Origin of the sequence: Acinetobacter sp. YH01024, from assembly GCF_013420195.1 — a bacterium.
Taxonomy (GTDB): Bacteria; Pseudomonadota; Gammaproteobacteria; order Pseudomonadales; family Moraxellaceae; genus Acinetobacter; species Acinetobacter amyesii.
This window is the reverse complement of record NZ_VOYQ01000005.1, coordinates 1-57,671: the sequence shown is the minus strand read 5'-3', so window position 1 is coordinate 57,671 and position 57,671 is coordinate 1. Positions and strand designations below refer to the sequence as shown.

The window sequence follows — 57,671 nt, the reverse complement described above, 5'->3', positions numbered from 1 at the left end:
CCCTAAGGTTTGGCATTCACTCAACGCCCCAAACGCTGCAACATAAATGACAAAGCTTAGAAGCCGACCTCACTAGATATTAAAAACATTAATTAAAAATACTAATTTGAGACACAAAGAAGGAGCGAATCAACGCCCCTTCCCCATTATCCAACCAAGGTTGGATAGACTTTAGTTTTCAGTAATACAGCACTAAGCATGCAATAGTCCGAAAATAAAAGTTTAAATCGAATTAACGACGTAAACCTAAAGCAGCAATCAATGCGCTGTAACGAGTAGCGTCTTTACCTTTAAGGTAGTCAAGAAGCTTACGACGTTGGTTAACCATACGGATAAGACCGCGACGGCTATGGTGGTCGTGTTTGTGCTCTTTGAAGTGACCTTGTAAATCATTGATTTGAGCAGTTAAAAGAGCTACTTGAACTTCTGGTGAACCAGTGTCGTTTTCAGCGCGAGCGAATTTTGCAACGATCTCTGCGCGATCTGCGTTTGTTAAAGCCATTCGATTTCTCCGAGATGCTTATAAAGTTAACTTTTGATACGAATCAACTGATAAATCAGCTGACTGCCGTGCATCACTACAGCAAGTGCATTATATTAAGGGAAAATCGTCCCAATTGCAAAAAGAGATGGCCGACTTCGTCAGGTTTTCATGACGATAATAGCGCCTTTTTTTTCACATCGATTCCATTATAAATTTTTTATATGTTTCGATACTTTATGCGACACAAAACCGCATATTTCTAACATGTTGAATGCGATGTCATTGAATGAATTTTAAACTGATTTTTTGATATATTTTGCCACTCGATGTTTAGCATGCAAAACTCAAAGTGGAATGATTAAAAAAAAGCCCGAGCTAGGCTCGGGCTTTTTTGCGCTGTAGTTTCTTCTTTTTTAGTTATTGTTTTATTATTTATTGTTTTATGTGGCGCTTTTCCGCGTCCTTATGTCAAACATTCCATGTTTTAACTTGCACTTCCTTATGTGGTAGATTTTGCCACAACGGCTATTAGATAAAAGTCGTATTTTTCGTATCTATATGTAAGCTTTTTCGTACATCAGTTAAGCTCTATTTCTTTTCTGTTACAGCGTATAGGCATTTCTTATTTTCCAGACATAAAAAAGCCCTGTAGTCTCTCCCAAAACTACAAGGCTTAGCGGCTGTAAGTTTCCTATTTCCTTACTTCACTGTAAGTTCGCTGTCTTTTGACGTTATTCTTATACTTTTGCGATTTTACTCAACCATCCGTGTTGAGTTCTTTTTCTGTGAAGTCATCTTCTCAAAAAGCTCTAAAAAGCTCTATGCGCAAATCTCCTGAATCGATGTAAGCCATTTCTTACAAAATACGGTACATTTTGCCTAGGCTTTACAAAGGTAGGTGATTGTTAATTTTTTCTAACAGACCACTAACTCGCGCTGTTCTTTTTATAAGCGCTTTTGCCAATGCATCTTTTGCAACAAGCAAACTCACCACTTTTTTGGCACGAGTGATGGCGGTATAAATCAGCTCTTTACTCATCATTTCGGTAGCATGATTTTCCAAAACTACCGCCGTATGGGTAAATTCAGAACCTTGAGACTTATGTATGGTCAAGGCATAGGCGGTTTCTATACTTTTAGGTAACCGTGTTGCCACCACCCATTTATCCAAACTTGGAAAATAAACCTCAAACTGCGACTTTTCCGTCATCGGTCGTTTTAAGCAAATCCCGATATCACCATTTGATAGTCCAAGTTGATAATCGTTATAGGTCATCATGACTGGACGACCGACATACCAATCCCCTTGTTTCAACACACCCAAGGTATTTAAGACCCGAAGTTCAATCTGCTGGTTGAGTTCGTGTAAGCCTAATTTTCCATGTCGAATGGCCGATAGAATCCGATAATCATCAAAATAGCGAATCAATTGGGCTGACCAATTTGCATATTCAGCGGGTTGCTCTGGCCATTGTTTTAACCATGCCACATAGGGCTGAAAACCATACATCAGTTGATCATAATATTTTGCCCAATGTGCCGCACTGTTCGTAGCGTCGGGGAGATATTGCAACTGAATCACATCGCTCATATTCGGTGTCAGTTGAATCGGCTGAAGTTCGGATGCAGATACCACCTGATGTTCGAATTTCGCCAGAACTTCTGTGGTTGTTTGCTGTTGTTCTTGTTGTTGAATAAAACGGGCAAACTCACCAATGGCTGCACCCTGTACAAAACGGCGGCTGGTCTGTAAATGGGTGCGGTGGGCTTGTAAGGCATCCACATCCTGAAGATTAGCCAAAACTGCACCTACATCGACCGAAGCCAACTGTTCTGCATCCCCTAAGAGAATCAGCTTACTGTTCTGAGGGATTGCCGCGAATAGCATCTGCGCCAAACTTAAGTCCAACATAGAGGCTTCATCGACCACAATGACGTCATAGGGTAAGCGTTGACGTTCATTAAACCGCGGGATAGCGCGCGTCCCTAATCCCAATAGACGATGCAAAGTCACGGGTTTCAAATGTTTGTGAATAATCGAATAATGCTGCAATGCAGGATCTTTAAACGCTGCTTGTAAGGCTTCTTCCATGCGCTGCGCCGCTTTTCCTGTCGGCGCTGCCATGGCAATTCTTAAATTTGGATTTTGCTCATTCAACACGGCAATAATCCGAGCCAAGGTATAGGTTTTACCTGTCCCAGGCCCACCGGTAATGATATTAAAATTGTGCTGACACACCATGTGCAGTGCTTGGATCTGATGGGGATCGGTCAGTAAATCCTTTTCAATATTAAGCATCTGTGTTTGATTGAGATTTTGCTCTGTTTGCTGTTTTAAACGTGCAACTTGCTTGGCTAAAGCATTTTCTAGTGCCCAATAGCGATAGAGATACAGTCGCTGTGAATCAAAAATAAAAGGCGCAACAGGTGTTTTTTCAGCTTGCTCATGCTGAACCATCTGAGCCAAACATTGAATCTGCGCATCTTCGGCCAAAATACAACTATCGCCTTTTTCCACGGCTTGCATCAATTGTTGAATTAACTGATTTGCAGCAGGATGACTGGCCTGATTGGGTAAATAATGTTGGATTAAATAGTCAATCCAATCCGGCAAAACCGCATCTAAATCAGCAGTTTCTTGGGGATTTTGGGTAACTAAAACCTGCATTTCTACAGTGTTTTCTTGTCCCGCGTGCAAAGGCTGTGCTGACAAGGCTTTTTGATCATTTTCCACACAGTTATCCTCAAACTTATCCACAAAGCAACTTATTGTTTCAGCGTGAATATTTTTATCTTTTTCGTGCTTTTTCACGTTTTAGCCACAACCTTTTCGCTCAATATTGCATCGAGGTTTTGAATGAATGTATCCGCCGGCTTCCAGTGATATACCCCACGATCGGACTGTCCATCCATACCACGAAGATACAGATAACTCGCCCCACCCAAATGCTGCGTCATATCATAGTCTTTCATTACGGCTTTCAAATAACGATGCAGGGCCACCAAATATAAAGCCGCCTGCAACCAGTAACTGGAATGACTCATACTTTCTCGAATATAGGCATGATCATAATGTGCGGTCTGATCGCCTAAGAAATTACTTTTATAATCGGCAATGTGATAGCGCTGACCATCAAAATACACCAAGTCAATCGACCCCGTCAGATAGCGTGCTGTAAACACATCATTCAAATCTTGTATTTGTAAATCTGGCTCTTTTAGGCTTTCAAATAGCATGCGTATTTTACGTATCGCCAATGCACGATCTGCCATACTTAAATGAAAGTCCATTTCTGAACGATATTCACCATCGTTTAACTGATGCAGGCTAAAACCATCATGCAATGGTGTATGAATAATTTGACTGTACCATTCCCGCATTTCTTCAATCAGTTCAGCTTCATCTTGCTCAGGGTTTGCCGTTTGCCCGAACTGTTTCATTAAGTTTTGCAACATTTGCGGCGAATCAAACTCAACATCACTATGAAAACGTGATGCGATGGCTTTGGCCAACTTCTCTTCTGGGGTGCTAAATCGAACTTTTTCCATCAATTTATGCAAGAAACTTCCGGGCTTGGTTCCCTTTGGAAAATGCCGTTTAATCCAGCTAATTTTCTCTGCCGTTTCTGCTTCAATAATTTCAACTTGTTCAACTTCATCGGCAGCACTGTCTTCTGGCTCGTTCATTGCCGCTGCCAGTTGGTCACGTTGTATATGTGTCTTATGTGCCGTACGCGTGAGCGCGGTAAAACTGGTGGTTTCCCGTGGATAAAAATGGCTGTTGGGAATTTCTTCCGCGTCTAATACAACAGTTTCAACCTGAGTCTGAGTCAACATCGGTGGTGCTGCACGCAAAACATCAGCATCCACACTTTCTGCATGTTGGAACAGATCAGGTTCGCTTCCACGCCAAAAAGTCAGTCCTGAACGCGCTTCTGCCATTTGTTTCTTTTCTACTTCATGATGACGTAGCACGGCATAGACACGATAACTGGCACGGGTCAACGCCACGTACCACAAGCGATGATGCTCTGCTTCATTGCGCGCATCATTTTGTTGAATATCATCTTCAGGTAAGTCCGAAGACTTCACAGCAATCACACGCTCTAACCCAAGGCTTTTTTGCTGATTGTCTTTAAGGGAAAAATTCAAATTACCTTTTTCACTTAAGCCCGCATTTGCTCCCAATAAAAACACGCAACCAAACTCTAAGCCTTTGGATGCATGAATCGTCATCAATTGCACCCCCAATTGCCCGGTCAATTTTCGCTCTTGGGTGCTTTCATTATTGATGCCTAAATTGATTTGGCGAATAAACCATTGATAGAGCTTATGCGCACCGGTGTAGTGTTCACTTTGCTGACTTAATAATTCTGCGATATGACGTAAATTCACCACTGTGCGTTCATTATCTCGACTTTGTCCAGCCACCAAACGCGTCCACACCTGAAAGACCGTCATGCAGCTATTCCACGCGCTGCGGAATCCTTGCTCATGCCAAATTTGTCGGATCTGTTCGAGTTTTTCGATGATTTCGCTCAGTCCATCCGCTTGCTGTTCGAGTGCGACCAGTTGTTTCAGATCAAAACCCAATAAACGGCTCAGCAGCGCACGTTTCACCTTGGCTTCTTGATAGGGATTCAAAATCGCGGTCAGCAAAGCGGCTACATCTTGTGCGACGGAACTTTTATAGACACTGTCCCGAGATGCTTTATAACAAGGGACACCGAGCTGCAATAAACATTGTTGCACTTGCTCTAAGTCGAAATGGTTTTGCCCCAAGACCGCAATATCGTTTGCTGTCAGTGCTCGCTGGGTATTGTTGTCTTGAAAATATAAATGTCCTTGCTGAGCTTGGTTGAGCAATGACTGAATCTGCCAAGCCACTTGCTCTGCTTCATTCAGCGTTTCATCCAAAGCCAACCAACGCAGCGGTTGTGGATTGACTTGATCATGATCAATCAGCGGCGGATGCTCACGCTCACCTGCTTGAATCGGGGTGTATTCAACTTGCTCACCAAAGTCCATTTGCCGATGAAACAAGGCATCCACCACTTCAACCAAGTTTTTGACTGAACGATGGTTTTTGTTCAAGGTATAACAACGCCCACCCTTGGCTTGAATATCATGACGCGCTTTACGATAGGTCAGCATGTCACCGCCACGGAACCCATAAATCGCCTGTTTGGGGTCGCCGACCATAATCATACAACCCTGATGTAAGCGCTCCTTGACCCGCCAAATGCTAGACAGCATGTCATCTTGATCTTGGTTGGTATCTTGAAATTCATCGACTAAAATCAGCGGATATCGTGCTAAAACATGAGCAGCAAAACTGTCTTTCCCTGCGGCTGAGCTTTGCTGTAAGGCTTCCGATAAGGTCCGAATTTGTTGTGAAAAGGTGGTTTCCCCAGCGTGGGACAACACTTGAGGCAAACGCTTTTTAACTTCCTGCGCCAAATAAAAATTTAGATATTGTTCTGCTTGATTGATATGTTCATAAGCGCTGAGCACCGCTCGGAGTTGTTGAACAAAAGCATGTTGATAAAATTCTTTTGAGATATCCGGCTGTTCTTCAACGACTTTGTCTTTAAAGACACGTGGCTTAAATTCAGTTTTATTCGGATCATAAAACAATGAACGAATGGCTTTCATTGTCTGTTGTAACACATCGGACTGAGTCAAAACCCCTTGGCTACCCGCTGCTTCAAAGTGCTGTAAAAACTCGGGAATGCGTGTATTAAAGGTAACAAAGAATGCACCTTTATTAAAACGTCGAGCGTCCACCAAGTTTTTATAATGACTTCCTGCATCAAAACACGCTGCAAGCTCTACACGAGCGGCAGGCAGCATTTGCGCAAGCTGATGACACATCGCTTCAAAATGCGCCAAAGCATTTTCGGGTAATTCAGGGACGCGCAAATCCACCGATGGGAAATTTAGACTTTCCTTTACCACGCCCAGATAATATTCAGGACCTTTCAACTGATGATTCAACATCAAATATTCAATCAAATGCGCAGGCTGCTGCTGGATCCAATCTCTTAATAAATCATGAATGATCCGTTCAATATGCAGGTCTTCATCATCACTGATTTGCACCTGTTCGATACGACCACTTTCAAAGGCAAATTCACGTAATAACTTTTGACTAAAGCTGTCTAAAGTTCCGACAAAGAGTTCTTCATATTGTTGTAAGACCACGTTCAGACGATTGTAGGCATAATCTAAGTGATGCCCATGATCTTTCAGCACTTGCTGATACAAAGGGTCACTCAAACTTTGCTGAAGTTCGGCCAACTCACCTTGAGATGCCGCGAGCAGGCCATAAATAAAGTCACGGGTTTCTTCAATCCGCAGCCGAACCCGCGCTTTGAGTTCCGCTGTAGCCTTACGTGTAAAGGTAGTGGCAATGACCTGATTCGGCATATAACGATCGAGAAAAATCCGCACCATCAGACTGGAAAGCGTATAGGTTTTACCAGTACCCGCAGAGGCTTCAATCCAGTGCAGTCCGGTAAAGCTCATGTCTGCAATCGGGTTGGTGGACATTTTCATCGTTTGCTGTGGCATATTCATTTTTTCACCTCAGGCTTGATGACATTAAGTTTTTTTAGGCCGTCATCTGCCTCGGTATCCATCACATGATATAAACGTTCTGCATAATAACGACAGGACAATGCCAGAAGCTCATCTGCCGCTTGTTGCTGTAAAATAAAAGTCCAATCACGATGGTGGCTATTGGCTTCATTCGATTCCAACTCCACTCCACCAAAACTATGATTTTTCAGCCATTCCTCTTGAAGCTTTGCAAAATTATCTGGCATGAGTTGGCCTGTTTCATTTTCCACCCAAGTGCATTTTTCTTGGCGAATTAAGGCAGCAGGCAGCACCACTGGACGTTTTTGTGCATGTTTCCACATCGCCACCCACTCACTGAGCTGCAGCTTGGCTTGTGCAGAGCTTAATCCACAACAGACTATGCTTTTATCATTACAAATCACTTCACGACGATACGCAGCGCCCTCATCCCCTAAGTCTAAATAGCTCAACCACAGTAGATATTCGAGCCAGGTTTGCGTCTGACGCTTAGGCTTTGCCCCTGACGCCATACAGCTCAACCAATGCATACTCTGAGGGTCTTCAGGCACGGTGATGCTCAGTATCAAATGCGGTTCAAGCTGTAGGTTTTGTAGGGTGGTCACGGTTACACAACGTCCATCTAAACGCTCTAATAACTGTGCCTGCTCTTGCAAACTGAGCTTCCAAGTCGCTATTTGGCTATGTCCCACAGGCAGTACATCTTGGAACAAGGCCATATCGGGTTCAGCTGAGGTCGTAGAGTTCTGATCCTCTGTTTGATCGACACGAGAGGCAGGCTGCACATAATGCTTTTGCAATAAATCACGGACATGATATTGCTGTAAACGGTCCAGCAACAAAGGCTCTTGCTGCGGCAATTGGTCACCAGTATAGACACTGGCCACGCCAAGCGTTTTCAAATATGCACGGGCAGGAAACACCACATCTTTAATCCATTCCTGACCATCTAATACCCGTACTTCTTGCTCATCATGCACAGGATAATCACGGTTAATCCACGATTGGCGTTGTCCCGACTGATCTAAAATATGTTCCGCCACAGCAAACCATTGATCTTTATATCGTAAGTTTTTCGACTGCTGAAAACCCATCGGGTCAAAAGGCTGCAAAGGATAAATATGGTATAGCGGCTCGAGCTGCTGTGGAATGCGTAAGCCATCCAAATCCAGCATGGCATCATGGGGTTGGTTCAATTGCTGCGGCTGAATCATCCGTGCGAGGAACTGGCTAAATTCATATATCACAGAGGATGGCTCCCGACTTTCACCATCATTGACATCAAAGCCATTATAGAAAATCCACAAGGACTGTCGGGCAAATAACAAGGCATCTAGAAATGCACCTTTATCATCTTCCAAACGAGAGCGATCACCCAAAACCGGTTTAAACACATCCATCAAATCAAAAGGCACTTGCTGATCACGACGCGGAAATTTGCCGCTATCCATGTTCATTAACACCACCAATGAAAATGGGACTTGGCGGATTTTCCCCATGTCCGCAAAGGTCACTGATCCTGTCGGTTCGATCTGATCGGCAGAGCTATCGATGCCTTGTTGTATTTCTTTGAGCAGCAAAGATAATGGCAAATTAAAGCTGTTTGGGAGCGACTCAACTTTATCACTTTGGGCATTATGCAGACGTTGCGTCATCGCACGCATCACACTGCGAATGGTTTCAAATGCTCGACCACTGGCTTCCACAAAAGGCTTTAAATCTGCATCTAATTGTTGCAACCACACTTTGACCGTCTGTGTGCTGAGATTCGGATTGAGCCAATCTCGACGCGCACTGATATCTCGGTAGATCTGAATTAAAGTTTGAACCAACTCAAAATCACTACTCGACACCCCTGCAAAACTTAAGGTGTCCTCAAATACGGCATGTTGTGGTATCGCAATTCCTAACGCCAAACGGTCTAATGCAAATTTAAAGGTATAACGATAATCTCGGTCTTGCTCGGACAAATAAGCCAACATGTGCTGTTCGTCTAAACCACGACGGAAACCAGCTTGAATCAGCAGTTCCATCATACGTTCCATTTGCACATGGTCGAGCTGATACAGTTCTTGCACCGCATTCAAATTCAGCCAATCATGAAAATCTTCTGCGGTAAAACGACCTTGACTAATTTCAATGCGTCCAACAAAGGCTTGCCATGCATTTTGAATATCTTGACTGACCACCCCTGCAATTTTGACTGGGATATAAGGTAAATCCACCGCACTGCGACCCATGCCTCGAGTCGTCGAAAAGACCGTCCGAATATGCGGTTCCAGTTCTTTTAAGTTTGGCACCAAGACCAAGATATCACTCGGATGGCGTGGCTCTTGTTCCGTGCCATCGGCCAACCAATGCACCAACTGCTCACGTAAAACCTCTAACTGACGCAGGCTAGAATGACAGACATGAAATTGAATCGATTCATCTGCCCCCGCGAGTGCATATTGATGCTGCTCGGGTTCTTCTAAGGTCATGATGTCATATTGAATTTGAGCGAGCAGTGTTGTCGGCTCGGTGTCTGGAAAAATATCTTCCCAGCCTTCGCCACCAGACATATTCACCAATAATGCAAAGTTATCCCGCGCACGCTTGCCTAAACGCGTCAGTAGTGAATGCTGTGATTCACGAAATTCGGCATTGGTCGTACTCAGATAGGCCTGAATTTGCGCTGTGCTGACATTGGGATTTCGCTCAATATAACGCTGTTGTAATTTCAAGTTATAACGATCTTTCCAAACTGGATCGACCATGTCTGCCCAATACTCACGCGATGGGTTGAAATACAACAAATGTACTTCGGTATACGCCGCCAAGCGATATAAAAATTTCAGTTGTGCAGGTGGTAATTCTAAGGTCGTAAAAACAAAAATTTGTTCAGGCAAACCGTTATAGGTTTGATGACGCTCATCATCATCGCGTTCATCATCCTCAGCATCCAAATCAAACTGCTGCTGCCGATTTTGCTCAGCACGCGCCAAGGCAAACCAAAATTTATTGTCTATTTCCTGACGGTCATTAAAGTCTTTTTGGAATACTTGATGCCATAACCAACGCTGCCAATGCTCCAGTTGTCGAGCCTGCGTCGGTAGATATTCATCGGCTTGTTCAGGTTTCAGACCTGTGAGTTGCATGATATTTAACGGCTGATTGTGACTCCACGCCTTCAACCAATCGGTATCGCAATGTGGACAAATCCAGTGCTCAACACCTTCATCTGGGGTATGAATACAACTGCCACGAAAGGCCATGTAGTTGGTAAAAAGCCGAGTGACTTGAGCAGCGATCCAGTACAACATTTCTTGCCGCTTTTGCTCACGTTTTTTTCGATCTGAGAGCTGTGCTGTGCTGTCAAAAATACGCTGAACTAAGGGCTGAACATCTGTCGGAATCTGTGCTGCATCAAACTGATCAGCTGCAATAAAAACCGCTAAAGCATTATAAATACGCCATTGCATAATCAACGGCGGCATGTTGATACCTTTAATCCGCTCTCGGTCTTGTTTATTCGGCAAGGCCCAATCGTAGGCTTTCCACTGCAACCCTAAAATTTTACGATGATGCTTAATATTGGCACTAATACTGATTTTTTCAGCAATTTGTTTTTCTAACCATGCAGCAATGGCTTGATCGGGCACCACGATATGTCGTTCTTGCAAGACGGACAAAGCATTGGTCGATTGATTCGATTTCAATTTTTCGATTAGACAATCCACCAAAACTTCGATTCGTTGACTTTGAATTACATGTATTGCCATGGATTACCTTTACAGCCTGAGTGACCAACTACTACAAAACAACAATGATTATTTACTATACATCTTGGGCTGTCTATGCGACTTTGACAAGAGAATAGATTGCAAAAAATGCTTTTAAACAAGTATCTTAATGATACTTTATGAGAAAAAAACCAATCCAGTATCAAGGGTATCTGCTTATGAAAATTGATAACATTCCTGATTCCATCGACCCTAACTTAAATCTGGACATTATTCGCGCTGAATGCTTAGAGCTCGTCAAAAAACGTGCTTATTTTTCAGCAGGTGCAGCTATTATTCCTGTGCCATTTTTGGATGTGGTGATTGACGTCGGAATTTTGTCACAGCTCATTCCAGAAATTAATGCGCGTTTTGGTTTAGCGCCAGATCAAATTAGTGTGTATGATCCAAAAACCAAACAAATTCATTGGACAGAACTGCGTAAACGTGGTGTCGAATTTTCTGGTTTAGTGGTTGCACGAACCGCGATGAAAAAATCGCTAAATAACATTGCAGCAAAATATATTACCAAACAAGTCACTAAATTTATTCCATTAGGTGGACAATTGGTGGCAGCCAGTTTGGGTTATATTGTGATGAAAAAAGTCGCTGAAACCCATGTAGAAGAAAGCTACCAATTGGCGAAGCGTATTCAACAGAAATTTCCGAACCAACCTGTCCCAACGCCGAACAATGTTTAACGGCGATATCTAGCGCATCAACATCGTTTATAAATCAAAGTGATCTAAACCATAGATCTAAAGATTAAGTAGATCTGAAAATGAGCTAGTTTTGAAAATGAAAAAAGCCACGAATATCGTGGCTTTTTTCATGCATTCAATCTGCTTTCAATTGCGCTAAGATCGTCTCTAATACCTGTAAGCGCGCACTATGTTTGTCATTGGTCGCGATCACATGCCACGGCGCATATTCTGTATCCGTACGTTGCAACATATCTGCGGCAGCTTTGAGATAGTCATCCCAACGGTCACGATTCCGCCAGTCATCTGGAGTAATTTTAAAACGCTTATGCGCGGTTTCTTCTCGAGCTTTAAACCGTGCAGCTTGCTCATCCTTTCCTATGGCTAACCAGAACTTGATAACGACCGTTTGACTGTCATATAAGTCCTTTTCAAAACGGTTGATTTCATCATAGGCCCTCTGCCATTCAACCGTATTGGCAAAGCCTTCAATCCGCTCAACCAAGACGCGACCATACCAACTGCGGTCAAAAATCGTGATTTTCTCTTCAGGGACAATTTTATTCCAAAAGCGCCATAAGTAAGGACGGCGTAGTTCATATTTTTCAGGTGCTGCTATGGTATGAATTTCATATTCGCGTGGGTCTAACTTTTTAACAATACGTTTAATTGCTCCGCCTTTCCCTGCGGCATCCATCCCTTCAAACACGATCACCACGTTGCGTGAATCAAAACGTAAAGCTTCAGCCACCTTACGGCTTAATTTTTTTAATTCTTTTTTATAATCGGCTTCATCAGCGACGGCTGTACTTGGCTCCAATAAAGCCTGTGGTGTTTTGGCTTGTTTCCAGCGCCCCACCGCTTTGGTTTCATGTGCTGGACAATGTTTTAAAGTGCGTAAAATATGCTGTGCAAATTGTTGATCACGGACTTGCTCATCTTCACAGTCGATGATGACCCAGTCATGACTAAAACGCTGACGTAAACGTTGTAGGTTGTCATATTGTTTTTTATTGCGCCAATCTAAACCATGCAATTTATGCCAACGCGCTTCACTCGGGTCCATTTCATCCAAGCGCTTTTGTAAGGATTTCCAAGATAAATCGAACCAGACCTTAATCACATCGACATGATTATTTTTTAGGTCTTGTTCATAGGCTCGCATGTTCTCGACATATTCATCAAATAAGGTTTCATCCAAAGGCTTCGACACATGCATGGCGGTACTGAGCAAATCACTGTACCAGTTTCCAAACATCACCATGATTTGCCCTTCGGCAGGAATAAACCGTGCATAAGACTGCCAAAACGTTTGTTTTTGATTAAACATGATCGGGGCATCCGCTTTCACCCTTAAATAGCGTGGATCGACCCATTCACGGAGCTGTTTGACAGCCTCGCCCTTACCCGCAAGCTCGATTCCACTCACTAAAATCAACACGCTTTTGGCATTGGGCTGACGGCTGGTATTTTTTAGTTGATACTGCGCTTCAATCAGCTCAACCGAGAGTTGTTCTTCATCCATCAATTGAAATTCTGTTTCTTTTAAGCTCATGGCGGACCCTTGGTTTTATTCTGTTTTGAGTATAACCATGCCCTTCACCCCACAACAATGCTTTCATGTATATGCTGAAATGCAAAATATGACCGTTTCTGCAACAAACTGACTCAGATTGACCTATAATTTCGTCACTTTGTCATAGCCCTAAGCTCCAACACCCACTAAGATTCAAACATCTAAAAAATAATTGAGACACTCAATGTCCAAACTTGCGGTATTAGATGATTTACTTGAACTGTATTACCAGTTGAATTACCACAAAAAGCCAGAAATTTTACAGCGTTTACAAGATGTCCAGCAGTGGCAAAAGCAGCGCATGCAACGTACGCATGCTGTGCAATTTGCTGAAAAACACAATGTACTGATGTCTGAATATTTTATTAACCGTTTATATGGCGGTCCTGATTTTGATGCATTAGCTGCACAAATTGCACGTCTCACCCGCTATGCGCACAAAGCAGAAAAATTGATTCCAGACAATGCCATTAAGACTGGCACTTCGGGTGTACAACTTGCGATATTGGCCGTACAGCTCGATGAACAAGTAGCCATGCAATTACTGCAAGATTATCCAAATAATCCAACCCTGACCGATGAAATGATGCGTCAGACCTATCTCAAGCTCGATCAAGGTAAAGACCGCATGTTGCAGCTGCAACTGTTAGACGATTTAGGTCGTAATTTAGATAAATATATGCGCTCGTTTATGGTCTATACCGCCTTTAAAATGTGTAAGGGCGCAGCAAACAAATACAACTTCGAAGTGATGTACGACTTTATGCAAGATGGCTTCTTGGCGATGAAACCGCTCAAGTCAGCAGAAAAATTTGTCCGCGAATTTACCGCTGTAGAACGCCAAATCATTGACCGTGTACATGCCGGTGACCCGAACCCGTTTCAGCCTGCGGCTTAACAAAACTCACATCCCACAAAGCCCATGTTTGATATAAAACAAACTGGGCTTGCAAGACTGAATTCAGATTTTTTATAGGGGATTTGCAAAGCAATTACAGCAGACCCTTATTTTTTCTGTATATTATTCACAACAAATGCAAATGACTGCTGTATAACAACAGAGAATCTGTCATCATGCTTGCAAAGCAACATTAACCCTATTTATAAGTTAGGAGTGACTCTAATGTCTAACGAGAATCAAACGCCTGCCCCTACACCTGAGTCGGCACAAAATACAGACAAAGTGAGTCCATTCTTAACTGAGCCTTTACCACAAGGGACAGCGCAAGGTCAGCAACAATCTTTAGAACAACGTCTGACCGACACACCTGTGACAGGTTCAGTACCCAAATATAATCTGCCACGTGGCGCGAATACTGGTAACGTTGGAGCAACCACGCACTTTGGTTATCAAACCGTGAGCAGCGAAGATAAAGCGCAAAAAGTAGCGGAAGTCTTCCACTCAGTGGCTGCAAAATACGACATCATGAATGATTTAATGTCATTTGGTATTCACCGTCTATGGAAACGTTTTGCCATTAACATGTCTGGTGTACGTCGCGGTCAGCACGTCCTAGATATTGCAGGCGGTACTGGTGACCTTGCCAAAGTATTTAGCCGTGAAGTTGGCCCGACAGGTCATGTGGTGCTTTCAGACATTAATGAATCGATGCTCAATGTCGGTCGTGACCGCCTCATTGATGCTGGTTGTACCAATGTCGATTTCGTTTTGGCCAATGCTGAAACTTTAGAACCTTTTGCAGACAACAGTTTTGACCTATTGACCATTTCATTTGGTCTACGCAACGTGACTGACAAAGATGCTGCACTAGCTGCAATGTACCGCGTTCTTAAGCCAGGTGGTCGTTTACTGATTTTAGAATTCTCTAAACCGGTATTTGAACCATTCTCAAAACTGTATGACTTGTACTCATTCACTGCATTACCGATCATGGGTAAAATCGTAGCGAATGACTCTGAAAGTTATAAATACCTTGCAGAATCAATTCGTATGCACCCAGACCAACGTACTCTTAAAGGTATGATGGAAAATGCGGGCTTCCAAAACTGTGATTACCACAACTTAACGGGTGGTATCGTGGCTGTACACCGTGGTTTCAAACTTTAATACTGCAGGCTGAACTATGTGGTCGATTCTCGCACTTGGTGCAGTTGAACGCTTAATTCATCATGTCATTGATTTGGATGCTATTACTCGCATCCAACTGAATGAATTGCAAGGCAAAATGCTGCGTGTGGTGATCGACTCACCACAGCTGTCAGTCGATGTGTTTTTTGACGATCAGAAAGTTCGCTTAGAACCGACGCCAACAGGACATACTGAAACTGCATCCATCTTTGAGCAACGCCCTTTCGAACAGCAGTCAAGCATAACTGAAGCAACCGCGACCTTACATGTCAAAACAGTAGTCGAGCTCCTTAAACTGCTGTTGGCTGAAGATGTCGGCAATATCCCATTGCAAGGTGATTATCACTTATTGCAGGATATCCAACGCATTATGCAGCAAGCTGAGCCCGATTTAGCTTCGCATCTAAGCCCTTGGATCGGTCCAAGCCTTGCGCATGAAATTGGTAAGTTACAACTTGCACCCAAACATCTCAAACGTACTTTACAAAGCCATTTGTTCTTTGCTGAAGACGCGTTAAAAGAAGATTCAGGCTTGCTTGCCCCACGTTGGCAAATGGATGACCTGAATCAAGACACCCGAATTTTGAATCAAAATCTGGACCGTGCAGAAGCAAAAATTCAGCAGCTGCACAGCCAAATTGACTCATTACAAGACAACACTTAAGACTAGGTAATTGCATATATGATTCCGCACGTTTCACGTTTACTCGACCTTTGGCGCATTGCTGCGCACTATAGACTCGACACGTTGTTTCCTGCGGAAGAATTACCGGAAAAAGCCCGTCATATTCTTTCTCTCATTCGCATGCACCCTGCGGCATGGTCAAGCCGCGAGCGAAAAAATCCGCTCAAGCTCAAAGAAGCCATGGAAGAGATGGGCCCGCTGGCCATTAAAATGGGGCAATTACTGTCTACCCGTCGTGATTTGATTCCACCTGAAGTTTTACAGCAATTGGTGCTTCTACAAGACCGTGTAAAACCTTTTTCGAATGACGTTGCCAAAATGCGCATTCAGGAATCACTTAAAGCCGATGTTAATACCTTATTTGCACGCTTTGACGAGCAACCATTAGCCGCAGCATCTATTGCACAAGTGCATACTGCTGCCCTGCATGATGGTCGCGAAGTCGTGGTGAAAGTGACTCGCCCGAATATTCGCAATCAAATTCTGCATGATTTTGAAATATTAGAGTGGCTTGGTCAGTTCCTTGAAAAACGCCTAGAAGCCGCTCGTGCCCTGCATCTGTCCGAAATTATTCAGGACTACCGTCAAATTATTCTCAATGAATTGGATTTGACTTTAGAAGCGGATAACACACGTCGTATGCGTCATTACTTCACCGGTTCAAGCATGATGTACGTGCCTGAAGTCTATATGGACAGCCGTGATGTCATGGTCGAAGAACGTATTACCGGTGTGCCGATTTCTGATATTGCGACCTTTGATCGCTTGCGCATGGATCGTAAAGATTTAGCCGAAAAAGGGCTCACCATTTTCTTTACCCAAGTGTTCCGCGACAACTTCTTTCATGCAGACATGCATCCGGGGAATGTCTTCGTCGAAACCATCAATCCAAGCAATCCACGCTTTATTGCCTTGGACTGCGCGATTATGGGTGAGCTTTCAAAGCACGACCAAATGACCGTAGCACGCATGCTGCTTGCGGTTATGAACAGCGACTTTATGCAGCTGATTCAAATCGTGCATCAAGCGGGTTGGATTCCACCGGGTACAGATCAAGATGCATTAGCACGTGAAATGCGTCGTACGGTTGGCCCGATGGTCTCTAAACCAATGCATGAATTGGACTTCGCCGGCATCCTGATTCAAGTGATGGATATTGCGCGTCGTTTCCATTTAGAGATTCCGCCACAATTGATGTTGCTGCTCAAGACCTTGGTCCATGTTGAAGGTTTAGGAACTGATCTCTATCCTGAATTGGATATTTGGAGTTTGGCAAAACCAATCCTCACCGATTGGATTAAAGCGCAAATGAATCCGCAGAAAAACTTAAAAGAACTCGGACAAAAAATTCCAGACTTACTTTTAGGTGCGCAAGATTTACCAACGCTGATGATCGACAGCCTGAATGGTTTAAAAAATCAGTCGGCTTGGCATGCCAAACAACTGAATGAACTGCAAAGCATGCGCCTGCAAATGGAACATCAGCAAAAACGTAGTTGGGTTTTTGGCAGTATTATGGCCATCTTCCTCTCCATCGCGATAATTGCGCCATGGTATGTTTCCATCGTATTAATTGCACTTTCAAGCTTACTTGCCATTTGGCGTGTGTTTAAATAATCTTGATGTATCCATAACTCCTTTAAGCCTTTTAACAATAAAGGGCTTAAAGCTATAAAAACAAAAATTTAAATAAGGCTGAACGCCATGTCATACAGTTATTTAGGGGTACTGTATGGTCGAAATCCACTCCGAGCATGTGCAACGGCCTTGCTGTATAGTTTTTCGACCCTGCTCGATGTGTTGGTTCAATTAAATATGCACATGCCTTTTCTAAACTGGCAACCGCCAGCCAACACCACCCTGTATCGGATGCAGCATAGCGCTACATTTTGGTGGATCATTCTCTTTAATGCACTTCCCTGTTTATTCCTACTTTGTTTGCCACAGCAAAAGCTGATGGCGGGGTTAAATTATTGGTTATTAGCTGGGGCCGTGATTTTTATCATTAACCTATTTGCTTGGGCGGTCTTTCCAATGGCGACATGGGCAATCGTCTGCCTCAGTTTGTTTCAATTGCATCGGCATAACGAACAACTATTACAGCATTCCTGAGAGACGCCCTGATATGACTGAGAAGTCATTTGTCGGAAGTTTCAGCCATTGGGTCTGTGCAAAAACGCATTAGAATAATTCTACGACTGTATTTTAAGCGACTACCATGACTCAAATTTTGCAAAAAAGACCGCCTGCGCTCAATATCCGTGCTGGCCATTTAGCCCGCCAACTGATTGAACAAGAGGGTTTAAACGCTGCTCAAGTGGATATCCTGCCCGGTGCTGCGGGTGGTCCGAAAGGCATTGGTATTCAAGGTTTAGATCAGGCGATTTTTGCTGACTTTTTGCCACGCGCGCAACAAAAGCGTACTTTAATTGGTTCATCGATTGGCAGTTGGCGCTTTGCCAGTATTGCTGCTTGGGGAGCCATTGAAGGGACGAAACGCCTCTCTGAGCTGTATACCAATCTGAGCTTTCATAAAAAGATGAGCCGTCAAGAAGTCAGCGATGTGTGTCGTGGCATGCTGATCGATTTGATTCAAGGTCAAGAAGCGGCACTGGTTAATCACCCGGATTATCACCTCACTGTGCTTTCAGTCAAAGCTCAGCATATTTTCCAAAGTGATAAAGCCCTGCCTCTGTTAGCCTCTGTCGCAGGGATCGTGGGCACGACAGCGCTCGCACGTAAACACAGTCGTTATTTCATGCAGCGTGTAATTAGTCAGCCTGTGTCAGGTCATCAATTTACCGTGGCGGATGATGGCTTTACCACGCATTACCATGCATTGACTCAAGACAGTGTCATGCCGTGGCTTATGGCTTCTGCATCTATTCCCGGTGTCATGGCCGCGATACGTGATATCCCTGATGCGCCACAAGGCAGTTACCGCGATGGCGGCCTGATTGACTATCATATTGACCTACCCTTCCAAAGTCAGGGCATCGTGCTGTATCCACATTTCACGGATAGCATCACCCCAGGTTGGTTTGATAAATTATTTAAACGCCAAGCCAATCCTGAAAATCAGGCGCGTACCCTGTTACTGTCACCTTCACAAGAATACCTTGCAAGCTTGCCGCTTGGCCGACTGCCTGACCGTAAAGACTTTACCCTCAAAGGCTTAGACAACCAACAACGCATTAAAATGTGGAATCAATGTGTGGCTGAAAGTCAGCGTATGGGCGATGAGTTTTTAGAGTTGGTTGAAAAGCAACATTTCCCAGCAGTCATGCAAGCACTCTGAGCGTTACAGTAATCTCTTGCGAGGGACGCTATAATCCTATTTCAAAATTTTGAGCTTATTTAGTATAGATTTATGCGGATATTTTTAACTGTTTTGCAGTATGCCTGCATCGCTTTTGCACTTTTCCTTGTTTATCAAGTGTCAACCGCCTTGATCAGCGGCCAATACGATTTAATGGAAGTGGTGGCAGATGTTGGTACGATTTTAATTTGTATCGATTTGGCGGTGTTTTTATTTACCAGTAATGCAAAACAAGGCATTAGCATCGAAGACTATGCGAAACAATTGGAACAAAAGCCGTCAAAATTGGTATATGTGACCCGTAAATTGGGACATTTCGGTATTTTGCTGATCATTACCAGTTGGATCGTACCGATGATTCGCTAGTGTATTTTAGTTCAATAAAAAGGATCATCATGTGTTCATGATGATCCTTTTTTATGTCATCAGATTTTATTTATCCGAAGAAATTAACCCGTCCAGTTCTTACATCATACACTGCACCAACAATCGCCACTTTACCTTCTTGCACCAATTGCTGTAGCACTTCACTATTTTGCAAAATATAGCGGATGTTGTAATGCACATTCATTTGCGTCACTTGCTCTAAAAATGCCGGACTCAGCGTTTGTGGTTGCATCAATTCGGCAACACGCGATACAGACTCATTGAGTGGCCCCAGCACATATTGAATATGCGGCATACGCGTCAGGCTCTGTATCGATTGACCAGCTAAATACAACTGACAAGCACTGCTAACCGCACCACAGTCCGTATGACCAAGCACTACGATCACTTTGGCGCCTTTGGCTTCGCAGGCAAATTCCAATGAACCCAAAACTTTTTGCCCCGCGACATTCCCCGCTATGCGCAAACTAAATAAATCACCAATTCCAACATCAAAAATCATTTCAGTCGGCGCACGAGAATCCATACAACCTAACACTGCCGCAATCGGATGCTGCCCTTCTTCTGCGGTCACCCGCAGTTGACGATAGATATCTCGTTGCAAACGCTCATTTTGTACAAAACGTTCATTGCCTGCTTTGAGCAAAGCGAGCACGGCCTCTGGCGTCAAACGTTGCTGTAAAGCTGCGGTACTGATATCTATATCTAATGCCGCCTCCTGCGCATCGGCATAGTGTGCCTTGAAACCAATCAACTGTACTTGCACTTTACGCTGCACAGCCTTTTCCTGTTGGTACTCTTGAATGAGTTGGAAAATATCAGCATCCATATCACTCACATGTGTGGCATCAATCACCACTTGTTCACCGCGATGGATATGTTCCAATGCCGAGATTAATGCCGACCGGTTGAGAAAACTGACTTGTGAAGGCAATTCAATCCGTGTAATCACCCCATGTAAATGATGCTCTTTATACACCTTCAGCCCCTTATTAAAATTGGCGTATAAAATGAAGGCCGCACTACTGGCTAAACCAATCAAGATTCCGAGCAATAAGTCTGTGAATAAAATCGCCAATAAGGTAATAATAAAAGGAATAAATTGTTTCCAACCTTTTAAATACAGCTGTTTAAACAATTTGGGATGTGTCAGTTTAAAACCTGTGAGGATTAAAATTGCAGCTAATGCTGAAAGCGGAATCATGTTCATCAAAGGCACTAAACACAGCACGGCAAACAAGAGCAACACGCCATGAAAGATAGCAGAACATTTACTTTTAGCTCCGGCACTGGCATTGACCGAACTACGGACAATTACTGAAGTTAGCGGCATCCCGCCTATAGCGCCCGAAACGACATTACCGATGCCTTGCGCCCATAACTCTCGATTGGGGGGGGGAAGAGCGCTTATGCGGATCTAATTTATCTGCTGCTTCTAAATTTAATAAAGTTTCTAATGACGCCACAACCGCCAAAGTGATAGCACCCGTGTAAATCAGTGGATTATTTAAAGCGGTCCAATCTGGAAAGATCATCACATTTTGTGGTTGATCCCAAAGATTTGGAAGTTGGATGAGGTTCGATGGATGAACTGCATAAGACGAACCACTGAGTACCAACACAGCATTGCACAGTGCAGCGAGGACAACAGCAACTAAAGCAGAAGGCAGAACCCACTTTTTGCATGGGCTCTGCTCCCATAGCAACATCAGCACAAGGCTACCGATACCGATCAGAACGGCACCGATATCCCATTGCAAATCGAGCGGCTGTGACTGCCACAGCACAGACCATGAAAATTGGTTCAAGCCAAATAGATAAGGTATTTGACTCCCAATCAAGATCAGTCCGATGGCTGCCAATAAACCCAATATGACATTGTTTGGAATAAAGTTGGCAAAGAAACCGAGCCGAAATATGCCAAATCCAATATGTAAGATACCGGCAAAAACAATACACAATAAAAAGGCGGCATAGTTGCCGCCGAGTAGTTCAAGCTGTACCAAAATGACTGCTGTTAAACCTGCTGCTGGCCCTGCAACACTGATATGTGAGCCACTCAATGCTCCGACTAAAATACCACCGACAATGCCGGCAATAATGCCAGAGAGAATCGGTGCGCCAGAAGCCAATGCAATGCCTAGGCATAGCGGTAAAGCTACGAGAAATACCACTGTTCCAGATAAAAAGTCGTGAATATGAAATCGATGTCGTTCAATTTTAGATGTCATCATTTTACCGTTTATAATAAATATCAAATAATTAGATGTAAGTATGTAAAGCCTAAAGTTTGTGACCACTTTATGGCGTGACTTATATTGTCTGACAATCGAACGATTCTATAGTGTGTTTTGATACGTGATTTGTGTGATTTTTACACTTTATTGCGAAGTTTAAGATTCAGCTCATTTATCTTTGATAGGCCTTAAAAGAAATAAAAAAACCTCCCAAATGGGAGGTTTTTTATAGCGTATTGAAACCACATTGCTTCAAAAAATTATACGTCGAATCATAATATTTCTTGGGACGAGTCCAGTCACTGTCATCTACAGATGGTATATACAACACCATACCTTGTCGCGCCCGAGTCAGTAGCACTCGATATGCATTTAACAGGTATTTCTGCTTTTCAGTTTGCCTTATATTTTGCCATCGACTACCTTTAAAGGCTTGAAATTGCCAATCTTGATCAAAATAAAAATTAATATCCCATGCCACGCAACTGTAATCTATTTCCAAGCCTTGCACATCAAACTCAGTTGCAATATCTTCCAAATAATACGCAGAACGTACATCTGTATTTGAATTCAAAAACCAATCTGCAGGTGTTATTTTATTCTTTACATCAATACCTTCGGCTTTTAAACGTCTGGCACCCGAACTAGCAATAACCCCAAAGCGCTCTGAACCCTTAGCCTTTCTTTTTAACCACTGTTTAGCAACATTAAAATCACGACAAAGCAGAATAGGATAATCTTGGGACATCATATGGTAAGTTTCTTTCGCGGACTTTGCATCACCATCTAATACATGTTGAATCAAATGTGAAACTTGTTCGCTGCGAAATGACCGGACAGAAACAGCAAGATGTAAATCTTCCTCATTTTTTCCATTTTTTTGAACCCAGAATTGTTGTTTAGGATCAGTTAAATAGACTTTATCCTGCAAAATTTTGTTAGAAAAGTAGATCTTCCATTTCGGGTATTTATGTTCTAATGCTGATAGCCATTCAGAAACACCTGCTTCTCCAGTGTTAATCTCCTGCCCACCACCAATCAGGCAAACAACGACACACCAATCAGCGTGGCGATCCATAACACTAATGAGAAACTCTGGTTCAGACATCGAAAAATTATCAATACCTTTTTTCTGTTTCATAAAGTTTGAAACCTGATCCTTTTGCCAGGCCCTTTGAGCTTCATCAAAAATAACGACTTTTTCGATTGGCACCTCATTTGATTTCAAATAATGATCTCTAAAATGATGAATATTTTGTATAAAGGCTTTGGCTTCACGTTCTGCCTCAGATCGCGTCTTTTTTTCTGTTTGTTGCTTAGCAAGTTCCACGGTATTTCGAACCAATGCTTCACGTAAAACATCAACTAAAGGACCATTCCCAGATAAAAATACAGAATGTTCTTGTTCATTTGTTTTTAAACGCTGGTTCGCAATATTAAGACCGGCCAATGTCTTTCCTGCACCAGGTACACCCGTTAAAAAACAAATCGTTTTTTTATTTGTTAATTTTGCATCTTCAATAATTTGTTCGATTTTTTTCGAAGTGATCGCTAAATTTTTTGCACCGGCATCACTTCTAGAAATTTCATCCACTGTATGACCTTGATATAACGCCTGAGCTGCTTCAATAATTGTGGGTGTTGGTTTATATCGAGACTCAACCCACTGTTTGATATTAAGTTGCGTAAGACCTGCAAATTGATCAAGCGCTTGTTCGATTACAATCCGTAAATTATGGGTGTTACAGCATAAAGTATCTTGATAAGTGGATACCGCTGACCATGACTGTTCACAACTTTGAGCTTGGGTTGAAATTAAAAGTGGTATGACCTTTTGCTGATGACTACCTTCATGAAAATTCAACAAATCCAAACAATAATCTATGACCTGAGTCTTAGCATATTGTGGGTAACTCTTTTCACCTACTTTAAATTCAATAACAAAAATTAAATTACGTATCAAAAGAATGTTATCTACGCGCTTACCCATCCGTGGAATAGAGAATTCAAAAAAGATTTCTCCCTCATCTAAAAAATCCAACTGTTGTTTTAAAATCTCAATTTGTTTTAACCAAGCGTTCTTTTGTAAATCTTCCAATGCAAATTCATGCTGTAGTGCCAAAGCCCCCATAATTTCTTGTTCATTTGTATGTATGAATTGTTGCACTGAACCCTGATAATAACTACGTAACATCATGATCTTCTAAGTTTATTTAAGCTTTGATTGTTTTAATCTTATATAAAAAAACCTCCCATATGGGAGGTTTTTTTAACAGTTAAAGATTACTTCGAACCTTTAATCCCTGCTTGTAATAACAACGCACCTAAACCACCAATTTTATTTTCTTGTGGTTTCGCTGCTTGAGGTTTTTTATGACCTTGTGGGCGGTCGCCTTGCGGACGGGCATGCTGTGGACGTTTCGCATGTGGCTTACGCTCACCACGTTGTTCTTGCTGGGCATTGTCACGACGTGGTTGACGTTGTGGTTTCGCTGCAGCAGCACCTTCTGCACGCATAGACAAGTTGACACGGTTACGTTCAACATCGACATTCAAGACACGAACTTGAACAATTTGACCTGGTTTCACGACTTTGTGCGGATCTGCAACAAATTCATTTGCAAGTTCAGAAATATGCACTAAACCGTCTTGGTGTACACCCACATCCACGAATGCACCGAAGTTGGTTACATTCGTAACCACACCTTCAAGCTGTAAACCTTCAGTCAACTGCGCCACTTCTGTGATGTCTTCACGGAATTTAGCCGTGCGGAACTCTGGACGTGGGTCACGGCCTGGTTTTTCAAGTTCAGATAAAACGTCTTGAATTGTCGGTAAACCAAATTGGTCATTTACAAATGCTGCTGCATCGATCTGACGGATAATTTCAGTATTACCAATAATATCTTTTACAGTCGTCGCTTTTGCTTCCACAATTTTTGCCACCAAGTCATATGACTCTGGGTGAACTGCAGATGCGTCCAATGGTTCAGAACCATCTTGAATACGTAAGAAACCTGCTGCTTGTTCAAAGGTACGTTCGCCTAAACGAGGTACTTTCTTCAAACTTTGACGGTTGTCAAAACGACCATTTTCTTTACGGTAATCCACAATTTGCTGTGCAATTGATTTATTCAAACCCGCGATATAACCCAAGATTGCAGATGATGCAGTGTTGACATCGACACCTACTGAGTTCACACAGTCTTCCACAACCGCTTCTAGCGTTTTTGCCAAACCGGTTTGGTTCACATCATGTTGATATTGACCCACACCAATCGATTTCGGATCAATTTTCACAAGCTCCGCCAATGGATCTTGTAAACGACGTGCAATCGACACAGCACCGCGAATTGAAACATCCAACTCTGGAAGCTCTTGTGACGCCAATTCAGATGCTGAGTAAACCGACGCGCCTGCTTCAGATACCGACACACGAATCAAGTTTAAGTCTGTATTTGCTGCCATCATTTCAGCCACAACCGCTTCAGTTTCACGGCTTGCAGTACCATTACCAATCGCAATTAATTCAACATTGAATTCGCGGCAAAGGCGCGCAAGTTCAGCAACTGAACCAGCTTTGTCTTCTTTCGGAGCAAATGGGTAAATCGTGCTGTGTGCAAGAACATCACCTGATGCATTGACAACAGCCAATTTCACACCCGTACGGATGCCAGGGTCTACACCCAATGTGCAACGTGCGCCTGCAGGAGCAGAAAGTAATAAATGACGTAGGTTTTCAGCAAAGACATCCATCGCTTCAGCTTCAGCAGCCAAACGTTTTTCAGTCAATAATGAATGTTCAATCGCAGGACGAACTTTACCGAGCCAGAATAATTTTGCAGTTTGTTTTAAGAAATCTGCACGTGCTTGTGGTTGTGCTGTTTCTAAATTGTATTCAGTATCAATACGAGCCAATGGTGCATCATCTTCACCATCGACTTTTAAGCCCAAGACATTTTCTTGACGGCCACGGAGCATCGCCAATAAACGGTGTGAAGGGACTTTATTTAAGCTTTCAGAGAAATCAAAGTAATCACGGAATTTTTTACCGACTTCTTTTTTCTCATCGCTTGCAACTAAACTTTTCAACACTGCAGTTTTCGCAAATGTCGCTTTTAGCTCAGTGGTTAATGCAATATTTTGTGCCCAGTCATCAATTAAAATGTGTTGAATCGCATCTAATTGGCTTTCAACATCAGCATAATCTTCATGACTAAAACCAGCTAAAGCTTCGGTTGGATCAACTGCTTCATTAAAGATTTTTTCAGCGATTGGGCCTAAACCGGCTTCTTTGGCTTTAAATGATTTACTGGTACGTTTTGGACGGTACGGCGCGTAAATCTCTTCTAAAGCATTTTTCGTTTCTGCTGCATTCACTCGAGCAAGTAGGTCATCAGATAACTTGTTTTGTTCTTTTAGAGATTCGATTACCTTTTCACGGCGCTCAAATAAATCACGCAGGTAAGTCAGACGTGTATCGAGCTGACGTAATTGAGTATCGTCCAGACCTTGCGTCACTTCTTTACGGTAACGTGCGATAAATGGAACACTGGCACCTTCATCAATGAGCTTGATGGCAGCTTCAATTTGATTTGGACGTACGGCAATTTCTTTTGCCAACTGCTGAACTAAGTCAGTCATCGTATTAGATCCCTGCAAGGATAAGTTCTAAAAGCCATGATTATAAAGACCAAGACCATAAAATCCACAATTGTTTTTATAAATTTATTCGTGGTTTTTAATGCTAATTCATCTCAAATACACATTTTTTTACGAAACTGACTATGAAACAGCAAATTAGCGAGACTTAGACAAGCAAACTGATTCGAACAACATGTATACATTTGGTATCTATGTCTTGATTTTAACTGCAATATTTGTTGCTTTAGAGCATAGTAAATTTATATAAATGAATCGTATACTCAAGTGAAATCGACTTTTTGTTTACGATGACAATAAAGAATAAGGAGCACGTCATGAGTTTAGTTGTACCTGCTGAAAAAACAGATGCCGTACAAGCCGAAACCGACCGAGTCGAACGCATTCTGGTTGTCGATGATGATGTGCGTCTACGCACCCTCTTACAACGCTTCCTAGAAGATAAAGGTTTTGTGGTCAAAACCGCACATGATGCGACTCAGATGGATCGTCTGTTGCAGCGGGAACTCTTTTCCCTGATTGTGCTCGACTTTATGTTACCTGTTGAAGATGGCTTGAGTATTTGTCGCCGTCTGCGCCAATCTAGCATCGATACCCCAATCATTATGCTGACCGCTCGTGGTAGTGATTCAGACCGTATTGCTGGACTTGAAGCCGGTGCAGATGACTATTTACCAAAACCATTCAACCCGAATGAGCTTTTGGCACGTATTCGTGCCGTATTACGTCGTCAAGTGCGTGAAGTTCCGGGCGCACCAAGCCAACAAATGGAAGTGGTGTCTTTTGGTCCTTGGTCACTCGACCTGTCTACTCGTACATTAACCCGTGAAGGTCAAGTCGTCACATTAACAACGGGTGAATTTGCCGTACTCAAAGCATTAGTTCAACACCCACGTGAACCACTGACACGCGACAAGTTAATGAATCTTGCTCGTGGTCGTGAATGGGGTGCTATGGAACGTTCAATTGACGTTCAAGTTTCTCGCCTGCGTCGTTTGGTTGAAGAAAACCCAGCACGTGCGCGCTATATTCAAACCGTTTGGGGCGTAGGTTATGTCTTTGTTCCAGATGGTGCTGAATAAGCCATAAAATAAGACCTGAGAATCGAGCCACCGTACCTCATGTCCGGAAATGCCATTCGCTGCTGTCTGAGTCACTTAAAATTGAATGAATAAAAGTAATGTGCGCGAGTTCAGCGAATGGCAAAAATTTTGGTTACTTTTTTAAAAAGTAACATAACGAACTCCTCCCAAAGAACGTTCCAGCAGTAAGATTCCATCGCAAAGAATAAAAACTGCCTTTCAAAAAATTTGCTTAAAGGATTCTGCGTGAAACTCGAACCCATCGACCCACAGGAATTTACCGACTACGTTACCTACTCCGAAAAAAAACGGACACCTTGGGAACGCTTCCTCGATAAAATCAAACCCCGCTCTGCAGCCATGCGGACCACCGTATTGGTCTTATTTGTGGTGTTTTTTAGCCTGTTTATGTCCTTATGGTTCTTTTGGCGCACACTCTATTTACCCGAAATTCAACAACATGCTCGTTACCTCGCGGTCGAGCTTGAAATCATTAACAATCCTGATTTACGGATTTTTCATAACAATGCCGAAGTGGATGTCGACGACTGGATGCGCAACCGTGTCGGGATCGAATATGTGACCGATCCGAAAGAATTCCCCAATGTCAAAGACAAAGTCATTGCAGAGTTCTTTACCAATCAAATTGAAAAGAAACTGGCCAAAGAAATGCGCATTGATAATGCGACCGTGTATTTCCAATTTAAACCTGACCCACGCATCTGGATTCAAACTCCAGAAATGAATGGCAACTGGGTTCGCGAGCCTTTAAAAACCTATGCCAACTATAGCGCAGAGCTGATTTTAGGCTGGTTATTGGGTATTCCGCTGATTGCTGGCATCATTATCTTAACCTTGGTTCGTCAGCTCAACCGTCCGCTAAAACGTTTACAAGATGCGGCAAACAACTATAGTAAACACGGCACTGCACCTTATTTAGAAACCAACCATGGGCCACAAGAAATCCGTGAAGTAAACCAAGCCTTTAACCACATGGTCTACACGCTGGAACAAACTGAACGTGATCGCCGCATCATGTTGGCCGGTATTTCCCACGATTTGCGTACTCCGCTGACCCGTATTCGACTCAGCGCAGAAATGATGCCTGATGATGACTTCCTAAAAGAAGGTCTGATTTACGATGTTGAAGATATGGATGCAATTCTGAATCAGTTCATTTCGTATATGCGAGATGGTTCAGATGAAGTTCCGCAAGATACTGATTTAAATGCGCTATTGCAGGAATTAGTGATTCAATTTAAACCTTTAGATATTCGCTTTGAACCTCAAGACTTACCGATTATTCAAGCACGTAGCCTGTCCTTAAAACGATTAATAGGCAACTTAATCAATAACTCAAAACGCTATGGTGCCGAGCCGATTGAACTGTCTACCGAATATGAAGGTGACCATATTCAAATTCGCGTTGCCGATAATGGCGAAGGGATTCCTGAAGACCAAATTGAAGACCTGATGCAACCTTTTGTACGTGGTAATGATGCACGTACCATTCAAGGCAGTGGACTCGGTTTAGCCATTGTAAAACGTATTGTGGATATTCACGAAGGTCAACTTTCAATTCACAATCGAGCAGAAGGTGGACTCGAAGCGATCATTTCTTTACCACTGCAAAAACTCGAAAATGATGAAATATTAAACAACAGCCCATTGGAAAAAATTAAGCAAAGTTTAACTGAACGCTTTTAACAAGCGTTCAAAAAAGCAACGAACAGTTTTGTTTAAGCTTTAACCATTGATATTTTTAACCTTATTATTCAGTGGTTTAAAAATCATAATAAAATCTTATACCCACATTTTTTCAAAAAATTAGACCTTAGCCTAACAGGTATGCAAAATGGCTTTTTTGATCGGTACAATCCGTATCAGTTTTGAGAATTTCACGAGAGTATATGATGTCTTTAGATCGCATCCGTTTAGCTGCCCTTCACGACAAAGTTATCAGCGCAGAAAAAGCTGCTGAATTCATTCAGGATGGTATGACGGTAGGTATGAGTGGTTTCACACGCGCAGGTGAAGCGAAAGCTGTACCTTTAGCGTTGGTTCAACAGGCTCATGCTAATCCTCTTAAAATTACCCTAATTACTGGCGCGAGCTTGGGTAACGATTTGGACAAAAAATTGACTGAAGCAGGTGTTCTTGCTCGTCGTTTACCGTTCCAAGTAGACAACACATTACGTAAAGCCATCAATAAAGGCGAAGTGATGTTCATCGATCAGCATTTGTCTGAAACAGTTGAACAAATGCGTAACCTTCAGCTTAAAAAGCCTGATGTGGCAATTATTGAAGCTGTTGCGATCACTGAAGATGGTGGCATCATCCCTACAACTTCTGTAGGTAACTCTGCAAGCTTCGCAATTTTTGCTGAAAAAGTGATTGTTGAAATCAACACCAACTTAAGCCCAGCATTCGAAGGCTTACACGATATTTATATCCCAACGTATCGTCCAACACGTCAAGCGATTCCATTGACTCAAGTTGACGAACGTATTGGTACACATGCAATCAACATCGATCCTTCAAAAATCGTAGGTATCGTATTTAACAACGAATTGCATGACTCTCCATCTACAGTGACTGCACCTGATGATGAAACTCAAGGTATTGCAAACCACCTGATCGCTTTCTTTGAAAAAGAAGTAGAAGAAGGTCGTTTACCGAAAAACCTTGGTCCATTACAAGCAGGTATCGGTTCAATTGCAAACGCAGTATTGACTGGTCTTAAAGATTCAAACTTTGAAGACTTGATCATGTACTCTGAAGTACTTCAAGACTGTACATTTGAATTGATCGACGCAGGCAAAATGAAATTTGCTTCAGGTTCTTCTATTACGCTTTCTGCTAAATATGGCGAAAAAGTATTTAATAACCTTGAACAATACAAAGACAAACTTGTATTACGTCCACAAGAAATTTCGAACCATCCAGAACTTGTACGTCGTTTAGGTATCATCGGTATCAACACTGCGCTTGAGTTTGATATCTACGGTAACGTGAACTCAACTCACGTTTGCGGTACAAAAATGATGAACGGTATCGGTGGTTCAGGTGACTTCGCACGTAATGCACACTTGGCGATCTTCGTGACTAAATCAATTGCAAAAGGCGGCGACATTTCTTCTGTTGTTCCATTTGCTTCTCACATTGACCATGCTGAACACGACGTTGACATCTTAGTTACTGAACAAGGTCTTGCTGACTTACGTGGTCTTGCTCCACGTGAACGTGCTCGTGCAGTAATCGACAACTGTGCTCACCCTATGTACCGTGATGCGCTAAATGATTACTTCGACCGTGCATGTGCGAAAGGTGGTCAAACACCTCACCTTCTACGTGAAGCATTGTCTTGGCACATCAACTTCGAAGAGAACGGCCACATGTTAGCTGCTCAACCAGAAGTTAAAACTGCTTAATTGACAGTGAAATAAGAAAACGCTCTTCGGAGCGTTTTTTTTATGGCTTTTATTTTTCAATATGACTTATCAAGTCTGCAAAACTCGACTAATCTAAATTGGTCAAAATACATGCTAAAACAAAAATTATGTTTATTATCCGCCCCTATCTCGAATCTGATTTAGATGATGTAATTGCACTTTGGGAACTGTGTGATCTGACCCGTCCATGGAATAACCCTGAAATTGATATTTTTCGAAAACTAGCGCAACGTGATCAATTATTTTTATTGGCTATCAAAGATGATCAATTGATCGCAACTGTGATGGGGGGCTATGATGGACATCGAGGCTGGGTCAATTATCTTGCTGTACATCCACATTTTCAGCGTAATGGCGTTGCCACCGCCCTCATTCAACAATTAGAAAAACGCTTAATTGCTTTAGGTTGCCCAAAACTTCAATTACTGATTCGCCAAGACAACATTGACGTACAAAATTTTTATGAACAATTGGGCTATGAAGAGGTTGAAGTGATTTGTTTGGGTAAACGTTTAATCACGGATTAATAGTCCGACAAATCTTCGGTCAATCCTTGAAGCAACATAAAAAAAATTCGACATTGCACCATCGAAACAAAAATGGATTGCATTGCTTGGCTTTAAATTTTAGGATTTGCCCCCATCATTTTCCCAGAACATAGAAAAGAGATTTCCCATGCGTGTAGATATCTGGTCAGACGTGGTTTGCCCATTTTGTTATATTGCGAAAAAACGCCTTGAAGCTGCTGCCGAAGAATCGGGTGTAGAACTTGAAGTGTTTTGGCATAGCTATCAACTTGATGCAGATGCGCCCGCTCGCCTAGAAATTTCTAATACTGAACGTCTAGCTCAAAAATATGGCCGCAGTATTGAAGAAGTAGAGGAAATGCAGCGCAATATTGCCGAAATGGCAAAAGCTGAAGGTATTGAATTTAACTGGCAAAAAGCCAATTCAGGCAATACTTTCAACGCGCACCGCTTGATTCATCTTGCACAAAGCAAAGGTCTCGGCAGTGAAGCCAAAGAAGCTTTCTTCTATAGCTATATGACGCAAGGCTTGGCCATTGGTGAACGTGAAACCTTAGAAGATGTTGCATCTCGTATTGGTCTAAACCCTGTTGAAGTCGATGACTTATTAGACTCAGATGAATTTGCTGATTTCGTCAAATACGACGAAGAAGTAGCACGCGATCAACTTAAAGTTACGGGTGTACCGTTCTTTGTATTTGAGCAACGCATTGCTTTAGCAGGCGCTCAACCGAAAGATGTATTTAAAAAAGTGATGGACAAAGCTGCGGAACTCCCTGAGCTTGCTCCTACACCTGTCTGTAATGATGAAAGCTGTGAAACACCTGAAAAATAATTCAGCGCGTTCAATCAAAAATCCCCGAACTTCGGGGATTTTTTATGATCAGTTTTTAACATCAATAAAATGAAACTTATTCCACCAAGAAGCTGATTTTTAAGTTCACTCGATATTCCGCAATTTTATTGTCTTTCACCACAACTTTTTGTTCATTAATCCATGCACCCTGAACGTTCTTTACGGTTTCAGTGACTTTATTAATTCCCGTTTGGATCGCATCTTCAAAACTTTTTGTGCTACTTGCATTTACTTCAACGACTTTAGCAACAGACATTGTATTTATCCTCATTGTTATGATTTTGAATCTTCATCATATGATTAAGTCACTTATTTTGGTTATTTTTTAAACATCAAAACAGCAAAATATTACATGTCTTACACAGGAGTGAATTCCACTTCGAGGGATTACAAACTGACCATCATTTATTACATGCTTTCTGTTTAAGCCAAGGCCACTACCGATTAGGCTAAAAGCTTCATTCTTCTAACGATCATGCTCGGGAGTAATGTCATGACTATTGAACCTCAAGCAACTTCTGCTGAAACCGAACTATCTACCAATACACCCCCTCAAACAACCACCAACGAGTCCCAAACAGGGAAGAATAGCTTTCTCTCACGTTTTTCTCCGACCGTCAAAGGTGCTGCGATCGGCGCTGTTGCAGGCAGTATTTTGCCTGTTTTTGGTACGATTAGTGGTGCCATTATTGGTGGTATCGCAGGCAAAGTCTATGAAAAGAAATGTGCCAAACATTCATAGATTTTTCATCTATATCTGAGTGATACGCCGCTGTCACTCAGCCACTAAAAACTCTAGAGCAATAACTCTAATAGACTGTTTTATATAAATATTAAATCCTACCATTTATCTTGTGTTGCCGAATCGATCATTTTTAATTGATTATTTTTTGATATTATTTTCACATAAATTCAAGTGATTAATTTTCTCCCTGACTCAATTTTTGAGTTACTAATGATTGATAGGAATACACAAATGAACGCAATCAAATATGCTATGGCTGTTGCTGTGATGGCGCTTTCTGCAACTGTTTCTGCACAAATCGTTTACGTACCAGATTTTCCAGTAAAAAAAGCTGTAACTGCTGAAACTGCCAATGCAGAGAGCCAAGCTCCAGCTGCTGATACAACTGAAGTTATAACAAACACAGAAAAAAAAGCTTAATTTTTAGCTGATTTTTCCAAAAAAAAACCGATGGCTCCCACCATCGGTTTTTTATTTTATATGCCTTTACTTTGGGCTTTATTCTTTACTCAACATTAAAAATGAACTTCTAAAAGCGCTCGATCGCTGATGATGGCTTCAAAAAAATTGATCAAACCATACCGCTATATCTTTTGCAAAACCTATCTTTAAGCTAATGATTTGGTATTATTTTTAAACAAAATGCGCATTAATTGTCATATTTAACGCTTAATTTGTAGAAGCTGACATTTATTTCCATGTTTTTTTTAATGAAATCTCTATAATCAAATGAACTAATCGACTTCTTTATTTTTAAATTTACATTGTCCTATGCAAGAACTTCAGGCACTGATACAAGGAAAAATTTCACCGCAGGTTATCGATATTGAACGCCTGATTGAATTGGCCAATACATATCGAAACCCGAATTCGGCTGAATATAAATTAGTAGAACTTGCAACCAATATTGTATTGGCTAAATATTTAGAAAAAGCACAAAAAGTCCTTTAGGAAGTGGACAAATGAATTTACAAGAGAAAGTACAATTAATAAAAGAAATCCATGTACTCACCCATCAACTTGAACACCGTGCTTTGAGTTTTTATGAAACTGCGCTTTCTAAACGTCGGATTCATGAAATTTTTGCCTTATGTGACGAACCGATTTTTCAAAAGCAAATATTAAGTTATCGCGCATTAACTGAACCACAGATGGCTGCCACTGAATTTGCCAAACAAACGCCATATTCATGGTTATTTCGTGGCTATTTTAACCATGACGCTGCACTCGAAAGTGCTTTATATCAATATCCAGAGATGGGTTGGGCCTTGCTGCATGACCATGAGTTAGGTTGGCAAGTTTGGATGATTCCAGCCAAACAGCGCACGGCGTTACTCAGTGAATGGGGCAATTTCAGTGAATGCTATGATTGGTTAATTGAGCAACAACAGCTATATAAATGTTTAATCAGTGATATCGATCTACGTCTACATGCCGTACGCCTAAAGGACGAAGTCAGCACAGCACCAAGCACTGTTGCAACAAGTGTGGATGTACTACTGCCAATTGAAGCGATAAATAAAGACGGATCTGTCGATCTAGATCATTGCGATAAGCAAATCAATGAAGCAGATACGTTGCTTGATAACTCAAATACAAATAAACCAGAGCTTTCTGCACCTGATACCGTTCCTCTTGTTCTAATTGAGCAGCCAACACATGCCCCATCGGAGGAAAATCTCAACTCGACAATGGCAGGCGTTGAACTTCCTGAACAGGTTCCAATCGCTCAATATACCGCTCGCGTTCAAACGCTGCAAAACATCGATGCGCAATTGGCCTTGTATGAATTGCAGTTTATAGATCAGCCTGAACTCACAACGCAACTTGATGTTCTATTGCATACGACAGATGGTACAGATTGGAAAAACCAGCCACTGTATTTAGCAGAGCAAATCAATATCGAAGGTCGCTTCATCAAATATCTCTTGTTGTTTGGTGCGCAAACGCAAATGGAAGCCATTCGACTCTCTCAGCTGTTTTGCCAACAACATCAACATGAACTTGCTGCGATTAAAGTCTTATCATGGGACAATCTAGAGCAACTCTGTGCTGCACCTGATCAGCTCTATCAACAGTCTCAGCATGCTGAAATGATTTGGTCGCAAAACGACTATTATCCATTTATTCCGGCACAGTTAATTCATACGCAAAAATTCATTCATTTTGATGAACCTGAACCGACACTACATACCCCGTTGTTATTATTACAAGAACGTCAAAAAATACGTTTAATCCACGGTCAAAAACGCATGGCACTCTTGCGTACCGAACAAGCCCTTCCTTATTTGATCCTCCATCGACAGCAAGGTTTAAATTGGCAAAGCATCCAAAATGTGATCCAACAATTGCCTCAACCCATTGATGTGATTTCGCTTTATCAAGCACTTAAGCAAATGACCGAAGATTAATTGCATTTATTTTGTAGTTTGGCTTGCATTTATCCGATAAAAATAACAAAACTACAGATGCAGGATACTCAGATGATAATTAAATAGAGCCAAAACATATGCATAAAAAACAACAGTACTTTATTCGGACTTTGCTTTTTTCCGCATCAATGAGCTTGATGTATCAAGTTGCTTGGGCCAATGAAACTGAGGGTGAACATTCGCAGGATGTGCCTGAAACTGACCAAAATTCATCGTATATCACGCCAAAGACCTATGATTTTTTAGATCAAATTCCACGTTGGATTGATGCAACACCGACCTTCTTACCTGAACAATCAGATCACCCCATTGTTCCGACAACAGAACAAACGGAAAATAATAGCTGGACCGATCGACAACAGAAGAAAGTCCGAAATTGGGCAGATCGAACGGCCGTTCGTATGGATAATTGGTTTGGGCAAAGTGAGCCAGAAAAGCCTGCCAATGCAACCCTACGGGTGATTTTAGACAACAGTTGGAATAAGCACGATGAATACGAAATTAAGCCACGTATTCGCGGTAAAATTAAGCTTCCCACTTTAGAAAAAAAATTGAGTGTGGTCTTTGGTGATGACTCACTTGATAATGAATTAGAAAATAATGCTGCAATTACCAATGAAAACCCTGCGGGGCGTAGTGATAAAAATTATGACAATAAGCAAACCCGTGAAGATAACAGTTCACTGGCTTTACGTTGGTCAGAAATTTCAGATCGACTGCCCTTCGAAACTGACGTTGATCTAGGTTTACGTTCTGGTGATGACCTATATGTCCGCTTAAAAGCAGCTAAAAAATGGCAACTCGACAATGATTACAGTTTTTTAGCCGAACAAATTTATCGTTATGGTATCGATAGTGAAAATTATCTAAGAACCAATTTAGAATTAACCCATGCTCGTCCAGGCCAACCCTTTATCTCAAACCAATTCAACCTGACCTATGCAGATGCACAGGATGATGATCTGAAATGGGATAACTTCAGTTACCGCCAACACCAATTTTTTAAAGGTAACCGATTCAACTACGGCCTATATACAGGTGGTTTTTACAATAACGATCAACTGCGTTTAAACAGTTGGGGACCCTATGTATCATGGCGACAGCCCTTTCTACGTGAATGGTTTTATATCCAAGGTGATCTCAACTACCTCAACAACCATCGTGACGATAAAAGCCACTTTGTGGCCGCTTTAGTGCGCCTTGAAACCCTGTTTTAAAACCTCTTTAAACACAGCATATAAAAAAGCCCATCTCAACAGGATGGGCTTTTTTAAATAACTCAGGTTCAGTTTTTCTTAATCACACTCACACGATCATTACGTGCAATACGCGACTGCTTTTCAGCGACTTTTTTCACTTTAGGAAAACTATACTGAACACGATCATTTCGCATCACACGGCGACTATCTACAAAAGGATTGATATCGTATTGTGCGATCTGCTTTGAAACCTGCACACGGTCATTACGCACCATTTTTTGCGTAGCGCTATCTGCCTGAGCAGATTGCATAAGGCCCATAGAGAGCAGCGAACCTATTACAGCGATCACTAAAGTTTTCATCTTAAGATTCCCAACACTTAATGATCGTTATTATAGATTAATTATTTATTTTTAATTTATTTTAAAGATTAAAACATGGACGTTTTTATTCATGTGCTCTATCGAAAAACCAAATAAAAAAACCTCCCGAAGGAGGTTCATTTCATATCTACCGTTACTTCAGCAATAAGCTGTTAATCCGTTTGATGTATTGGGCAGGATCTTCGGGTAAACCGCCTTCAGCAATCAACGCCTGATCAAAAATAACATTTGCTAAGTCATCAAACTGCACCGAACTTTCTAATTTTTGTACCAACGGATGGGATGGATTGATTTCCAAGACTGGTTTTGACTCTGGAACCGCTTGTCCTGCTTGTTTCAGCATACGAACCAGTTGCGGTGACAACTCACCCTCAGCAACCACCAAACACGCAGGAGAGTCCACTAAACGTGTTGTTACACGCACTTCAGAGGTCTTATCTTTTAACGCATCCGACAGTTTTTCAACAACAGGTTTAAACTGCTCAGCAGCTTCCTCAAGTGCTTTCTTCTCTTCAGCATCTTGTAGATCACCCAAATCAACTGCACCTTTCGATACATTCTGTAATGGTGTTCCATCAAACTCAAAAACAAATTCCATCGCCCACTCATCCACTCGTTCAGTCATGAGCAGCACTTCGATACCTTTTTTCTTGAACAATTCAAGTTGTGGTGAGTTTTTCGCAGCATTTAAACTATCAGCAGTCACATAGTAAATTGCCTTTTGGCCTTCTTTCATATTGGCTTTATAGTCTGCAAATGATGTTTTCACTTCATCATTATTTGACGAAGCAAAGCGTAATAATTTTAGAATACGCTCACGATTCGCTATGTCTTCGCCTAAGCCTTCTTTTAAGACTGAACCAAACTCAGCGTAGAATTTTGCAAACTTCTCTTGATCAGCAACATCTTCAGATTTCGCCAAACCATCTAGCACCGTTAAAATACGGCGGGCGTTACCTTCACGAATCGTTTTAACGTCGCGACTTTCTTGTAATAATTCACGGCTTACATTAAGTGGTAAGTCTGCGCTATCCACCACACCTTGAACAAAACGTAAATAATTAGGAATCAAATTATCCGCATCATCCATGATAAATACACGTTTCACATAGAGCTTAATTCCTGCTTTAGCTTCACGTGTGAAAATATTGCTTGGTGCGCGAGATGGAATATAAAGTAACTGTGTATATTCCGTACTTCCCTCTACACGGTTGTGTGTCCACGCAAGCGGGGCTTCAAAATCATGGCTCAGGTTTTTATAAAACTCAGTATATTGTTCTTCACTGATCTCATTTTTATTACGCGTCCATAATGCACTTGCTGAGTTAATCGCTTCCCATTCATCCGTCAGTACATATTGACCAGGTTTTGCTTCTTCGTCTTCGGCAGCTTCCTCTTGTTGCCAAACTTCTTTCTGCATCTCAATTGGCAAACTAATATGATCAGAGTATTTATTAATAATCTGCTTAACTTTGTAACGATCTAAATAATCTAAAGCATCCTCGCGTAAATGCAAAATGATGTCGGTTCCACGTGAAGCCTTATCAATTGGCTCTACATCAAACTCACCTGTACCATTACTAACCCAACGTACCCCTTCAGCGGCATTTACCCCAGCACGACGTGATTCCACTGTAATTTTTTCAGCAACAATAAAACCTGAATAGAAGCCCACACCAAATTGACCAATCAATTGTGCATCTGACTTTTGATCACCCGTAAGCTTCGACATAAAATCTTTAGTGCCAGACTTAGCAATCGTACCCAAATGATCAATCGCTTCTTGTTCTGTCATACCAATACCATTATCCGAAATGGTAATTGTCTTCTGCTCTTTATTTAAATGAATACGCACATGTAAATCTGGATCATTTTCATAATATTCAGGATGGTTAATGCCTTCAAAACGTAATTTATCGCAGGCATCAGATGCGTTTGATACCAACTCACGAAGGAAAATTTCAGGATTTGAATATAAAGAATGTGTTACTAAATGCAGTAACTGAGCCACTTCCGCTTGGAAGCTGTGTTTTTGAGATTGTTGTTCGCTCATCAGTCTCTCCGTTCATACTGAGTAAAATTATCAATTGCCTATATGAATGGAGGGACTTCACTATTTTTCAATAGTATGAATGGAAAATTTTTATTCTGTCGCACTAAATTTTAAGGTTTAAAAAGGTCCTTGTTTATAAACACGGTCCATGTAGAGATCCAGTTTTTGCTGCCGCATTTTATATACATCACTTAAACAACTGACATTGTCACGGCACTGATCGCGTAGTTGTAGCCATTTTATTTGTTGATCTTGAATTGCACCACGTGTCCCCATGGGAACCAAATGACGAATAATCGTATAGGTTGTTGCCATTTTGACATCGGCATCATTAATACTACGGTTATCACAAACCGCATGTTCGGTAATGGTTTTCGCCTTTTTACAATCAAAACTTGCGGCATAACTTGTCGAAATAAAATAAGCACTGCCCAAGACCAGCATACCCTGAATAATTTTTTTCATCGTCTTTTCTCTTCATCCAACTTGCTGATTTATCTCGACTCTAACACTTCTACCTAAATTTTCTATTGCCTATTTGTTCAATTCGATCAACTGATGGATGGAATATACTGCATAAAAAAACCCTGCCATTCGACAGGGTTTTAAAATTAGCTACAGCTTAGAATTTGTAGCTATAACCAATTGTATACACCATTGGATCGATATCTAAATCAAAAGTTTCGACAACTGTTTGAACTTCAGGCTGGATTTGAGCATAACGTGCATCAAAGAATACGCCCCAGTTTTTAGCATCAGCTGGTTGGTAGTTAAAACCAACTTGGCCAGCAAAACCATAAGACTCTTTCACTTTAACCTTTGTGCCTTCTAGCACACCTGAACCATCTTCATCCCAAGCAACAAATGCTGTACCACCCACACCAATGTAAGGTGTAAAGCCAGTTGAATTTTTAAAGTTATATTTCGCAGTAATTGTTGGTGGAAGATGTTTCAATTTAACACCAGCAACTTTTGAACCCGCAGCTGTTACATCCACATCATGACTAATTGGTGTAGCTAATAGTAATTCAGCTGAAATGTTGTCATTAAAGAAATATTCTACAGACGGTGTAAATGCAAACTCATGATCTGCTTTTACATTTAAAGCACCATTAGCAATATCAGTATCTGCAGTTGGAGCAATTACAGAAGCACCAACTTTAACCTGCCATTGACCAGCCATCGCTGAAGCAGACATACCCAATAATGCAATAAGAGCAGCTTGTTTTAACATTTTAAAGCAACCTTCTAGAATGAATAATTAATATTAAACATTAGTATTAAAATTATGCAACATTATTATTTTATAAATTTTTACATTATTATATAAGTCATTATTAATTATATATATTTATTTTAATCATAGTGCAATGCTTGGTTTTATATTTTCACCGTTATAATTAATTTATTATTCATAATATACCAACCTTTTTAATCAGAATTAATAAAATGAATTATTTTAATCCAACCAAAATCCTCAGGATTAAATAACAAAAAAGGCGATTATATAATCGCCTTTTTTATTTATCTTTGAAAATTTTTTAGAGTACCATTGCGGCAATCCAACCAAAGATCATTAATGGAATATTGTAGTGAATGAAGGTCGGGACCACACTGTCTTTCATGTGGTCATGCTGACCATCCATATTAAGACCTGATGTTGGCCCTAAAGTTGAGTCTGATGCCGGAGAACCTGCATCTCCTAAAGCTGCTGCTGTACCAATAATTGCAATCGTTGCCGCTGGGCTAAAACCAAATTGAATACAAAGTGGTACATAAATAATGGCCAAAATTGGGATTGTTGAGAATGAAGAACCAATACCTAAGGTAATCAACAATCCAATCAAAAGCATCCAAAATGCAGCTAGACCTTGACTATCACCAATCCATTGCACAGATGCCTCTACCAATGCAGGGACTTGGTTCGTCGCATTGATTACCGATGCAAACCCTTGAGCCGCAATCATAATAAAGCCAACCAATGCCATCATACGCATACCTGTAATGATCACATCATCTGCTTCTTTCCATTTAAAGATGCCTGCAAAACTTAAAATACCAACACCTACTAAACCAGCAAGGATCATTGAATCGGAGTATAACTGTGCAACTAAAGTTGCAACGATCGCTACGCCTGCCATAATAATAGTGAAACGAGCAACTTGCGGTTTACCCATTTCATCACTTTCTACAGTGCCGGCAATTGTATGATGTGTTTGCTCAACTTGGAGATTTTCATACTCCCTTGGTTTACGGTAAGTATAAAAAATCGCAATCAATAAACCTATAAACATACCAAATACAGGAATGGCCATCGCACGAGGTATTTGGTCATAGCTAATATTGAAACCATAAGGCTTACCAAAGGTATTAATGTTTTGTCCCAAAATATCATTCAAGAAAATGGCACCAAAACCAAAAGGAACCAACATATAGGTTCCCACCAAACCAAAGGTCAACACGCAAGCAATTAAGCGACGGTCAAGCTTAAGATGGTTAAATACACTGAGTAATGGTGGGATCAAAACAGGAATAAATGCAATATGTACAGGAACTACATTTTGAGAGCAAATAGCGGCAATAGCTACAGTTGCAAAAATCACATATTTCACACGATTTTGCGATTTAATATTACTTGAGCCTTTCAGCTTCGTAATCATTTGATAAGCCAATAAATCTGGCAAACCTGAACGTGCTAAAGCCAATGCAAATGCACCTAATACACCATAAGCTAGTGCAATCTGAGCACCATTACCTAAGCCGCTGTTGAAAGCTTCAATGGTTCCATGAAGACCAAGACCGGCCAATAAACCACCAGTCACTGCACCAATAATCAATGCAAATACAACAGGCACGCGTGCCAGCGACAGTCCAAACATGACTGTAATTGCGGCAAGAATAGCAAACATAAGAAAAAAGGGAGTCTGACAAAAAACCATATTTTATCAGAATTTGCTCGCTATTTAGCCCCCTATCGATGAAACTGACACTATTGAAAGATTTACTTAAAGCTGCTGTGATTGCGCAAATTGAGCGATGTAACCTGCAATTTTTTCGGGTTGGCTCAGCACAGCCCAATGATTGGAATTGACTTCAACCACCGATAAATCCTCAACCCATTTAGGTAATTCTTTAATGTAGTCTGGACTGACAAAATTATCATGTTTCAACACAATCGCTTGTACAGGACAGACCGCATGACGTTGTCTAGGCTGAGTTAAGCGGGGAATAAAATTAGCACGGTAAAGCGCAATACCGTGTTTACCATCATGCTGAATATTATGATTCAAAGGCAATTCTTGAGTACGTTCTAAATCATTCACAATTTTTCCCCAACGTTCAGCATTCAAAAAATGCCACGCGGTCGGTGCCAAAAATGGTAATTGGAATACCCCGATGTACCATGACTTACTTAATAATTTGAGTAATTTTTTCTGCTGATGCTTAAAGCTATTTCTGAGCAAAAATGCCGCATGATCCAAACATGGCCCAGAAATAGTTGAATAAGACAAAATACGTGAGCGAAATTTTGGCTCAGTCACCGATTCCCAAGATTGGATAGAGCCCCAATCATGCGCGGCCAAATGAAAACTACGCTCGCCTAATACCGCTTGCGTCACACTATCTAAATCAAGTGAAAGTTGTTCTAAACGGTAATCTCGTACTTTACGGGGCACAGATGACTGCCCTGCACCTCGCACGTCATAGCTCACAATATAAAATTCAGAACCAAGATGTTCAATAACCGGTTCCCATACTTCCTGATTATCAGGATAACCATGAACCAAAACCAATGCCGGCTTAGTTTCATCACCCCATGTCTTCACATAGAGCCGTTGTTGATCTGTGGTATTCACCCATTGCGTATTTAGTGGTTGCATTCTTCTTGTCCTTTTATCGATTCCATCGAATTGACGTTTTATTTGTGAACATGGGCAATGTGATCAATGCCACAGTTTGGAAACTCATTTAGTATGCAAAGTTCAGCATAAAAAAAAATTGACCCAGTATGAGCATAATCCAGAAAATAATGACAATGCCTATTGTCTCTAAATTCTTACTCAATCATTATGCCCCTTATAAAGGTGCTGGCATTTCGATTGATAAAATTGATCTCGCCAATTATCACATTCGCGTCAAAATGCCATTAACTCGAAAAAATCAAAATATTGTCGGTGTACATTTTGGCGGTAGTCTTTATTCAATGGTTGACCCATTTTATATGTTGATTTTGATGCATCACCTTGGCTCACGTTATATCGTGTGGGACAAAGCGGCAAATATCCAATTTTTATCTCCCGGGCGTGGAACGGTATACGCCGACATCCAGCTCGACCCAAATGAAATCAACCATATTAAAAACTTAGCAGATAACCACGCGCCTGTTCTACGGAACTATAGCTTAAATATTTTTGATGAAGCAGGCTTACGTATCGCTGAAGTTCAAAAAACCCTATACATTCGTCGCAAGCAACCCCGTCCACGCAAATAAAAAAGGCGCTTATCTTTAAGCGCCTTTTCATTCAATTTTATCGGATTGGATTAGCGATTTTGCTCAATTGCAGCACCTGCACCACCACCGATTGCACCACCAATCGCAGCACCAGTGTTACCACCAAAGATACTTTTACCGACTGCAGAACCAATCGCACCACCTACACCACTATATGTAGCATTTCGGTTTGAACCATTTTGAGTTTTACTACCGACAGCTGCACCAGCGCCACCACCAACGGCTGCACCTACACCACCACCGACATTATTACCCACACCACCACCAATGGCACCACCTAAAGCTGCAGCACCAATACGCTGTTCATTGGGCGACATGCTTTCACAACCAGCAAGCATTAGGGTCGACATCATCGCGACTGCGCATACGCTCATTACTTTTTTCATTGTGATGTTCCTTGTCTTCTTCAATACCTATGATTCTAAAACCATTGTATGAAACAATTAAACATAGCTTGTTACGGCTTGGAGCATAAATGCTGCATTTTGTAAAAACCACGCCTAATCGCTTACGAATCACTCAGGGTTTTCATCCAAAATCATCAAATCTTTTGTTGTTTCACCATTTTCAGTCAGCACAGCATGAGAGAGTTTGGCTTTGCTTTCTGGATCTGTTACCTGATCTAGTTTTAGCGTGCGTTTAATCGGTTCCTGCCCTTTCTTAAACTCTACACCTTCTGCATCAATATTGGTGTTTTGACGAATAATCTGACCGTCCTGCTTCACCGTAGTCTTGGTTTCAATTTTAGAAGTCGGGATGATGACACCACCACGTTGTACTACTGGAATCGATAATTTCTTTTCAGAAAAATCACTTTGGTGATCTGAAAGTTCAATTTCACGTGCCACGATATCCTGACCTTTATTGGTCATTTCTAACACTGTTGCAGTTACTTGGCGTACAGGTTCTTGACCTGCAACACGGCGAATCACTTCTGTTTTTAGTACTGGAACTACAGCTTTATCTTCTACCACAATCGAATTGGGCATAGGTGCAGCAATCGCTGTCAATGAGCTGAATAATGCAGAAACTGCGAATAATTGCTGTGTGAATTTCATCAAAAGACCCCGTTATGTTTAAGTTTAAAAATCAAGAGATTTGTTATGTTCTATTTTTACTATAGGAAATATTTCAATATTAGGAAAGCTTTAATTTTCAATTCATCCACATAAAAAAAGCCACCCGAAGGTGGCTTTTTTGGAATGATTTAAGGGCTAATTAAAGACCGTTAAATTCATCGCTAAATGCTTGGCTTAACGCTTGATCTACATCAGAGAAGTCATTGTGAAGCTCAAGCTCTGCAGCTTCAGACTCTTGACGACGACGTTCTAAGTGGTATGCCAAACCTGTACCCGCTGGGATCAGACGGCCTACAACCACGTTTTCTTTCAGACCACGTAATTCATCTTCTTTACCTGTTACAGCAGCTTCAGTTAACACACGAGTTGTTTCCTGGAACGATGCAGCAGAAATGAACGAGTCAGTAGAAAGCGACGCTTTGGTAATACCCATCAATTGACGTTCAAACTTCGCTGGGAACTTGTTCTGAGCTGCCACAGCTTGGTTTTCTTGAACAACGCGGATGTATTCCACTTGCTCGCCTTTGATGAAGCTTGTATCACCACCGTCAGTGATTTCAACTTTACGAAGCATTTGACGTACGATCACTTCAATGTGCTTGTCGTTGATTTTTACACCTTGCAGACGGTATACGTCCTGAACTTCGTTCACGATGTAATTTGTCAGTGCAACTTCGCCTTTCAAACGTAAGATGTCGTGTGGATTTTGCGGACCATCAGAAATGGTTTCACCACGGTTTACATGTTCGCCTTCGAACACGTTAATCGTACGCCATTTCGGAATTAGCTCTTCGTAAATTTCAGAGCCATCATCCGGAGTAATCACAAGACGGTTCTTACCTTTGGTCTCTTTACCGAAGCTTACGATACCTGAAATTTCAGCAAGGATCGCGTGTTCTTTCGGTTTACGTGCTTCGAACAAGTCAGCTACGCGTGGAAGACCACCGGTAATATCACGAGTACGTGAAGATTCTTGTGGCACACGACCAATAACATCACCGACACCAATTGTTTCGCCATCGCGCACAGTCAGAATCGTGTTTTGTGGTAGGAAGTAGAACTGTTCGCCGCCATCTGTTGTATCCAATACAACAGCTGGACGCATATCTTTACCAGATGCTGGACGTGAAGTTACTGGAAGTACCTCAATAGTCGTCATACCTGTTGCATCATCAGTTTTCGATGTCACAGTTACGCCATCAGCGATTTGGCTGAAACGCACTTTACCTGCAACTTCGGTAACAAGTGGATGTGTATGCGGATCCCAAGTCGCTACGATACCGCCAGCTTCCACAGCTTCGCCATCTTTAATGATGATTGAAGCACCGTATGGAATTTTGTAACGTTCGCGTTCACGACCGATGTCATCTGCGATACCGATTTCACCTGAACGTGAAGTTGATACCAAGTGACCTTTAGCGTGTTGTACTGTTTTCACATTGTGGAAACGTACTGTACCTTTGTTACGAACTTGTACGCTGTTAGCAGCAGAAGTTCGGCTCGCAGCACCACCTACGTGGAACGTACGCATTGTTAACTGTGTACCTGGCTCGCCAATTGATTGAGCAGCCATTACACCCACAGATTCACCTGGATTCACCAAGTGACCGCGAGCAAGGTCACGACCGTAACATTTCGCACATACACCGAAAGTAGATTCACAGTTTACAACTGAACGTACTTTCACTTCATCGACACCTTGCTCTTCTAAGTAGTTTGCAAGTTTTTCGTCGATTAATGTATTACGTGGAAGAATCACATCATCCGAACCTGGTTTCTTCGCATCTTCAGCAAGTACACGACCCAATACTCGAGTACCTAAGTTCTCGATGACATCGCCACCTTGAATAAACGGAGTCATTACAAGACCGTCGAAAGTACCACAATCTGGCTCAGTAATTACCAAGTCTTGTGCAACGTCAACCAAACGACGAGTCAAGTAACCTGAGTTCGCAGTTTTCAATGCAGTATCGGCCAAACCTTTACGTGCACCGTGTGTTGAAATGAAGTACTGAAGTACGGTCAAACCTTCACGGAAGTTCGCTTTAATTGGTGTTTCAATGATCGAACCATCTGGTTTCGCCATCAAACCACGCATACCCGCTAACTGACGAATCTGAGCTGCCGAACCACGGGCACCTGAGTCAGACATCATGTAGATCGAGTTGAATGATTTTTGTTTCTCGTCTTCACCCTGTTTGTTTTTAACAGTTGTGAAAGACAAGTTGTCCATCATCGCTTTCGCTACTTGGTCGTTTGTACGTGCCCAAATATCGACAACTTTGTTATAACGTTCGCCGGCAGTTACGAAACCTTGCTCGAATTGTTGTTCAATTTCGCGAACTTCAACTTCAGCTTTTTCGATAATTGCTTGTTTTTGTGGCGGAATCAACATGTCTTCCATACCAACAGACACACCTGAGTGAGTCGCTTGACGGAAGCCCAAGTACATCAATTGGTCAGCGAAGATAACAGTATCTTTAAGACCTAATTTACGGTAGCAAGAGTTGATCAATTTAGAGATGTTCTTTTTCGTCATCTCAACGTTGATTTGTTGGAAATCCATACCTTCAGGTACAACTTCCCAAAGTAAACAACGACCTGGAGTTGTGTCTACAACAATGGTTTGTTGTTCACGGTTACCATTTTCGTCAATGACAGTTTGGTGTACACGTGCTTTTACGCGAGCATGTAAATCAACTTGACCTGTTGCAAGTGCACGGTTTACTTCGTCAGTATCCGCAAACACCATGCCTTCACCTTTGGCATTGATCGCATCACGAGTGATGTAGTACAAGCCTAAGACAACGTCCTGAGAAGGTACGATGATTGGCTCACCGTTCGCAGGAGAAAGAATGTTGTTTGTTGACATCATTAACGCACGAGCTTCTAACTGAGCTTCAAGTGTTAATGGTACGTGTACCGCCATTTGGTCACCGTCGAAGTCGGCGTTAAATGCCGCACAAACTAACGGGTGAAGACGGATCGCTTTACCTTCAATCAGGGTTGGTTCAAATGCTTGAAGACCCAAACGGTGAAGTGTAGGCGCACGGTTTAACATCACCGGGTGTTGACGAATTACGTGAGCAAGTACGTCCCAAACTTCTGGAGTTTCACGCTCAACCATTTTCTTCGCAGCTTTAATGGTTGTCGCTTGGCCAGATGCTTGTAGTTTCGCGAAAATGAATGGTTTGAATAATTCAAGCGCCATTTTTTTCGGAAGACCACATTGGTGAAGACGTAAAGTTGGACCTACAGTAATTACCGAACGACCAGAGTAATCGACACGTTTACCCAATAAGTTTTGACGGAAACGACCTTGTTTACCTTTGATCATGTCTGCCAAAGATTTAAGAGGACGTTTGTTCGAACCGGTAATTGCGCGACCACGACGACCGTTATCAAGCAATGCATCTACAGACTCTTGTAACATACGTTTTTCGTTACGTACGATAATGTCTGGTGCAGCAAGGTCTAGAAGACGTTTTAAACGGTTGTTACGGTTGATTACACGACGGTAAAGATCGTTCAAGTCAGAAGTCGCAAAACGACCACCTTCTAGAGGAACCAACGGACGAAGATCAGGCGGAAGTACTGGAAGTACATTCATCACCATCCATTCTGGCTTGTTGTTCGACTCTTTGAACGCTTCCATCAATTTCAGACGTTTAGAGGCTTTTTTCAGCTTCGTTTCTGAAGTTGTATTTGGAATTTCTTCACGAAGACGTGAAATTTCAGCTTCAAGATCGATGTCTTTCAACAAATCTTGAACTGCTTCTGCACCCATTTTCGCAGTGAATTCATCACCGTGTTCTTCTAAAGCAGTGAAGTATTCTTCATCGTTTAGAAGTTGGTATTTCTCAAGTGGAGTCATACCTGGGTCAGTTACAACGTATGATTCGAAATACAATACACGTTCGATATCACGTAAAGTCATGTCTAAAAGCAGACCGATACGGCTAGGAAGTGATTTTAAGAACCAAATATGCGCAACTGGAGAAGCAAGGTCAATATGACCCATACGCTCACGACGTACTTTTGCAGTTGTTACTTCAACGCCACATTTTTCACAAATGACGCCTTTGTATTTCATACGCTTGTATTTACCACACAAGCATTCGTAATCTTTTACTGGACCAAAGATTTTGGCACAGAATAAACCATCACGTTCAGGTTTGAACGTACGGTAGTTAATGGTTTCAGGCTTTTTAACTTCACCATGAGACCACGACTTAATCATTTCTGGTGACGCAAGACCAATACGGATGCGATCAAACTCTACAGGAGCATGACCGTCTGAATCCGTCTTTTTGCGCATGATATCGAGCAAGTCTTTCAATTTTTTTCTCCGTGTGTTGTGGAGATTTTCACTTCACAACTGGGTCACAAATATTGTTTTTTAACTGAGAAATCCCCCTTGCCCCTCTTGATTAAAGAGGTGAGAAGCACTGCTTCGCAAGGGAGATTCAATGGAGCTAATTAGTCACCATTTTTCAGTTCAATGTTGATACCTAAAGAACGGATCTCTTTGGTCAATACGTTGAACGATTCAGGCATACCTGGGTCCATGTAATGGTTACCATCTACAATGTTCTTATAGATACGGGTACGACCTTCAACGTCATCCGACTTCACAGTAAGCATTTCTTGAAGTGTATATGCTGCACCGTAAGCTTCGAGTGCCCATACTTCCATCTCACCGAAACGCTGACCACCGAATTGTGCTTTACCACCAAGCGGCTGTTGAGTTACTAGAGAGTAAGAACCAGTAGAACGCGCATGCATCTTGTCGTCAACCAAGTGGTTCAGTTTCAACATGTACATGTAACCTACAGTTACTGGACGGTCAAAACGCTCACCTGTACGACCATCATACAATACTGTTTGACCAGTACGTGAAATGCCACCAAGTTCTAACAATTCTTTGATTTGTGATTCTTCAGCACCATCAAATACTGGTGTTGCTAAAGGAACACCTTTACGCAAGTTACCTGAAAGCACCAAGATTTCTTCATCAGTCAAGCTATCAAGATCTTCTTGTTCGCCACCAACTTTGTTGTAAATCTTGTCTAAGAAATCACGAAGCTCAAGTACAGTACGCTGCTCTTTCATCATCTTGTCGATTTGATCGCCAAGACCTTTAGCCGCCATACCCAAGTGAGTTTCAAGAATCTGACCCACGTTCATACGTGATGGTACACCCAGTGGGTTAAGTACAACATCAACTGGAACACCGTTTGCATCGTGTGGCATGTCTTCTACAGGCAAGATGTTTGATACAACACCTTTGTTACCGTGACGACCCGCCATTTTATCACCCGGTTGGATGCGACGTTTTACAGCCAAGTAAACTTTAACAACTTTCAATACGCCAGTTGTTAGTTCATCACCTGTAGACAATTTGCGTTTTTTCTCTGCAAATTTCTCGTCAATTTCAAGGCTCTTCTCTTTCAAGAACACTTGAATTTGAGTTAAACGTTCAGCAATCGCTTCGTCGACTGGTTGGATTTCAATAAGATCAACCAACTCAAGACCAGACAATAACTCTTCAGTTAATTTGTCACCGCGTTTAGTTGTACCGCCACCGTTAGATTCTTGACCTTTCAATAGACGAACAATACGTTCACGAGCCGCTTCTTCGAAGATTTTGTATTCTTCTTTCAAGTCTTTACGGTAAGCATCAAGTTGTGCTTTCTCAATTGCTTGAGCACGTTCGTCTTTTTCAAGACCGTCACGTGTAAATACTTGAACGTCAATTACAGTACCTTTCACAGATGAAGATACACGTAATGAAGAGTCTTTTACGTCAGCCGCTTTTTCACCGAAGATTGCGCGAAGCAATTTTTCTTCCGGAGTTAACTGAGTTTCACCTTTAGGCGTTACTTTACCTACAAGAATGTCACCAGCAGTTACTTCAGCACCGATATAAACGATACCTGATTCATCCAATTTAGAAAGTGCAGCTTCACCCACGTTCGGGATATCCGCTGTAATTTCTTCAGCACCCAATTTGGTATCACGTGCAACACATGAAAGCTCTTGGATGTGGATAGACGTTAAACGATCTTCTTGAAGTACACGCTCTGATAGTAAGATCGAGTCTTCGTAGTTGTAACCGTTCCAAGTCATGAACGCTACACGCATGTTTTGACCCAATGCCAATTCACCGCCATCTGTTGATGGACCATCAGCAAGAACGTCACCACGTGCAACTTTATCACCTAAACGTACAACAACGTTTTGGTTGATACATGTATTTTGGTTCGAACGTGTGTATTTGATCAGGTTGTAGATATCTACACCTGCTTCGCCTGCCACCATCTCTTCTTCGTTTACACGAATAACGACACGAGAAGCATCAACGAATTCAATACGACCACCACGTTTCGCAAGTACACACACACCCGAGTCATGCGCTACGTTTGCTTCCATACCTGTACCAACAAGCGGTTTGTCAGCACGTAATGTAGGAACAGCCTGACGCTGCATGTTTGAACCCATCAATGCACGGTTGGCATCATCGTGTTCAAGGAACGGAATAAGTGATGCCGCTACAGATACCACCTGCTGAGCAGATACATCCATATGCGTTACTTTTTCTGGTGGAATACGTACGAATTCACCTTGGTGACGTACAGATACGAATTCTTCAGTTAAGTTACCGTCTTTATCGATACCAGAATCGGCCTGTGCAATCACAGTACCTACTTCTTCAATCGCAGAAAGGTATTCAACATCATCCGTTACACGACCATCAACAACTTTACGGTATGGAGTTTCCAAGAAACCGAAGCTGTTACATTTAGCGTATACAGACAATGAGTTAATCAAACCAATGTTTGGACCTTCAGGAGTCTCAATTGGACATACACGACCGTAGTGAGTTTGATGTACGTCACGTACTTCGAAGCCCGCACGCTCACGAGTCAAACCACCTGGGCCCAATGCTGATACACGACGTTTGTGTGTAATTTCAGACAACGGGTTGTTTTGGTCCATGAACTGAGACAACTGGCTTGAACCAAAGAATTCTTTGATTGCAGCAGCAACTGGTTTCGCATTGATTAAATCTTGCGGAGACAAGTTATCAGTTTCAGCTTGAGATAAACGTTCTTTAACAGCACGTTCAACACGAACTAGACCAACACGGAATTGGTTTTCTGTCATTTCACCAACAGAACGAACACGACGGTTACCCAAGTGATCGATATCGTCGACTTCACCTTTACCGTTACGGATTTCAACTAATGTTTTCAATACATCAGTGATGTCTTCGTTCGAAAGAATACCTTCAACTTCACGAGACTTCTGATCCGTACCCACTTCGTAAGGACGACCCAAACGACGGTTGAACTTCATACGACCTACTGGTGATAAGTCATAACGTTCAGAAGAGAAGAACAAGTTGTTGAATAAGTTTTCAGCAGCTTCTTTTGTTGGTGGCTCACCCGGACGCATCACTTTGTAGATTTCTACAAGTGCTTCTTCACGACCAGTTGTAGTATCTGCACGTAAAGAGTCCGCAATGAATGGACCACGGTCGATGTCATTAGTATAAAGTACGTTGAATTGTTTAACGCCGCCTTCAGCCAATTTCACCATAATTTCATGGCTAAGTACGGTATTTGCCGCAACAACTTCGCCATCACGTAACGTTACATCTTCAGCAACAATACGTTCATATAGGTATTCATCAGGAACAGAAAGTTTTTCAAGACCTGCTGCTTCCATTTGACGAACATGGCGCGCGTTAATACGTTTACCTTGTTCAACAATTGTTTTACCGTCTGTACCCACGATATCAAACTGTGCCATTTCGCCACGTAGACGTTCTGGAACCAAGTCAATTTGATAGCTACCCATATCAAGATATACAGGTACTTTTTCGTAGAACATGTCTAGGATTTGTTCGTTGTTATAACCCAAGGCACGAAGCACAACAGTCGCAAGTAATTTACGACGACGGTCAATACGAACATATACAAGATCTTTTGCATCGAATTCAAAGTCTAACCATGAACCACGGTAAGGAATGATACGAGCAGAATAAAGAACTTTACCGCTAGAGTGAGTTTTGCCTTTATCGTGGTCAAAGAACACACCTGGTGAACGGTGTAATTGAGATACGATTACACGCTCAGTACCATTGATTACAAAGGTACCATTGTCTGTCATAAGTGGCATTTCACCCATGTAGACTTCTTGCTCACGCACATCTTTGATTGTTTTAGTTTCGCGATCTTTAATGATCAGACGAATTTTTACACGCATTGGCGCCGCATAAGTTGAGCCACGAAGAATACATTCGCGCACATCAAATTCAGGCTTACCAAGACTATACTCAACAAATTCTAAAGCAGCATTGCCAGAATAACTTTCAATAGGAAAAACTGAACGAAATGCGGCTTGGAGACCGATATCTTCGCGGTTTTTTGGAGTTTTGCCGTCTTGAAGGAAAGTTCGGTACGAGTCGACTTGAATCGCGAGCAAGTACGGAACATCCATTACCTTGGGCAATTTACCAAAATTCTTACGGATCCGTTTCTTTTCGGTATATGAGTATGCCATCTGGAGTCCTCGGAAAGTAAACTAAGTCCGCCTGCAGAACGAACTTAGAAGGAATTACGCAGGCCGATATGGCCACCACTTTCACAAATGCTGCAATTTTTAGTGGTATTAAAACGCTTAACAATATTTTTTACTAAAAAATATTGGTAAGCGTTTGGTTTTATAAATTATTTTTAATTTGTATGATTTTTATATCATGCAAACAAAAATCGAGCCGATTATTGTAACGCAAAAAGGCTGATGACCCAAGGGCCATCAGCCATTTTTTGGAGCCGATTATAAAAAAATCGACCCCCCTTAAGATTACTTAAGTGTAACTGTAGCACCAGCTTCTTCAAGTTTTTTCTTAAGTTCTTCGCCTTCTTCTTTAGAAACGCCTTCTTTAAGAACTGAAGGAGCGCTTTCAACAAGATCTTTAGCTTCTTTAAGACCAAGGCCAGTAGCTTCACGAACTGCTTTAATTACAGCAACTTTGTTAGCACCGAAAGAAGTCAACTCAACGTTGAATTCTGATTGTTCTTCAGCAGCAGCACCAGCAGCGCCAGGAGCAGCAGCAACTGCTACAGCAGCAGCAGATACGTTGAATTTTTCTTCGAAAGCAGAAATAAGTTCAACAAGTTCAAGAACAGTTTTTTCAGCAACTGCGTTTAAGATTTCTTCGTTTGTTAAAGCCATGAGAGTAACTCCAAATGGGTATTGAATGGTGTGTAAATTGATTTAAGCTTAAGCAGCTTCTGACTCGTTTTTCTCTTTGAGCGCAGTAATAAGGCGACCCAATTTCGAAATAGGAGCTTGAAGAACGTTTGCAAGCATAGTAAGCGCTTTTTCTTGGTTTGGAAGGTTCGCGATAACGCTAACTTCAGCACCTTGATAAACTTTACCGTCAAATGCAGCAGCTTTAAGTTCAAATGCTTTATTAGTTTTAGCAAATTCTTCGAACAAACGAGCAGCTGCGCCCATGTCGTCTTCAGAAGTTGAGAAAGCTAAGATTGTTGGGCCAACAAGGTTGTCGCTCAAGATATTGAATTGAGTATCTTGAAGAGCACGTTTAGCCAAAGTGTTACGAACTACACGAGTAGCAACACCTAGTTTACGAGCTTCAACACGTAGAGCAGTTAATTGCTCAACAGTTAAACCTTGGTAGTCAGCAACAACAGCAGCATACGCAGTAGAAGCAACTTCAGTTACTTCAGCTACGATCTGTTTTTTGCCTTCGATAAGAAGAGCCATTGTAAAACCTCCTAACGGTGATTTATGCACCTATACAGATGCACTCCCAATTCGTTAGCTCATCACTGAACCAACACGCGGAGGAGGAACAAATCACACCACCGCGTCTACTCAGGCTGGGCTATTAAGAAGAAAGCATAAAACTCCCCTCGCCTGAGGTCTTTGACGCTGATAAATCTAAATTTATCAATTCAAAGTTTGCCTGAGGGGCGATCAGCAAAGCACCGCTTTGCCGACCCGCAAGACGAGAAACTATGCTTCGAGTGAAGCAAATATCTTTTCTTGCGTAAAAATCAAAGCAGCGCTTTGATTTTTACTCAGGGCTTTAAAATTCTGTAATAAGTCGAAACTTATTTAGAAACGTTTGCTACATCAACAACAAGACCAGGACCCATAGTTGAGCTTAAAGTGATCTTTTGGATGTAAACACCTTTAGAAGTAGCAGGTTTTGCTTTCTTAAGGTCAGCTACAAGAGCTTCAACGTTTGAACGAACAGCTTCAGCAGTGAAACCTACTTGACCGATCGCAGCGTGGATAATACCCGCTTTGTCTACACGGTAACGTGCTTGACCAGCTTTCGCGTTTTTAACAGCAGAAGCTACGTCAGGAGTTACAGTACCCACTTTAGGGTTTGGCATTAAGCCACGTGGACCAAGAATCGTACCTAACTTACCAACAACGCGCATTGCATCCGGAGCTGCAATTACTACATCAAAGTCAAGGTTACCCGCTTGGATGCTTTCAGCAAGGTCATCAAAACCAACAACGTCCGCGCCTTCAGCTTTAGCAGCTTCAGCAGCAGCGCCTTGAGCAAACACAGCTACACGTACAGTTTTACCAGTACCTGCAGGAAGTGTAGTCGCGCCACGAACAACTTGGTCAGATTTACGAGGATCAACACCTAGGTTTACAGCAACATCCAAAGATTCTTTGAATTTTACTGCTGGAAGGCCGTTAAGAACTGCAACTGCTTCTTCCAAAGTGTAAACTTTGTTAGCTTCAACAGCAGCAACAATGGCTTTTTGACGTTTAGTTAATTTAGCCATGTCTTATAGCTCCACTTCCAAGCCCATAGAACGCGCAGAACCAGCAATGGTACGTACACGTGCGTCTAAATCAGCACCAGTAAGATCTGGTTCTTTAGTAGTCGCAATTTCTTCTAATTGAGCGCGAGTCAACTTACCAACTTTAGTTTTGTTAGGTACAGCTGAACCCTTTTGGATGCCCGCAGCTTTCTTAAGAAGAATCGCAGCAGGAGGAGTTTTCATGATGAATGTGAACGACTTGTCGTTGTACACAGTGATCACTACTGGAATTGGAAGACCAGCTTCAACTTTTTGTGTCGCAGCATTGAATTCTTTACAGAATGCCATGATGTTAACACCACGTTGACCTAGTGCAGGACCAATCGGTGGAGATGGATTTGCTTTACCAGCTGGAACTTGCAGCTTGATATAGCCGTCAATCTTCTTAGCCATTTCAATTACCTCTGGGTACTAACGCCGCTAGGCTCCCCATACATATAAGTAACGATACCGTTACAACAACAATGCCCGACTCATAACAAATCGGGCGTTTATCAACCAAGTTAAATTAAACCGATTTTTCGACTTGGCGAAATTCCAGCTCAACCTGAGTTGGTCGATTAAATACATTAATCGTCAACGTTAAACGTGACTTATCGTATAGAACTTCTTCCACCACGCCTTTAAAATCGGTGAATGGACCGTCAATTACGAGTAATTCTTCACCTGGTTCAAACATCGTCTTAGGACGAGGTGCTTCGCCAGTATTGCGTACACGTGCAAGAATCGCATCAGCTTCTTTTTGCGTAATTGGTGCAGGTTTTTCTGCAGTACCACCAATGAAACCTAATACTTTTGGACATTCTTTAACAATGTGCCAAGTTTCATCATTCATTTCCATCTCGACTAATACATAGCCTGGAAAGAATTTACGCTCAGATTTACGTTTCTTACCATCCTTCATTTCCACTACTTCTTCAGTAGGGACAAGGACTTCACCAAAGCTATCGGCTACAGCGCTACGCTGGATTCGATCATTAAGTGAGCGTAACACTTGTTTTTCATAGCCTGAATAGGCATGAATAATGTACCAACGTTTCATAGCTCTCTTACCCGATAATAAACTTCATTAACCAGCTCAAAGCATAGTCAAAGCACCATAATAAAATAGATGCCACTAAGACTACCGCAAGTACCTGCCAAGATGTGGTCATGGTCTCTTGCTTGGTTGGCCAAGTCACTCGACGTAACTCAATTCGAGCATCTTTCAACAATCGAACAAAGCCTTTGCCTTGATGGGTGGCGTATAATAAACCTAAAGCCACGATGATACAAGCCAAAATTACCCCAACACGGACCCAGACATCATTCGCTGGTGCCCAGTATGCTGGCAAATGTTGATTCACCATCATAGAACTACCGAGTAAAATCAACGCGATAACCCACAGAACATAGTCTAAAGGGGAACCAGAATTAACAACTTCAGCAGGATTATTTCTTTGAGGAATTGGCGCGTCGCTTAATGCGTCACGCGATTTATCATTCGACATTTTTGTACTCGTCGTAGGATTCGCGACTTATTATATGACCAGTTGAGCCAGCATCAAGCTTCTTTTTAAAAAAATTTGGCAGGCCAGGAGGGACTCGAACCCCCAACATTCGGTTTTGGAGACCGACGCTCTACCAATTGAACTACTGACCTGCAGAGCAAATCGAGAGTCGAAACTCTCGATCTGTACAAAGATAACTGTATTATATTATGCAGTTACTTTAGAAACAACACCCGCACCAACTGTACGACCACCTTCACGGATCGCGAAGCGTAAGCCAGCGTCCATTGCGATTGGGTGGATTAATTCTACTGACATTTCTACATTGTCACCAGGCATAACCATTTCTACGCCTTCTTTAAGCGCGATCGCACCAGTTACGTCAGTTGTACGGAAGTAGAACTGTGGACGGTAACCGTTAAGGAATGGAGTATGACGACCACCTTCGTCTTTAGAAAGTACGTATACTTCTGCGT

The 57,671-nt window shown here is 41.9% G+C and carries 42 protein-coding genes, 1 tRNA gene and 4 pseudogenes; 19 read left to right on the top strand and 28 right to left on the bottom strand.

Annotated elements, in window-relative coordinates:
• Positions 1-232: 232 nt before the first annotated feature.
• From rpsO to FTT88_RS04020, 4 genes are all read right to left on the bottom strand, one after another.
• Positions 233-502 (bottom strand): 30S ribosomal protein S15, encoded by a 270-nt coding sequence (rpsO, locus tag FTT88_RS04035; RefSeq protein WP_005007057.1) that lies wholly within the window; start codon positions 500-502, stop codon positions 233-235.
• Between the two features lie 868 nt (positions 503-1,370).
• The gene (gene recD, locus FTT88_RS04030) at positions 1,371-3,152 is read right to left on the bottom strand and encodes an exodeoxyribonuclease V subunit alpha (RefSeq protein WP_180002960.1); all 1,782 of its coding nucleotides are present in this window, start codon (positions 3,150-3,152) and stop codon (positions 1,371-1,373) included.
• 140 nt (positions 3,153-3,292) lie between these two features.
• The gene (locus tag FTT88_RS04025; RefSeq protein WP_180173680.1) at positions 3,293-7,063 is read right to left on the bottom strand and encodes a UvrD-helicase domain-containing protein; all 3,771 of its coding nucleotides are present in this window, start codon (positions 7,061-7,063) and stop codon (positions 3,293-3,295) included.
• Positions 7,060-10,845, bottom strand: coding sequence for an exodeoxyribonuclease V subunit gamma (locus FTT88_RS04020; protein ID WP_168377971.1), 3,786 nt, complete (start codon positions 10,843-10,845; stop codon positions 7,060-7,062). Before FTT88_RS04020 ends, FTT88_RS04025 begins: the two co-directional genes overlap by 4 nt.
• Before the next feature lie 179 nt (positions 10,846-11,024).
• Here FTT88_RS04020 and FTT88_RS04015 point away from each other — a divergent pair, with 179 nt between their 5' ends.
• Entirely contained in the window at positions 11,025-11,546 is a 522-nt protein-coding gene (locus FTT88_RS04015; RefSeq protein ID WP_168377972.1) for a hypothetical protein, read from the top strand.
• Positions 11,547-11,682: 136 nt separating this feature from the next.
• Here the strand turns inward: FTT88_RS04015 and FTT88_RS04010 are convergent, their stop codons facing one another.
• Positions 11,683-13,101: a phosphate--AMP phosphotransferase gene (locus FTT88_RS04010; RefSeq protein WP_180173679.1), complete on the bottom strand. Its 1,419-nt coding sequence runs from the start codon at positions 13,099-13,101 to the stop codon at positions 11,683-11,685.
• Positions 13,102-13,306: 205 nt separating this feature from the next.
• Here FTT88_RS04010 and FTT88_RS04005 point away from each other — a divergent pair, with 205 nt between their 5' ends.
• The 7 genes from FTT88_RS04005 to FTT88_RS03975 all read left to right on the top strand — a co-directional run bounded on the left by FTT88_RS04005 (position 13,307) and on the right by FTT88_RS03975 (position 19,581).
• Positions 13,307-14,020 carry a hypothetical protein gene (locus FTT88_RS04005; RefSeq protein ID WP_180010241.1) on the top strand — a complete coding sequence of 238 codons (714 nt, stop codon included), beginning with the start codon at positions 13,307-13,309 and terminating at the stop codon, positions 14,018-14,020.
• Positions 14,021-14,245: 225 nt separating this feature from the next.
• A complete protein-coding gene (ubiE, locus tag FTT88_RS04000; RefSeq protein ID WP_078189802.1) occupies positions 14,246-15,190 on the top strand; it encodes a bifunctional demethylmenaquinone methyltransferase/2-methoxy-6-polyprenyl-1,4-benzoquinol methylase UbiE in 945 nt (314 codons plus the stop codon).
• 16 nt (positions 15,191-15,206) lie between these two features.
• Positions 15,207-15,875 (top strand): SCP2 domain-containing protein, encoded by a 669-nt coding sequence (locus FTT88_RS03995; protein ID WP_180066180.1) that lies wholly within the window; start codon positions 15,207-15,209, stop codon positions 15,873-15,875.
• An 18-nt stretch (positions 15,876-15,893) separates the two neighbouring features.
• Positions 15,894-17,513, top strand: a complete 1,620-nt coding sequence (locus FTT88_RS03990; RefSeq protein ID WP_180002880.1) for an AarF/ABC1/UbiB kinase family protein — start codon at positions 15,894-15,896, stop codon at positions 17,511-17,513.
• An 87-nt stretch (positions 17,514-17,600) separates the two neighbouring features.
• Positions 17,601-18,008 (top strand): hypothetical protein, encoded by a 408-nt coding sequence (locus tag FTT88_RS03985; RefSeq protein WP_180010239.1) that lies wholly within the window; start codon positions 17,601-17,603, stop codon positions 18,006-18,008.
• A 106-nt stretch (positions 18,009-18,114) separates the two neighbouring features.
• Complete coding sequence (locus tag FTT88_RS03980) at positions 18,115-19,194, top strand: patatin-like phospholipase family protein (RefSeq protein ID WP_180002876.1); 1,080 nt, start codon at positions 18,115-18,117, stop codon at positions 19,192-19,194.
• 72 nt (positions 19,195-19,266) lie between these two features.
• The gene (locus tag FTT88_RS03975; RefSeq protein ID WP_078189807.1) at positions 19,267-19,581 is read left to right on the top strand and encodes a hypothetical protein; all 315 of its coding nucleotides are present in this window, start codon (positions 19,267-19,269) and stop codon (positions 19,579-19,581) included.
• Positions 19,582-19,651: 70 nt separating this feature from the next.
• On the opposite strand, the pseudogene FTT88_RS03970 reads toward FTT88_RS03975, so the two are convergent.
• The 3 genes and pseudogenes from FTT88_RS03970 to FTT88_RS03960 form a co-directional block, all read right to left on the bottom strand.
• Positions 19,652-21,833 (bottom strand): annotated as a pseudogene (locus FTT88_RS03970) (SulP family inorganic anion transporter).
• 232 nt (positions 21,834-22,065) lie between these two features.
• A complete protein-coding gene (locus tag FTT88_RS03965) occupies positions 22,066-24,033 on the bottom strand; it encodes a DUF2075 domain-containing protein (protein WP_180048785.1) in 1,968 nt (655 codons plus the stop codon).
• An 89-nt stretch (positions 24,034-24,122) separates the two neighbouring features.
• Positions 24,123-26,483 (bottom strand): Tex family protein, encoded by a 2,361-nt coding sequence (locus FTT88_RS03960; RefSeq protein WP_180173678.1) that lies wholly within the window; start codon positions 26,481-26,483, stop codon positions 24,123-24,125.
• 335 nt (positions 26,484-26,818) lie between these two features.
• Between FTT88_RS03960 and ompR the strand changes: the two genes are divergently transcribed.
• The 5 genes from ompR (at position 26,819) to FTT88_RS03935 (ending at position 32,397) form a co-directional block, all read left to right on the top strand.
• The gene (gene ompR / locus FTT88_RS03955; RefSeq protein WP_078189809.1) at positions 26,819-27,583 is read left to right on the top strand and encodes a two-component system response regulator OmpR; all 765 of its coding nucleotides are present in this window, start codon (positions 26,819-26,821) and stop codon (positions 27,581-27,583) included.
• 246 nt (positions 27,584-27,829) lie between these two features.
• Entirely contained in the window at positions 27,830-29,290 is a 1,461-nt protein-coding gene (locus tag FTT88_RS03950; protein WP_111885830.1) for an ATP-binding protein, read from the top strand.
• 206 nt (positions 29,291-29,496) lie between these two features.
• The gene (locus FTT88_RS03945) at positions 29,497-31,014 is read left to right on the top strand and encodes an acetyl-CoA hydrolase/transferase family protein (RefSeq protein WP_180007250.1); all 1,518 of its coding nucleotides are present in this window, start codon (positions 29,497-29,499) and stop codon (positions 31,012-31,014) included.
• Between the two features lie 128 nt (positions 31,015-31,142).
• Positions 31,143-31,562, top strand: a complete 420-nt coding sequence (locus tag FTT88_RS03940) for a GNAT family acetyltransferase (protein WP_180007058.1) — start codon at positions 31,143-31,145, stop codon at positions 31,560-31,562.
• 148 nt (positions 31,563-31,710) lie between these two features.
• Positions 31,711-32,397, top strand: coding sequence for a DsbA family protein (locus FTT88_RS03935; protein WP_111885832.1), 687 nt, complete (start codon positions 31,711-31,713; stop codon positions 32,395-32,397).
• 76 nt (positions 32,398-32,473) lie between these two features.
• On the opposite strand, the gene FTT88_RS03930 is transcribed toward FTT88_RS03935, so the two are convergent.
• On the bottom strand, positions 32,474-32,674 hold the full coding sequence (locus FTT88_RS03930) for a dodecin family protein (RefSeq protein ID WP_067761311.1): 201 nt from the start codon (positions 32,672-32,674) through the stop codon (positions 32,474-32,476).
• Positions 32,675-32,911: 237 nt separating this feature from the next.
• On the opposite strand from FTT88_RS03930, the gene FTT88_RS03925 reads away from it, so the two are divergent.
• The 5 genes from FTT88_RS03925 to FTT88_RS03905 all read left to right on the top strand — a co-directional run bounded on the left by FTT88_RS03925 (position 32,912) and on the right by FTT88_RS03905 (position 36,812).
• Entirely contained in the window at positions 32,912-33,160 is a 249-nt protein-coding gene (locus FTT88_RS03925) for a glycine zipper domain-containing protein (protein WP_078192883.1), read from the top strand.
• Between the two features lie 234 nt (positions 33,161-33,394).
• Positions 33,395-33,583, top strand: a complete 189-nt coding sequence (locus tag FTT88_RS03920; protein ID WP_111885834.1) for a hypothetical protein — start codon at positions 33,395-33,397, stop codon at positions 33,581-33,583.
• Between the two features lie 351 nt (positions 33,584-33,934).
• The gene (locus FTT88_RS03915; RefSeq protein WP_078189814.1) at positions 33,935-34,114 is read left to right on the top strand and encodes a hypothetical protein; all 180 of its coding nucleotides are present in this window, start codon (positions 33,935-33,937) and stop codon (positions 34,112-34,114) included.
• A gap of 11 nt (positions 34,115-34,125) precedes the next feature.
• Positions 34,126-35,574 (top strand): hypothetical protein, encoded by a 1,449-nt coding sequence (locus FTT88_RS03910; protein ID WP_180173677.1) that lies wholly within the window; start codon positions 34,126-34,128, stop codon positions 35,572-35,574.
• 149 nt (positions 35,575-35,723) lie between these two features.
• Complete coding sequence (locus tag FTT88_RS03905) at positions 35,724-36,812, top strand: hypothetical protein (RefSeq protein WP_373886699.1); 1,089 nt, start codon at positions 35,724-35,726, stop codon at positions 36,810-36,812.
• 68 nt (positions 36,813-36,880) lie between these two features.
• On the opposite strand, the gene FTT88_RS03900 is transcribed toward FTT88_RS03905, so the two are convergent.
• The 7 genes and pseudogenes from FTT88_RS03900 to FTT88_RS03875 all read right to left on the bottom strand — a co-directional run bounded on the left by FTT88_RS03900 (position 36,881) and on the right by FTT88_RS03875 (position 43,111).
• On the bottom strand, positions 36,881-37,156 hold the full coding sequence (locus FTT88_RS03900; RefSeq protein ID WP_180173676.1) for a hypothetical protein: 276 nt from the start codon (positions 37,154-37,156) through the stop codon (positions 36,881-36,883).
• Between the two features lie 154 nt (positions 37,157-37,310).
• On the bottom strand, positions 37,311-39,230 hold the full coding sequence (gene htpG, locus FTT88_RS03895) for a molecular chaperone HtpG (protein WP_180173675.1): 1,920 nt from the start codon (positions 39,228-39,230) through the stop codon (positions 37,311-37,313).
• 117 nt (positions 39,231-39,347) lie between these two features.
• Positions 39,348-39,695: a lysozyme inhibitor LprI family protein gene (locus FTT88_RS03890; RefSeq protein ID WP_078189819.1), complete on the bottom strand. Its 348-nt coding sequence runs from the start codon at positions 39,693-39,695 to the stop codon at positions 39,348-39,350.
• Between the two features lie 157 nt (positions 39,696-39,852).
• Positions 39,853-40,464 (bottom strand): OmpW family protein, encoded by a 612-nt coding sequence (locus FTT88_RS03885; protein ID WP_111885838.1) that lies wholly within the window; start codon positions 40,462-40,464, stop codon positions 39,853-39,855.
• Positions 40,465-40,771: 307 nt separating this feature from the next.
• Positions 40,772-41,815: pseudogene (locus FTT88_RS03880) on the bottom strand (Na+/H+ antiporter NhaC family protein); the annotation flags it as partial.
• Positions 41,816-41,941: 126 nt separating this feature from the next.
• Positions 41,942-42,109 (bottom strand): annotated as a pseudogene (locus FTT88_RS17505) (sodium:proton antiporter); the annotation flags it as partial.
• A gap of 126 nt (positions 42,110-42,235) precedes the next feature.
• On the bottom strand, positions 42,236-43,111 hold the full coding sequence (locus tag FTT88_RS03875; RefSeq protein ID WP_180173673.1) for an alpha/beta fold hydrolase: 876 nt from the start codon (positions 43,109-43,111) through the stop codon (positions 42,236-42,238).
• A 128-nt stretch (positions 43,112-43,239) separates the two neighbouring features.
• Here FTT88_RS03875 and FTT88_RS03870 point away from each other — a divergent pair, with 128 nt between their 5' ends.
• Positions 43,240-43,722 carry a DUF4442 domain-containing protein gene (locus tag FTT88_RS03870; RefSeq protein WP_078189823.1) on the top strand — a complete coding sequence of 161 codons (483 nt, stop codon included), beginning with the start codon at positions 43,240-43,242 and terminating at the stop codon, positions 43,720-43,722.
• Positions 43,723-43,772: 50 nt separating this feature from the next.
• On the opposite strand, the gene FTT88_RS03865 is transcribed toward FTT88_RS03870, so the two are convergent.
• The 12 genes and pseudogenes from FTT88_RS03865 to tuf all read right to left on the bottom strand — a co-directional run.
• Positions 43,773-44,129, bottom strand: a complete 357-nt coding sequence (locus FTT88_RS03865; RefSeq protein WP_078192840.1) for a DNA transfer protein p32 — start codon at positions 44,127-44,129, stop codon at positions 43,773-43,775.
• Positions 44,130-44,258: 129 nt separating this feature from the next.
• Positions 44,259-44,801, bottom strand: a complete 543-nt coding sequence (locus tag FTT88_RS03860) for a hypothetical protein (RefSeq protein WP_180002852.1) — start codon at positions 44,799-44,801, stop codon at positions 44,259-44,261.
• 160 nt (positions 44,802-44,961) lie between these two features.
• Positions 44,962-49,161 carry a DNA-directed RNA polymerase subunit beta' gene (gene rpoC, locus FTT88_RS03855; protein ID WP_078192842.1) on the bottom strand — a complete coding sequence of 1,400 codons (4,200 nt, stop codon included), beginning with the start codon at positions 49,159-49,161 and terminating at the stop codon, positions 44,962-44,964.
• Between the two features lie 140 nt (positions 49,162-49,301).
• Entirely contained in the window at positions 49,302-53,390 is a 4,089-nt protein-coding gene (rpoB, locus tag FTT88_RS03850) for a DNA-directed RNA polymerase subunit beta (RefSeq protein ID WP_180007035.1), read from the bottom strand.
• A gap of 303 nt (positions 53,391-53,693) precedes the next feature.
• Positions 53,694-54,065 (bottom strand): 50S ribosomal protein L7/L12, encoded by a 372-nt coding sequence (gene rplL, locus FTT88_RS03845; RefSeq protein ID WP_078189828.1) that lies wholly within the window; start codon positions 54,063-54,065, stop codon positions 53,694-53,696.
• A gap of 48 nt (positions 54,066-54,113) precedes the next feature.
• On the bottom strand, positions 54,114-54,620 hold the full coding sequence (gene rplJ, locus FTT88_RS03840; protein ID WP_111885844.1) for a 50S ribosomal protein L10: 507 nt from the start codon (positions 54,618-54,620) through the stop codon (positions 54,114-54,116).
• Between the two features lie 350 nt (positions 54,621-54,970).
• Positions 54,971-55,666: a 50S ribosomal protein L1 gene (rplA, locus tag FTT88_RS03835; protein ID WP_078189830.1), complete on the bottom strand. Its 696-nt coding sequence runs from the start codon at positions 55,664-55,666 to the stop codon at positions 54,971-54,973.
• Between the two features lie 3 nt (positions 55,667-55,669).
• Complete coding sequence (gene rplK, locus FTT88_RS03830; protein ID WP_004868049.1) at positions 55,670-56,098, bottom strand: 50S ribosomal protein L11; 429 nt, start codon at positions 56,096-56,098, stop codon at positions 55,670-55,672.
• A 115-nt stretch (positions 56,099-56,213) separates the two neighbouring features.
• Entirely contained in the window at positions 56,214-56,747 is a 534-nt protein-coding gene (gene nusG, locus FTT88_RS03825; RefSeq protein WP_078189831.1) for a transcription termination/antitermination protein NusG, read from the bottom strand.
• Between the two features lie 7 nt (positions 56,748-56,754).
• On the bottom strand, positions 56,755-57,195 hold the full coding sequence (secE, locus tag FTT88_RS03820; protein ID WP_078189832.1) for a preprotein translocase subunit SecE: 441 nt from the start codon (positions 57,193-57,195) through the stop codon (positions 56,755-56,757).
• A 76-nt stretch (positions 57,196-57,271) separates the two neighbouring features.
• Positions 57,272-57,347 (bottom strand) — tRNA-Trp (locus FTT88_RS03815).
• A gap of 55 nt (positions 57,348-57,402) precedes the next feature.
• Positions 57,403-57,671: pseudogene (gene tuf / locus FTT88_RS03810) on the bottom strand (elongation factor Tu); the annotation flags it as partial.

What these genes read in the sequence shown, in the direction of transcription:
- rpsO (WP_005007057.1), bottom strand. Translation starts at nt 502, where the DNA reads ATGGCTTTAACAAACGCAGATCGCGCAGAGATCGTTGCAAAATTCGCT.
- recD (WP_180002960.1), bottom strand. Translation starts at nt 3,152, where the DNA reads ATGCAGGTTTTAGTTACCCAAAATCCCCAAGAAACTGCTGATTTAGAT.
- FTT88_RS04025 (WP_180173680.1), bottom strand. Translation starts at nt 7,063, where the DNA reads ATGAATATGCCACAGCAAACGATGAAAATGTCCACCAACCCGATTGCA.
- FTT88_RS04020 (WP_168377971.1), bottom strand. Translation starts at nt 10,845, where the DNA reads ATGGCAATACATGTAATTCAAAGTCAACGAATCGAAGTTTTGGTGGAT.
- FTT88_RS04015 (WP_168377972.1), top strand. Translation starts at nt 11,025, where the DNA reads ATGAAAATTGATAACATTCCTGATTCCATCGACCCTAACTTAAATCTG.
- FTT88_RS04010 (WP_180173679.1), bottom strand. Translation starts at nt 13,101, where the DNA reads ATGAGCTTAAAAGAAACAGAATTTCAATTGATGGATGAAGAACAACTC.
- FTT88_RS04005 (WP_180010241.1), top strand. Translation starts at nt 13,307, where the DNA reads ATGTCCAAACTTGCGGTATTAGATGATTTACTTGAACTGTATTACCAG.
- ubiE (WP_078189802.1), top strand. Translation starts at nt 14,246, where the DNA reads ATGTCTAACGAGAATCAAACGCCTGCCCCTACACCTGAGTCGGCACAA.
- FTT88_RS03995 (WP_180066180.1), top strand. Translation starts at nt 15,207, where the DNA reads ATGTGGTCGATTCTCGCACTTGGTGCAGTTGAACGCTTAATTCATCAT.
- FTT88_RS03990 (WP_180002880.1), top strand. Translation starts at nt 15,894, where the DNA reads ATGATTCCGCACGTTTCACGTTTACTCGACCTTTGGCGCATTGCTGCG.
- FTT88_RS03985 (WP_180010239.1), top strand. Translation starts at nt 17,601, where the DNA reads ATGTCATACAGTTATTTAGGGGTACTGTATGGTCGAAATCCACTCCGA.
- FTT88_RS03980 (WP_180002876.1), top strand. Translation starts at nt 18,115, where the DNA reads ATGACTCAAATTTTGCAAAAAAGACCGCCTGCGCTCAATATCCGTGCT.
- FTT88_RS03975 (WP_078189807.1), top strand. Translation starts at nt 19,267, where the DNA reads ATGCGGATATTTTTAACTGTTTTGCAGTATGCCTGCATCGCTTTTGCA.
- FTT88_RS03965 (WP_180048785.1), bottom strand. Translation starts at nt 24,033, where the DNA reads ATGTTACGTAGTTATTATCAGGGTTCAGTGCAACAATTCATACATACA.
- FTT88_RS03960 (WP_180173678.1), bottom strand. Translation starts at nt 26,483, where the DNA reads ATGACTGACTTAGTTCAGCAGTTGGCAAAAGAAATTGCCGTACGTCCA.
- ompR (WP_078189809.1), top strand. Translation starts at nt 26,819, where the DNA reads ATGAGTTTAGTTGTACCTGCTGAAAAAACAGATGCCGTACAAGCCGAA.
- FTT88_RS03945 (WP_180007250.1), top strand. Translation starts at nt 29,497, where the DNA reads ATGTCTTTAGATCGCATCCGTTTAGCTGCCCTTCACGACAAAGTTATC.
- FTT88_RS03940 (WP_180007058.1), top strand. Translation starts at nt 31,143, where the DNA reads ATGTTTATTATCCGCCCCTATCTCGAATCTGATTTAGATGATGTAATT.
- FTT88_RS03935 (WP_111885832.1), top strand. Translation starts at nt 31,711, where the DNA reads ATGCGTGTAGATATCTGGTCAGACGTGGTTTGCCCATTTTGTTATATT.
- FTT88_RS03930 (WP_067761311.1), bottom strand. Translation starts at nt 32,674, where the DNA reads ATGTCTGTTGCTAAAGTCGTTGAAGTAAATGCAAGTAGCACAAAAAGT.
- FTT88_RS03925 (WP_078192883.1), top strand. Translation starts at nt 32,912, where the DNA reads ATGACTATTGAACCTCAAGCAACTTCTGCTGAAACCGAACTATCTACC.
- FTT88_RS03920 (WP_111885834.1), top strand. Translation starts at nt 33,395, where the DNA reads ATGAACGCAATCAAATATGCTATGGCTGTTGCTGTGATGGCGCTTTCT.
- FTT88_RS03915 (WP_078189814.1), top strand. Translation starts at nt 33,935, where the DNA reads ATGCAAGAACTTCAGGCACTGATACAAGGAAAAATTTCACCGCAGGTT.
- FTT88_RS03910 (WP_180173677.1), top strand. Translation starts at nt 34,126, where the DNA reads ATGAATTTACAAGAGAAAGTACAATTAATAAAAGAAATCCATGTACTC.
- FTT88_RS03905 (WP_373886699.1), top strand. Translation starts at nt 35,724, where the DNA reads ATGAGCTTGATGTATCAAGTTGCTTGGGCCAATGAAACTGAGGGTGAA.
- FTT88_RS03900 (WP_180173676.1), bottom strand. Translation starts at nt 37,156, where the DNA reads ATGAAAACTTTAGTGATCGCTGTAATAGGTTCGCTGCTCTCTATGGGC.
- htpG (WP_180173675.1), bottom strand. Translation starts at nt 39,230, where the DNA reads ATGAGCGAACAACAATCTCAAAAACACAGCTTCCAAGCGGAAGTGGCT.
- FTT88_RS03890 (WP_078189819.1), bottom strand. Translation starts at nt 39,695, where the DNA reads ATGAAAAAAATTATTCAGGGTATGCTGGTCTTGGGCAGTGCTTATTTT.
- FTT88_RS03885 (WP_111885838.1), bottom strand. Translation starts at nt 40,464, where the DNA reads ATGTTAAAACAAGCTGCTCTTATTGCATTATTGGGTATGTCTGCTTCA.
- FTT88_RS03875 (WP_180173673.1), bottom strand. Translation starts at nt 43,111, where the DNA reads ATGCAACCACTAAATACGCAATGGGTGAATACCACAGATCAACAACGG.
- FTT88_RS03870 (WP_078189823.1), top strand. Translation starts at nt 43,240, where the DNA reads ATGAGCATAATCCAGAAAATAATGACAATGCCTATTGTCTCTAAATTC.
- FTT88_RS03865 (WP_078192840.1), bottom strand. Translation starts at nt 44,129, where the DNA reads ATGAAAAAAGTAATGAGCGTATGCGCAGTCGCGATGATGTCGACCCTA.
- FTT88_RS03860 (WP_180002852.1), bottom strand. Translation starts at nt 44,801, where the DNA reads ATGAAATTCACACAGCAATTATTCGCAGTTTCTGCATTATTCAGCTCA.
- rpoB (WP_180007035.1), bottom strand. Translation starts at nt 53,390, where the DNA reads ATGGCATACTCATATACCGAAAAGAAACGGATCCGTAAGAATTTTGGT.
- rplL (WP_078189828.1), bottom strand. Translation starts at nt 54,065, where the DNA reads ATGGCTTTAACAAACGAAGAAATCTTAAACGCAGTTGCTGAAAAAACT.
- rplJ (WP_111885844.1), bottom strand. Translation starts at nt 54,620, where the DNA reads ATGGCTCTTCTTATCGAAGGCAAAAAACAGATCGTAGCTGAAGTAACT.
- rplA (WP_078189830.1), bottom strand. Translation starts at nt 55,666, where the DNA reads ATGGCTAAATTAACTAAACGTCAAAAAGCCATTGTTGCTGCTGTTGAA.
- rplK (WP_004868049.1), bottom strand. Translation starts at nt 56,098, where the DNA reads ATGGCTAAGAAGATTGACGGCTATATCAAGCTGCAAGTTCCAGCTGGT.
- nusG (WP_078189831.1), bottom strand. Translation starts at nt 56,747, where the DNA reads ATGAAACGTTGGTACATTATTCATGCCTATTCAGGCTATGAAAAACAA.
- secE (WP_078189832.1), bottom strand. Translation starts at nt 57,195, where the DNA reads ATGTCGAATGATAAATCGCGTGACGCATTAAGCGACGCGCCAATTCCT.